A 57,024-nucleotide genomic window follows, 5' to 3' on the forward strand; every position below is an offset into this window, starting at 1 on the left:
TTTGGTTTGGAAAATGAATCAAAATTTGCCTTGATTTTTAGGTATTGGGCAAACTCGATTTTTTGCTTTGTGCCATATCTTTTGATGTATTCATCGAGGTAAGCGTTTGCCTCTATATATTTTTCATCATTTACATTTGCTTGAGCTAAAATAAGAAGCATTTGTTCTAGTAAAGGCGATGAAATATGCTCACTAGAAAACGATATATAGTGTTTATCTGCTGATTCTAAATCCGCATCTTTTATATCTTTTATGATTTGTGAATACCACTCATTTGGTGTTAGATTATAAAGTTCGTCTGTGTTTTTATTGCTACATCCAACAAAAAAAATCAAAGCGGCTAGAAATAGCGTTTTTTTGAAATTAACTCTCATGAATTCCCTTTATTTGTTTTTGTAAATTTTGTATTTTACATTAAATTTGATAACGACTTGATAAATGAAGAGAGTTTTTTTTAAATTTAATGCAAAAACATACAAATTTGAATTGGCTTATTTCCATAAAATAACTGTGTAATTCAATTTTTAGAAAATTTTGGCTAAAATATGCAAATTATTTTTAGGAGTTATTTATGACCCAAGAAGAACTAGATGCATTAATGGCTGAAGGGCTTGATGATGACAATAGTGAAGATACAAATGACCAAAAAGTTTTAGACGAATCTAGCCAGATTGATGAAATCAAAGATACACAAGATGAGCCTTTAGAAAAAATAGAAGAGATAAAACCACTTGATGAGATAAGCCCAACAAAAGAAGAAAACCAAAACTATAGAGTTTCTTCGACTTCAGCTTGGCCGCCACCGCCACCTACAGATGACCACAAAATGGTAAGGCAGCTTGATGATGTCACAAAAGACAGTGAAGAAAAAGCCACTGAGATGTTTGATAAGCTTGAAACGATCAATAATTTTTTTATGGACGCTGAAAATCTATGCAACGAAGCAAAAGATGTCGCAAGTAAAAATATAGAAGTATTTGAGAAACTTTGTGCTAAATTTCCAAATGTCGATACGTTTTCAAGTAGTTTAGAACAAAATCAAAATATGCTAAATAACATAGATGATGTGATATCAAATTTGCAAATGGGTCAAGATGAGGTCATGATGACTATGGATATGATGCAATATCAAGATATCCACCGCCAAAAAATCGAACGCGTAATCAATGTCATGAGAGCTCTTAGTAAATACATGAATAGCTTGTTTGAAGGCAAGGTAGAAGATGAGAAAAGAGTTAGCTCAGCAGTGCATATAGAAGGTGACACAACTACTGAAAATATCGTTAGCAATGAAGATATAGAAGCTCTAATCGAAAGCTTGGGTAAAAAGTGAAAAAACCAGAGTTATTAAGCCCTGCTGGAAATTTAACCAAACTTCAAATAGCTTTAAACTACGGTGCAGACGCTGTTTATGCTAGCGTGGGTAGCTTTTCACTTCGTCAAAGAAGCGCTAAGGAGTTTAACCTTGAAAGCTTTGAAGAAGGAGTAAGACTTGCTCACAAAAATGGAGCTAAATTTTACGCTACTATAAATGGATTTCCGTTTAATGGACAGATCGAGCCACTTAAAAAGCATATAAAAACAGTCGCGGATTTTGGCGTTGATGCCTTTATTGTCGCTACTCCTGGCGTGATGAGCTTAGCTAAGCAAATAGCTCCAAAAACAGAGATTCATCTCTCAACTCAAGCCAATGTGATGAACTATCTTGATGCTGAAATCTACCACGAAATGGGCGCTACTCGCATTGTCGCAGCTCGTGAAATGAGCCTAAAAGACGCAGTTTTAATCAAAGAAAAAATACCAAATTTAGAGATTGAGATATTCTGTCACGGCTCAATGTGTTTTGCGTATTCTGGTAGATGCCTTGTCTCAGCAGTGCAAAGCGGTCGTCTTAGCAACCGTGGGAGTTGCGCGAATGACTGCCGTTTCAAATACGAACTTTATGCAAAAAGCGAAGACGGAAACGCGCTATTTAGGCTAGAAGAAGATGAGAGCGGAACTCATATAATGAACTCAAAGGATCTAAATTTGAGTGCATATATAGAAAAAATAATCCAAACAAACGCAGTTGATAGCCTAAAAATAGAGGGTCGCACCAAAAGTGAGTATTACGTAGCTTGCACGACTAGGGCTTACCGCATGGCTATAGATGATGCTATGGCTGGTAAATTTAAAGCTAGCAAATACGAATATGAGCTAAATACGCTTAAAAACCGTGGATTTAGCGATGGATACATCGTTCATAAACCTTATGAGAGAGATGACACGCAAAACCACGTTACGAGCATAGAAGAGGGCACTCATCAAGTCCATGCTATAAGCGAAGACGGGATCGTGTTTAAGACTAAATTTAAAATCGTTCCAAATGAAGCTTATGAGATAGTTGCACCACTAAGCTCTCATATAAATTTAGGTCAAAATGAGCTTGGCATGGTGTATGAAAAAAATGGAAGATATTTTGTGGAATTTACTAAGCTTGTAAGTAAAAAAGGCAAAGAATTTGACGAGATTCATAGTGGAAACGAAAATGAGATAAATTTACCGTTTGAACTACCTAAATTTAGCTTTTTAAGGAAAGAAATTTAAATTTATAGCAAAATTTATTTGAGAATTTAAGATAAAGGGTCACCCTATATATAGGGACTTTAGCATTTTTGCTTCAGTCTGCGACTTCGCAACTGCAAGCAGAAACTAAGCGTTAAAAGTTCATAAAAATATAAAAAAAAGGAGAATTATGAAATTTGTTAGTATTATAATGGGAAGTAAGAGCGATTATGAGATAGTTAGCGAAGCAGCTAAGATTTTGGAGCTTTTTGATGTTAAATATGAGATGATTATCAGCTCAGCTCACAGAAGCCCAAAGCGTACTCATGATTATGTAGCTGATGCAGACAAAAGAGGAGCTCAAGCTTTCATCTGTGCAGCAGGTATGGCAGCACATTTGGCTGGTGCAGTAGCAGCAAACACTACAAAGCCAGTTATCGGCGTACCAATGGGCGGCTCAGCAGTCAATGGTATAGACGCACTTTACTCAACAGTGCAAATGCCAGCAGGTATGCCAGTAGCTACGCTTGCAATAGGTAAAGCTGGAGCAAAAAATGCAGCTTATTTAGCTATTCAAATTTTAGCTTTGAGCGATGATAGTTTAAGCACTAAGCTAGCTGAAGATAGAGCAAAACAAGAAAAAAGTTTAGAAGAGGACTCTAAGAAAATAGAAGTTTTACTAGGATAAGGAGCTAAGATGAAAACCTATCTTGAGATAGATGAATTTTGCAAACTAGTACATTTGGGTCGTGATGTCGTAGATGATATGATAGAGCGAAAAGCGCTAAATATAAAAACTGAAAATGATAAAATTTATATCGAAGCCAATGAAGGCACAATGAGCGTAGTTCCTAGTGATAAGCACGAAATCACCATAAGTAACGCTTCGCTTCCAGGAGAGAGTTTTGTAGAAAAGACTATTGGAACTATACTGAATTTACATGAAAAAGTTTTGGATGCAAAAGATGAAACCCTAGATGTGCTAAGAAATGAGAATAAATTTTTAAAAGAGGCACTTTATAGTATGCAAGATTTGTATGATGAAGATAGAAAGACAGTTGAAGCTCTTACAAATCAGCTTAAAATCGCACAAGATGAGGTTGAGTTTTTGAAAAGAAAATACAAGCTTATGTGGAATAAAGCTGTAGAAAATTTTAAATCATAATTAAAAATAAATCAGATAATCAAAGGAAATTTATGACTTTTAGTGAAATTATTTTGACGTTGCAAACTTATTGGCACGAACAAGGTTGCATAATAGTTCAGCCTTATGATATGCCAGCTGGTGCTGGTACTTATCATCAAGCAACATTTTTAAGAAGTCTTGGCGATAAGCCTTGGAATGTAGCTTACGTTGCACCAAGCCGTCGTCCGACCGATGGCAGATATGGCGAAAATCCGAACCGTCTTGGAAGCTACTATCAGTTTCAAGTCATTATGAAACCAAGCCCAAAAAACATTCAAGAGCTTTATCTAAAAAGCTTGGAGCGTTTGGGCTTAGACATTAGTAAACACGATATTCGCTTTGTCGAGGATAACTGGGAAAGCCCAACTCTTGGAGCTTGGGGACTTGGCTGGGAAGTTTGGCTTGATGGTATGGAGGTTACACAATTTACATATTTCCAACAAGTTGGCGGCATACCTTGTGAGCTTGTGAGTGCTGAGGTGACCTATGGAATCGAACGCCTTGCTATGTATTTGCAAGACAAAGACAATGTCTATGATATCGTTTGGGATGATCACGATGGACGCATTGTCACTTATGGCGACGTGCATAAACAAAGCGAGTATGAGTTTAGCAAATACAACTTTGAGATAGCTGATACTACGATGCTTTTCACTCAGTTTGAAAACGCAAGCAAAGAGTGCAAGGCTATTTTGGAGCATGGATTAGCGCTTCCTGCTTATGACTACTGCATGCTTGCAGCTCACACGTTTAACGTGCTTGATGCAAGGGGAGCTATAAGTGTAACTCAAAGACAAGATTATATCTTAAAAATCCGTGAGCTTGCAAAGGGCTGCGCTGTTGCTTTTAAAGAGAGTATTTCTAAGTGAAAATAGCTCAAATTTACGTTATTTTAGATGAGTTAGCACCATTTTGTGACCAAGAGAGCTGGGATAATTCTGGCTTGCTAATCGGCTCATTTGATGATGAATTTGATGATCTGATTTTAAGTCTTGATTTGGATTTTGATTTAATCAAAAATGCTAAACCAAATAGCTTGTTTATCACTCATCATCCACTTATTTTTAAAGGTCTAAAATCGCTTGATAGCTCAAAATTCCCTTCAAATTTGATAAAAGAGATGATTAAAAAAGATATCAAACTCATATCAATGCATACAAATTTTGATAAACATATTTTGAATAAATTTGTTTTAAGTCAAATTTTGGGATATAAAAATTTCACTCAAATAGGTGATTTCGTGCTTAAATTTGAAGTAAATAAAAGCTTTGAAGAGTTTGCTAAAGAGATAAAAAACAAGCTTAGCATATCAAATTTAAGAGTTGTAAAAGCTGGAGAGTTTGTAAAAACTGCTGCATTTTGCACTGGAAGTGGGGCTGATCTCATAGGCGAGTTTGAAGCTGATTGTTTTTTGAGTGGAGATTTTAAATACCATACAGCACTTGAATGCTACGAAAATGAGCTTAGTTTGATAGATATCGGACACTTTGAAAGTGAGCGATTTTTTGGGGACTGCTTAGCCTTAGCCTTGCAAAAAAGTGAAGTTTTTGCTACAATCACGAATTCAATCAATCCATTTGAGTATCGTTAATCAATAAAAAGGAAAAATATGAACAAATATTTAGAGCAATTAGTAAATCTATCTCAAATTGACAAAAAAATAGATAGTTACGCTCCAAGAATCGAAGGCATAAACGGGGAGCTTAATGAAAAAAAAGATGAGATAAGAAGCATCGATGAGCAAGTAGAAACTATAGAAAATGAAATAGAAGAGTTAAAAACTCAGATTTCAAACACAAACGCACACATAGTTGAGTTTAATAACAAAATCAAAGATGCATCTAAAAAAAGTGGTGCTGTAAAAACAGAAAAAGAGATAAAAGCTCTAAATTTAGAAGAAGATTTAGCAAAAGATCAGCTAGAAGCTGCGAATGAAGAGATCTCTAGGCTTGAGAGAATCATTGATGTAAAACATACCAGTGAAGCTGAGCTAAAAGAGAAAAAGCTAGAGATTGAAGCTTCTTTAAAAGAGCTAGAAAATAGAGTTTCTAGTGAGCTTGAAGAGATAGAAAAAGACAGAAGTAAAGTTTATGCTCAAAAAGATAGTTTGCTTGGCGAAATGAACCAAAAAGTTCTTACATTTTATGAAAAAATTCGCAAATGGGCGAAAAATACAGCCGTTGTGCCAGTAAGAAAACAAGCTTGTTATGGCTGCTTTATGAAGATCAATGACAAAACATACTCAAATGTTATAAAAAGTGAAGATATCGTGACTTGCCCGCACTGTGGCCGCATACTTTATAAAGAAACAAATGAAGAGTGATTTATACATTTCTTAGTTTATTGATTTGGGCTTTGGCGACGCCGTTTTTGGTGTTGCTGAGCTTAAAATCCAAATTCAAAGCTAGCATTCCAGCTAGATTTTTTTTGATAAATAATCCCAAATTTAAAGAAGCAGATTTTCATTTTCACGCTTGTAGTCTTGGTGAAGTTGTGAGTGTAGAAAGCTTGTTTAAAAGTGTGAAAAATGCTAGGATTTCAGTAGTCACTCAAACTGGCTTTAATAAGGCTAGAAGTATTACAAAAGAGGTGAGGTTTTTGCCATTTGAGTGCTTTTTGCCATTTTGGTGGAGCAGGGCAAAGGTGCTAGTCGTGTTTGAGGCTGAGCTTTGGTTAAACCTATTTAGAATCGCTAAAAAAAGTGGCGGAAAAACGGTTTTGATAAATGCTAGAATCAGCGATAAATCATATAAAAATTATCTGAAATTTAAGTTTTATTATAAGTGGATTTTTTCTTATGTGGATCTTGTTTTAGCCCAAAGCGACGTCGATAAAGAGCGCCTAAAAAGTCTCGGGGCAAAAAATGTAAAAGTCGTCGGCAACATAAAATCCACAAATTTAACCAAGCCAACTAAAATATATGAAAAACAAGCAAAGCGTGTTATAACCATAGCTAGTAGCCATGAAAATGAAGAAAAAAACATACTTAAAAATCTAAACTTAAAAGCTGGAGAGCAACTTTTTGTGGCTCCTCGTCATCCAGAAAGATTTGCGAATGTTGATAATTTGCTTAGAGATTTTGCTAAAAATCATGCTTTAAGCTATGAGAAATTTAGCGAAAATTTGGGTCTAAAAAGTGATATTGTGCTGATTGACACGCTTGGAGAGCTAGTAAATGTATATGCTATTAGCGATGTTGTAGTGCTTTGTGGGAGTTTTGAGCCTGGCATTGGCGGACACAATCCAATAGAAATAGCGCAGTTTGGCTGCTCTATAATAAGTGGCAAATTTATACACAATCAAAAATCGCTTTACGGTTGCGTTAGTGGGATCCAGATTTGTGATTATGATAAAATAAATGAGTTACTTAGCGAAAATTTACAAAAAACTAGCATAAAAAATCCGGCTGATTTTAGTCAAATTTTGACTGAAATAAAGAGTTTATTAAAATAAAAAGGCAAAAAATGAAAGAAGAAAAAGCTTATAAACTTCTTGCTTTGCAAGAGGGTATTTCAAACAACGAAGCAAAAGAGCTAATAGATGCTGGACTAGTGAGTGCTAGAGGTCAAAAGATAGTTGTAGCACGTGGAATGCTAAGCGATACTACCACTTTTAAAGTGATGAAAATCGCAAAACCAACTAAGATTTTTGAAGATGAGAACATTATCGCGGTCAATAAACCACCATTTGTGATTAGCGAAAAAGTTGCTGAAATGTTTAAATTTCCACTTCTAAACAGGCTAGATAAGGAGACAAGTGGCGTTGTTTTACTCTACAAAAATGAAGAGTTTCAGCAAAAGGCTATAAAAGAATTTGCAAATAATAAAGTAGATAAAACTTATCTTGCTATTGTTCGTGGTATCGTGGTGGAGGATTTCAGCGTTGAGCTGCCGATCACAACTGTAAAAATGCGCTCAGGTGCGTTTTCAAAGATTGATTTGAGTCGTGGCAAAACAGCTATAACTCACGTAAGTCCACTCATGGTAGAGGGCAAAAAATCTTTCATAAAAGTAGTCATAGAAACAGGCAGAACTCACCAGATCAGATGCCATCTCGCTCACGCTGGATTTGGCGTGATTGGCGATGAAAAATACGCTAAAAATAGCTCAAAAAGAATGTATTTGCATAGCTATGAAATTTCGCTTTTGGGTTATAAATTTAGAGCTCCGCTTGATAGAAGCTTTAGTGAGTTTGGGTTTGAAATCCCAAAAGAATACACAAAATAATCCAGCCAAAAGCTGGATTTTAAAGTATAATAATACAAATTTCTATTTTTTAAAACTATTATTTTTATAATAAAAATAAATCGATGATAAGATAATCATGGCTCCAATTATTTGATTAAAGATTATATTTTGATTAAGTATTATATAGCCTAAAAGTATGCTAACTATGGGTCTAGCTAGCGATGTAGTTGAGGCTAAAGTCGCATTAATATATTTTAAAGCGTATGTCATAAAGCCATGACCTAAAATTTGGGTAAAAATAGCTAGTGCGATTATGGCTAAGAAGCTATTTAAAGTATTTGGTAAAATATCCATATCGTATATAAAGGCAATTGGCAAAAGAATAATAGCTGTTATAATCGCATTGTAAAACACAATACTTCGACTACTCATATACTTTCTAAGCTCAAACATTGTCAATAAATATATAGAATAAAATATTGCAGAACATATCGCTAAAATTTCTCCGAGTAAATTGCTGCTTTTATAATCTGCTGAACCAAATAATAAAATAACGCCAATTATTGCTATAAAAATAAGCGATATTTTTTTGATAGTTATTTTTTTCTTTTAAAGACATAAATGATATAAGTAGAGTAAAAAATGGTGTTAAATTCATAAGCAGTGTAGCATTCGTAACAGATGTAAGCACAAAAGCCCAGTGGTTTGATAACAGATCCAAACAAAATATAATACTAGATAAAAATATTAAAAAGAAAAGTTTAAATTTGCTTACTGAATGTGTAATTTCAAATTTACCAAAAATAGGCAAAAAAAGTACGATTAAACTAGAAAGAAACATTCTTAACATCAATGTAACTGTTGGATTTACATCGCTTAATACGACAAAAATCGGCGCAGAAGCTATGCCAAATATGCTTATTATGAGTGCAAAATATGGTATAAATTTAGTCATTTATTTTTCTTACCTCTTTTTCAAATATTTATAAATTGCCAATTTATCTATTTAATTTTTTAATGTATTTTTAGATTTGAAAACAAAAAATTATACAATTTTACTTATGATTTCCTAAAAATATATTAAATAAGGCATTTTAATAGTTAGAATTCTTTTAAACTAAAGAAAATTTTGGTTTGCTACATTTAGCGATGGTGAAAGCTTTTTATTTCTATGTGTAAATTTTATAAATTTTTTGAAGTTCTTTTTTATTTTTTGTGCTTGCTTATGTCTTTGCTAATGAAAATATATGCGTAGCAGAGTGATGTTTAAAGAATTTCAAAGTAAACAAAAGCTATAATTAACACCTTTTAATAAAATTTGATAAAGGTAAAAAGTGTTTGAACTTATCGGCGAATCATTAAAATCAGCAGTAAATAAGCTTAAATTTGTAGATGATGAAAAAGCATTAAAAAATGCACTAGATACATTAAAAAAAGCACTTTTGAAAGCTGATGTACATCATAAAGTCACAAAAGAGCTAGTGGGCTTAGTCGAGACTGATATGAAAACAGGAGCCATAGGTCAAAAACAATTTTTAGATAGCATAAAAAACAACCTTACAAATATACTTCTTACACCAAATGACGGCGGAAAATCACAAGGATTTGTCTTTGCAAGTAATCCACCAACTGTCGTTTTGATGGCTGGACTTCAAGGTGGCGGTAAGACCACAACTACAGTAAAACTAGCAAATTATCTCAAAATCCGCAAGAAAAAAGTGCTTATAGCAGCTTGTGACTTGCAGCGTTTAGCAGCAGTTGAGCAATTACGCCAACTTTGCAGTGCAAATGAGATAGATCTGTTTTTTATAGATGGTGAAAACGATCCTATAAAAGTAGCAAAAGAGGCCCTAAAAAAGGCAAAAAGTGAGCTTTATGATGTTCTTTTAGTCGATACTGCTGGACGTCTTGCTATAGATGAAGCTTTGATGAGTCAAATTAAAGATATAAAATCAGCCTTAAACCCAGATGAAGTATTTTACGTAGCTGATGCAATGAGTGGTCAAGATGGAGTTAAAACAGCAGCTAGCTTCAACGAAGCTCTGAATATAACTGGCGTGATATTAAGTAAATTTGACGCAGACACTAAAGGTGGTGTAGCTCTTGGCATAGCAAAACAAGTCGGCGTTCCGCTTAGATTTATCGGTGTTGGTGAGAAGCCAGCGGATTTAGAGAGCTTTATCCCTGATAGGATTGTCGGACGTATTATGGGTGAGGGCGACCTTGCTACTTTAGCTGAAAAAACATCTACTATTATAGATGAAAAAGAGGCAAAAAGACTAAATAAAAAGATAAAAAAAGGCGAGTTTAATTTCAATGACTTTTTAGGGCAGCTTGAAAGTGTTAAAAAACTTGGTAGTATGAAAAGTCTTATTGGTATGATTCCTGGTCTTGGAAATATGGCAAATCAGATAAAAGATATCGATCTTGATAATAGCAAAGAGATAAAACACATAAAAGCTATGATTGATTCAATGACTTTAAAAGAGAGAGAAAATCCAGATCTACTAAATAACGCTAGAAAACGCAGAATCGCAGCTGGAGCAGGTCTTGGACAGATAGAAGTAAATAAATTTTTAAAGCAGTTTAGCAACGCTGCGAAACTAGCAAAGAAATTTTCAAATAAAGATAGCATGAAAGGCTTTGCATCAATGATGGCAAACGCTAATCGCCCTAGATAATTTAGGGCTTACTTATGGCTAAAATTTAGCTATAATTAAGCCTTAACAAAAAACTAATTAGGAGAAAATAATGGCAACAGTAGTTAGACTAACAAGAATGGGACGTAAAAAAAGTCCATTTTATCGTATAGTTGTTACAGATAGTAGAAAAAGACGTGACAGTGGCTGGATAGAAAGCATTGGTTATTATAACCCAATGGTAGAACCAGAAGTTGTAAAAGTAGATGCTGAGAAACTTGCATATTGGAAAAGCGTAGGCGCTAAACTTAGCGATAGAGTTGCTAGAATCACTAAATAATCAATATGGTAGAAAATTTTTTAAAAGAGTATGCAAAACTCATAGCAGATTGTCCAGATCTTATCCGTGTCGAAAGAGTAAATTTGGGCGAGAATTTTGACGAGATTATTGTATATGCTAGCAAATCAGATACCGGTAGGCTTATCGGAAAAGATGGCAAAATGATCAATGCTATAAAAACTGTAGTTATAGGCTATAAAGCAAAAGATCCAACATCTTATAGAATTACGGTAAAAGCTATTGAAGAGTGATTTAGTCGAGGTTTGTGTACTTGGAAAAACTGTTGGTCTAAAAGGAGCTTTGAGGCTCCACGACCGTAGCGATTTCCCAAATCAGTTTAAAAAAGATGCCAAATTTTATGATAAATTTGGCAATACCTTTACCATAAAAAGCTATGATAAAAATAGCAATTTAGTCATATTTGCTGGATTTGAAGATCTAAATTTAGCAAAACCACTTGTGAATTTAGTCCTTTATCGGACGCTTGAAGATACAAAGAAATTTTGCAAACTACAAAAAGATGAGTTCTTTTACTTTGATATCATTGGTTGTGCGGTCTATGAAGATGATCTAATGCTTGGTGTAGTAGATGATATTTTAGAGAGTGGGGCTGGATTTTTATTTTGCATAAATACATCCGATGAGCTTAAAAACAGTGGCTATAGCGATGTTTTTTATGTGCCATATCTTGATAATTTTACACTTAGCGTTGATGTTAAAACCAAGAAAATTCAGGTTAAAAATTCATTAGATATTCTAAAAAACTCTTAGATTTATGAAATTTAATTTTATAACACTATTTCCAAATTTAATCAAACCATATTTTAGTGATTCTATTTTGGGTAGGGCAGTAGATTCAAAGTTTATAGAGATCGATTTTATAAATCCAAGAGATTTCACAGCCGATAAACACTTAAAAGTCGATGAATATATGATAGGTGGTGGAGCAGGTTTGCTTATGCAAGCTCAGCCTATCATGGACGCCTTAAATTCGCTTGAAAAGACTCGCACAATCTACCTAACTCCAGTTGGTAAAAAATTTACGCAAAATGATGCCAAGAGACTATCTAAGATTGATAATATAACATTTATTTGTGGTAGATATGAGGGCATTGATGAGAGAGTTATCGAAAGTAGTGTAAATGAGGTTTTTTGCATAGGTGATTTTGTGCTGACTGGTGGAGAGCTTGGTGCGCTTTGTATGTGTGATGCGATTTCAAGGAATTTAAAAGGCGTTTTAGGGAACTCATCATCTTTGGATGTTGAGAGTTTTGAAGAAAATTTGCTTGAAGCCCCGAGCTTTACAAAGCCAAATGTTTATAACGGCATGAGTGTTGTTTCAGCTTTTTTAAAGGGTAATCATGCTAAAATCCACGTTTTGAAAAACAATATGGCGTTGTGTAAAACGAGGTTTTTTCGCCCTGATTTATATCAAAAACTAAAGTCGCCAAAAAACATAAGGAAAAAAGATGAGAAACAAATATATAGAGGCATTTGAAAATGCTCAAATTTCAAATAAGTCTGTGCCTGATTTTCGTGCTGGCGATACTTTAAGAATTGCTATCCGCATTAAAGAAGGTGATAAATCTAGAGTGCAAAACTTTGAGGGTGTTTGTATAGCTAGACGTGGAACTGGTGCTGGTGAAACATTTATCATCAGAAAAATCGGTGCAAATAGCGTTGGTGTTGAGAGAATATTCCCTATCTACAGCGAGAGCTTAGAGACTATCGAGGTTCTAAGAAGAGGACGCGTAAGAAGATCTAAACTATTCTATCTAAGAGATAGACGTGGTAAAGCTGCTAGAATTAAAGAGCTTAAAAAATAATTATACATTTTTGATACCGCTTTTGCGGTGTCAAATTCTCTCATTTTTAATCATTCAATAAATTTTTCAATACTTTTTCTTAATCAAAATCAATAAAATAAATTTATCCATCTGTTATAATAAACAAATTTTAAAAGGATAAATATGGAAAAAATAACATTTTCAAATACAACTTTTGATGGCGTAAAGCCAGCCAAGCTCTTAGAAACTAGCTTTAGTAAAGAAATCCGTATATCTATGCAAAAAGGTTCATTTATGGATAAACATAAAGCTCCTGGAGATATAATAGTTCATGTCTTATCTGGAGCCATTATTTTTGATGTAAGTGGTCATGAAACCCAGCTTAATGCGTTTGATATGATAAGCCTTGATGCAAATATAGAGCATTCTTTAAGAGCCTTAGAAGACTCTATTATAAGACTAAGTCTTTCAAAGATAGATAAAACAAGTAGGGTTTTTAGTGTAAATACAGGAGTAAAGGCTGATTAAAATATCAGCCCTTCGCTTTCTTGGGTTGTAACGCTATTTAACTTTTGGGTTGGAAGTGGTGAAATATCTGTATAAATGGCATCGCTTCCTTCGTATAGTTTATGATAAACGCCACTTGGTGCTTCAAATTTTCTTTTGGTATTTGGAAACTCTTTTACATAGCTTGTGATAAACTCTCTAAACACTGGAGCTGCGGTTCTTCCTCCGCCTTCAACCTTTCTCATTGGTAGGTTATTATCATTTCCGTACCAAATAATAGCTTGAACTTCTGGCGTGAAGCCACAAAACCATGCATCTACGTTATTATTTGTCGTTCCAGTCTTTCCTGCTATATCTATGCCGCTTATTTTTGCCCCGCGTCCAGTTCCAGCATCGACGACATTTTTAAGCATATCTATCATCAAATAAGCTTGCTCTGGTTTTAAAACTTCTATTTGCTCTGTTTGAAACTCGCTAACCATTCCAGTTTGGCTGGTTATGGTTTTGATTAGTTTAGATTTGCTTTGTTTGCCATTTCCTGCAAAGATAGAGTAATGCTCGCTGAAATCAAGCAGGCTTATACCAAAGCTACCAAGAGCTATTGAGAGATTTTGTGGGGCGTTTTTGAAGCCCAAATCAATTAGCTTTTGCCAAGCTACGTCTAGCCCTATTGAGTTTAGTAAATTTATGGTAGCAAGGTTTCTCGACTGTCTTAATGCCTCTTTTAAAGTTATGTATCCTTCAAAATTATCACCATAATTTTTTGGTTTCCAGTCTTTGTCTTCTTCGCTTTTATTTACACCCTCAAAAACTCTTGAGATGTCAGCGACCTTACTCATAGGAGAATATCCCATATCTAGGGCTATTTGGTAGATAAATGGCTTGAAACTTGATCCTGGTTGGCGTTCGCTTTGTGTGGCACGGTTGAAGTTGCTTTTTGCAAAATCCACACCTCCAACAAGAGCTAGTATCTCGCCATTTGTTGGATTTGTCACTATCATCGCACCATTTAGTTGAGTTTCATCTGCATTTTTATCTCTTTTTAGTATTTCTGAGTAGCCAAATTTAAGAGCGTTTCTAGCCATTTCTTGGACTTTTAAATCTGCATTTAATGTGATCTTGTATCCGCCAGTTTTGATATCTGGGAAGTATTTTATGGCTTCTTTGATTGTTTCATCTACAAGATATGGGGCTCTATTTTGGGTGAGCGTTTCATCGTAGACTATTGGAGTTTCTTTTATAGCCACGTCGTAGTAGTCTTGCGAGATCCAGCCAAGATTATAAAGCCTTGAAATGACGCTATTTGCTCTTGAGAGTGATAAGTCTATGTGTTTTGTTGGGTCATAGTTGCTAGGGGCTTTTGGAAGTCCTACGAGCATGGCTATCTCTTTTAGGCTTAGTTCGTTTAGTGGCTTTTTAAAGTATCCAAGAGAGGCAGTTTTGATACCATAATATCCATGTCCAAAATATACTTGATTTAAGTATCTTTCGATGATCTCTTCTTTGCTTAATTCTTCTTCTATTTTAAAGGCAAGTATGACCTCTTTTAGTTTTCTAGTAAATTTTTTATCTCTGCTTAGAACCATATTTTTGATAAGCTGTTGTGTTAGGGTGGACGCACCTTCTACCAAAGACATGGCTTTTATATCTTTGATTGCAGCTCTAAAAATAGCTTCTACATTTATGCCGCCATGCTCAAAAAAGCTCGTATCCTCTATGGCTACAAGAGCTTCTATTATCTGCGGTGGGATCTCTTCGTATTTGGCATATTGCCTGTTTTCTTCATCGAAAATATTGGCTACTAGTTCGCCATTTCTATCATAAATTTGGGTTGTGAGTTTTGGTTTGTAATCAACTATAGTCGATACATCTACTCTGATTTGTGAGTAAAAATATACAAGTCCAGCAAGTGCTCCTATGGCAATTATAGTAAAAAAACCAAAAATATGCTTCATAAAAATGCCTTTAAATTCTCAATGTCAAGTCCCATGGCTGTTGATGTGTTGCCATGGCTTTGCAAAATATATTGTTTGTTAAACCCCTCTATCATCATGGCTCCAGCCTTTCCTTGCCAAAGTCCGCTTTGCAAGTAATCCTCAAGCTCTTTTTCATCAAATTTAGCAAATCTATACGTAGCAACGCTAAGCATATCTATCTTAAATTTGGTCGAAATAAATTTCATCGCAGTGTATATGCTAGCCACAGAGCCACTTTGCAAATTTAAAATATTTCTAGCTTCATTTATATCTTTTGCTTTGCCAAGGATTTGACCCCCGGCTATAACGCTACTATCTGCGAATAAAACACGGTCAAATTCGCCTTTAAATTTGGCAAAAAACTGCTTTGATTTTTCATTTACGATATTCATAGCATACGATTTTGGTTCGCATTTTGGTAAATTTTCATCATATTGCATAGAAATTTGCCTGAATTCAACACCAAAATTTGATAAAATTTTGGCTCTTGTAGGAGAGCTAGAAGCTAAAATAATCATCAAAGCCCCCTAAAAGTAATACCAAGATATATGCTTAAAAATGATAACGCTATATTTAACGGAGTAAAATAATATATGATAAGAACTAAGTTTTCATGTGTTTCTAGTAGTTCATCGCTCAAAAATGCCTTTTTTGCAAGATCAAATTTATAAGTCATATAGCCTAAATTTAGGATTATAAATGCCATCAAAGCCCATTTTGTGGCTACTATGGCTTGAACCATTGGATCTGAAATCTTAAATTCATTTGTATTTATAAGGAAAATAGCACTCAAGCAAATCATAAACATGACGCAAATTTGTGCTATAAAAAACTTTTTACACTCTTTTAATATGAGTTCATATCTATGCGTGTTTTGGTCGATATCTTTAAAAAAATATCTAGCAAATATAACTATGCTAAGCTCTATTGCGATAAATAGTGCCGCACTGCTTATATGCACGAACGGCGCTATTTGATCTAGTCTTGCAAATGCTGTGTTTGAGTTCAAATTTTCTCGCTTATGAATTGTTTAGCAGCGTTTAGAGCAACTTCTAGCTTGCTAGCATCTTTGCCCCCAGCAGTAGCGAAGTCATCACGACCACCACCACCTCCGCCCACTATCGGTGCTATGGCTTTTACAAGCTCGCCTGCTTTTATATTTGTATTTTTGCTTCCAGCCCCAAGGCTTACTTTATCATCTTTTGTGCTAGCTAAAAATACAACCACTTTATCAAATTGGTTTTTCAAATCATCGATTTTGCTTTTTATATCACCATCAAATTTAGCCACAACCACCTTGATACCGTTTATCTCTTCTACTTCGACAGCTTTTGTGCTACTGGCATTTTTAAGCTCATTTTGTAAGCTTTTTATCTCATCTTTTAGCTTTTTGATAGCAGTTAGTGGCTCATTTGTTTTGAGATTTTCTTTGACTTCGTTTATCTCTTTTCTAAGCTCATTTGCAAATTTAACAGCGCTCGCTGAGCAAACTGCTTCAATGCGTCGCACTCCAGCACTTACGCCGCTTTCTTTTACGATAAAAAAGCTTCCGATTTCATTTAGGTTTTCTACGTGTGTGCCACCGCAAAGCTCTTTTGAGCAGCCAAGAGTAAGGACGCGAACTTTGTCGGCGTATTTTTCACCAAACAGTGCTATGGCGCCACTTTTTTTAGCTTCTTCGATGTCCATGATTTCAGTTTTTGCTACGGCTCCTTTTTGGATCGCTGCGTTGACAAACTCCTCTATTTTCTTAAGCTCATCAGAGGCTATAGGCTTTGGATGTGAGAAGTCAAATCTAAGTTTATCAGCCTCTACGCTACTTCCAGCTTGAGCTATATGAGTGCCTAGAATGCTTCTTAAAGCAGCGTGGAGCAAGTGAGTAGCTGAGTGGTGGCGACGTATTTCAAGCCTTTGTAAGCTTACTTTGCAGCTTACTTTCTCTCCTACTTTAATAGGATTTTTAGCTATGATTTGGCTTAAATTTAGCCCAAAATATTTTTTAGTGTCTACGACTTCATTACCATTTATTTCACCCATGTCGCCACATTGCCCGCCACTTTGTCCGTAAAATGGTGTGCTATCAAGCATTACAAAACCACTTTTGGCATCTTTTAGACTATCAACTCTTTTAAACTCTGAGTCAAGAAGCGCTAAAACGGTGCTAGTGCTTTCTAAATTATCATAGCCTATAAATTTATTTTCGCCAAATTCTTCAAGGAGTGATTTGAAATCTCCGCTCTCTTTTGCAGCGTCTCCGCTACCTTTCCAGCTGGCTTTTGCTCTTGCTCTTTGCTCGCTCATAAGCTCATCAAATTTAGCCTCATCTACGCTAAGATTTTTCTCTCTTAGCATATCAGCTGTTAGGTCTAGTGGGAAGCCGTAAGTGTCATAAAGCTTGAACGCAACCTCTCCGCTAAATATCTCTTTTGTCTTAGCTAGCTCTTCATTAAATAGCTCAAGTCCAGCAGCAATAGTGGCTAAAAATCTCTCTTCTTCTATTTTTATAAGCTCTTTGACATAATCTTTTTTGTCGTTTAGATATGAGTAGTGTCCGCCCATAAGCTCTACGACTTCATCCACTAATTTATACATAAATGGCTCTTTTATGCCAAGCAAATACCCGTGACGAACAGCACGCCTTAGTATGCGGCGAAGCACGTATCCGCGACCTTCTTTGTCGAAATTCACGCCTTGGGCAAGTAAAAATGTAACAGAACGAATATGATCGCTTATAACTCTATAGCTTGCTCCAGTTTCGTATTTGTAAGGTTTTTTGCATAGATTTGCTACTTCGTCGATGAGTGGCATAAAAATAGAGCTATCGTAGTTGCTAAATTTACCTTCTTTTATAGCTGTAACTCTCTCAAGCCCCATACCTGTGTCGATTGATGGCTTTGGCAAGCGTGTCATAGTGCCATCGCTAGCTCTTTCGTATTGCATAAATACAAGGTTCCAAATTTCCAAAAATCTATCGCCATCGCCACCCATATAATCCTCAGGACCATTGAAATGCTCGCTTCCTTGATCGTAAAAAATCTCACTGCAAGGTCCACAAGGTCCAGTATCGCCCATCGCCCAAAAGTTGTCATGATCTCCAAAACGGTAAATTCTATCTTTTGCGATGTGTTTTTGCCAAAGCTCATAAGCTTCATCGTCTTTTTCGTGGACTGTGACGTAGAGTTTTTCTACAGGTAGCTTCAAAACGCCAGTTACAAACTCCCAAGCGTAGCTTATGGCTTCTTTTTTGAAGTATTCGCCAAAGCTAAAGTTACCAAGCATCTCAAAAAATGTATGGTGACGAGCTGTGTAGCCGACATTATCAAGGTCGTTGTGTTTGCCTCCAGCCCTAATGCAAGTTTGACAACTAGTGCGAATAGGAGGAGTAGGGCGAGGAACATCGCCTGTAAATATACTTTTAAATGGAACCATTCCAGCATTTGTAAAAAGTAGTGATGCATCATCAGGAACAAGTGGCGAAGATGGCATAATCTCATGGCCTTTGCTCTTAAAAAAATCTAAATATTCTTTTCTAATATCCATATGAATTTCCTAAATTTATAAAATAAAGCCAATTTTAGCACAAATTAGTTAAAAAAATAGTGAATTTAAAGATATATCTAAATTTGTTCTGCAAAGAAATATTTTTGTGATTTAGTAATTTGTTTATTGTTAAAAAAATATATGTAAAATAAAAATAAAAAGGTTAAATTTAATGGATAAAAAAGTAGTATTGCTCCTAAATATGGGTGGGGCTGACAATCTAAGCCAAGTTGAAGTTTTCTTAAAAAATATGTTTAATGACCCATATATTTTAGGTATAAAAAACAAAACTTTGAGATCATTTGTAGCGTGGATGATAACCAAAATGAGAGTAAAAAGCGCTACTAAAAACTATGTAGCACTTGGTGGAAAATCACCAATTGGAGATCTTACTAGATCGCTTGTGGAAAAGCTAAACAAAACTTATGGCAACGAAAATTTGATATTTGATTATGTTATGAACTACACTCCGCCATTTGCAAATGAGGTATTTTCTAAGTATAGAGACGCTAAAGAAATAGTCTTATTCCCACTTTATCCACATCATTCTAGTACGACTATAGTATCAAGCCTAGATAGTGCAAATGCTGCTATAAAGAAGCTTGGACTAAAAGCTGCTATAAAAACTGTAGAGTATTTTTATGAAAATCAAAGCTACAATGATATAATCGTAGAAAATATTAAAAATAAAGTCAGTGGGCTTGATTCTAGCAAGATAGACCTTGTATTTTCATCTCATTCCTTGCCTAAAAAAATTATCGAAAAAGGTGATTTGTACGAGAAGCATACAAATGCTCACGTTGAAATTTTGGCAAATAGCCTAAAAAATGCTGGTGTTAAATTTAATTCAATCAGCTTGGCTTATCAATCACGTCTTGGGCCTGTGGAGTGGCTTGGACCAAATTTAAGCGAAGTTTTGCCAAAACTAGATAGCAAAAGGGCTTTAATCTATCCGATTAGCTTTTGCATTGATAATTCTGAGACTGATTTTGAGCTTGATATCGAGTATAGACACGTGGCAAATGAGAATAAATTTGAGTACTATGAAGTGGTAAAAGCACCAAACGATAGTGATAAATTTGCTAAATTTATAATTAGTTTAATCTAATATAACTCTTTCATCTTCTTGTTTATTTTGAACTGCTTTTGGTTTGGTTGGAGCTGGGATTAGATAGCCATTTTCTATGAGAAGCTCCACCGTGTTTTTAAAGACAGGCAAAGCACTCCAAGATGCGAAATAATATGGATAAGGCTTCATAGGCTCTCTAACCAAAACGCCTATTGTGTAGTTATTGCCTTTTGGGTCGCTAGCAAAACCAAAAAAGCTTGCGTTGTAAAGTTTGTCGCTATATCCGCCACTTGTTGCTATATGAGCTGTTCCTGTTTTGCCACCTATACTAAGACCATCGATTTTTGTTTTTCTAGCTGTTCCCTTGTCGCTTTCTACGACTTTTATAAGGATTCTTTTCATAGTTTTGGCTGTTTCTATAGGCAAAACTACTCTTTTTTCTTGCTCTTTTATACTGTAAGCTTTCCCGTATTTTTCCAAATGGCTTGCGATTTGTGGGGTTATCATGACTCCGTTATTGTTTATGGCGTTATACGCAGTTAGTAGCTGCATGAATGTGACTTGCAATCCGTATCCATAGCTCAAAGTTGCTTTATAAGTCTTGTTCCTAAGCTCGCTCATATAAGGTATAAGTCCAACTTGCTCATAGCTTAGATCAATGCCAGTTTTTTTAGAAAAACCAAAGTCCAAAAGTCCGTTGTAAAGGTCTGTTTCGTTTAGCCTATCAACGATTTGTATCATACCTATGTTTGATGATTCTACTATGACATCTTCTGCACTTAAAAAGTCGTTTTTATGGCTATCTGTGATGATTCTTTTGCCAAGTTTATACTTGCCGCCGTAAATATTTATGATTTCTAGTGGATTGACTTTATTTTCTTTTAGAAGTAGTGAAAATATAAATGGCTTCATAACAGAGCCTACCTCATAAGCATACTCGCTTGCGGTTGAATTTAGTGCTTGATAGTCTCTTCTTGTGATATTTGATGGATTATATCTTGAAGTAGAAACTAGCGATAAAATCTTGCCAGTTTTACTATCCATTATGCCTATGACAACCTCTTTTGCTATGAGATCTTGCATTCTTTCGTTTGCCATTTTTTCTAGGATTTTTTGTAGTTTTAGTGGAGTGTTTAAAACGACATTATATCCGTCTATCCTTTTAGAAAGGTCAGCGTCGCCTGAAAGAATAATAGTATTTGAAAGATCTCTTGGGCCTTTTATAATGGCATCTTGAGTAGAAGAGAGTAGATTATCATAGACTTGTTCTATACCTTTTACACCCTCGACTTTTGTGATGCCGTCTTTTTCTATCTTTTTGATGTATCCTATGGTAGGCGTGAGCGTATCTTCAGCCATATATATGCGTTTTTCGCCACTTTCTACTATACTCATACCTTGAGTTGTGACTATGCCAGTTTTTGGATCTTCATATGGGACAAAAACTTTTTTTCTATATAGTTTTCTAGCTAGCTCTTTAAGATACGCTGCACCTTTGGCATCGATTTCATAAGATAGCGTTACTATGCCTTTTTTATTTAGGATTTTTCTGATTTTTTTGGGATCGTCACCACTGTAAAGTGTGTATAATCTGATAAATAGCTCTTTTTTGTTTGGATCTATATTTCTAGTATCGACCATAGCTTTATAGAGTTTTTGGCTATTTGCTATGCTAAAACCATCTTTTGTGATGATAGATCCTCTTAAAGCACTGTCAAAATCGCTACTTTGGAGCTTTGGTAAGTGTCTGTCTAAAAACACTCTATAAAAAATTACAGACAAAAATAGAATAACTCCAAGGATTATAAAGCCATATATGACATAAACCTTGTCTTGGCTGTGGCGTTCATTCATTAGAGTTGAGTTCTTGAGATTTCTTTATATGCGCTTATGGCTTTATTTCTGATTTCTAGCATTAGTTTCATGCTTGTTTCTGCTTTGCCTATAGCGATGGCTGCTTGGTGCAAGTCTGTAACCTCGCCAGTGGCTAGGTCGGCTACTGCTTTATCGGCTTTTACTTGAGTGTCGTTTAAGTCGCTTAAGGCTTTATTCAACATATCAGAAAAACCACTTCCGCTTTGTTCTTGGCTTTTTTTAGTTTGTTCAGTTTGATTTAAATTTGATATTTCTGAGATATTCATAATTATCCTTTTAATAACTCTATTGCACTATTTGCTATATTTTTAGCACTTTGAAATGCTGAAACGTTTGCTTGATACGCTCTTGTAGCTTCTACTAAATCGGCCATTTCTATAACTGGATTAATGTTTGGCAGCATTACATAGCCCTTTGCGTTTGCATCTGGGTGGCTTGGGTCGTATTTGAGTCTAAAATCGCTATCATCCCTTACTACTTTATCGACTATAACGCTGCTTAGAGCTGGTTTTGGAAACTGTGGAGCATCTGGATCATCAAGTGGATTTTCGTTTTGCAAGAAATCAGTTTTTGAGTTTAGTGCGTTGTTTAGCTCACTTGTAAAATCAATAGCTTTGAAAACAACTTCACGTCTTCTATATGGTCCGCCTTCTGCTGTTCTTGTTGTGTTTGCGTTTGCGATATTTGAGCTAATTACGTTCATACGGAAGCGTTGAGCGCTCAAACCATAACCACTTATATCAAAATCACTTAAATATGCCACGTTTTATCCTTAAATTTTACCACTAGCGTCTATTACGCTTTTAAATATATCGCCTTGTTTTTTGCTCGCACCATCTAGAGCTTGCACCATTATAGAGTTTTTGCTAAGCTCGGTTGTTTCGACATCTAAATCAACTGTATTGCCATCGTTCCTTGCCATGTGGCCATCTCTTAAATACACTGTTGAGTTTTTAGCACTTGGAAAGTCTAGCGAGGCAAAATGCTTTTCGTTTGTAACTGCAAGCTCAAATTTAGGCTCAGTTTTTACACCATAAATTTCATTTTTTTTAGCAATCAAAGCAGATTCAAAATCTACATCTTTTGCCTTGTAAAATGGAGTATCGATATTTGCTATATTGCCAGCGATGATTTGTTGGCGAAGAACTCTGCCTTCAAGCGCTGCATTGACTAGTTGTTTTGATTTGCTTGTTTGGAAGCCTGCAAACATCTTTTCTCCTTTATTTAGCTCGTCTCTTCTGCTATTTTTAGGGAGTTTTGTCACTTGCTTCACTGCGACGGGGCACAAAGCCCGTCTCATTTGCTCGTGACTCACAACCCTAAAAATATCTAGAAGATACTTCTCTATATTTTTAGATACTTTTATTTAAGCAAATTTTATTCCAAAATCTGCCTAAATCAGCTCTTTAAATGAATTAAATCCTGAATTTTGATTAATTTTTTTGTTTAATTCATCTAAAAATCTATCTCGTTTTAAATTTATTGCACCCATAAATCTCAAATGCTCGTTCATCACTTGAGCATCTATCAAAAAATCAAATTTACTAAGCACTTCGCAAAGCGTGATAAGAGCGACTTTTGAAGCATTTGGTTTTGTGCTTATCATACTTTCGCCGCAAAATACCTTACCAAAAATCAGTCCATAAAGCCCGCCGATTAACTCATCATTTTCATAAACTTCCACGCTGTGAGCGTATCCTAGCTCATGGAGTTTTGTGTATGAGCTTACGATGTCATTGCTTATCCAAGTTGGCTCGTGATTTTGCCTGTGCTCTTTGCAAAGCTTTATCAAAGAGCCAAAATCGTGGTCGAATTTTACCACGTAACGCTTGAAAAATGGCTTTATACTTTTGTGTTTTTTGATATCTTTTGGGTAAAATACAGCTCTTGGATCTGGCGACCACCAAAGAATGCTCTCACCCTCCATAAACCAAGGAAATATGCCTTTTTTATATGCTGATATTAGGGCGTTTGGCTCTAAGCTTCCACCAAAGGCTAAAGGGGCATTTTTGGGTGCAAATTTAGGATTTGGGAACTTATAAATCACTGCTTTTTGTACCTGCTAAGCTCTGAAAAACTAAAAAACACGCTTATTCCGCCATTTATACAAGGCAGTATTTCGCAGCCTGGATAATAAAATGTGATGCCCTCGGCTTCAAATGCGAAGTTTTCTGTAAAACTGATTGTGTCAAAATCAAAAAACATAGATTTTGCCTCATCATCACCCGTTGCAGGGTTGTCTTGTTTGAAATTATTTAAGATTTTTGACTTTAAATTTGCTAATAACTCAGTGCTATTTAGATCATAAATTTGACTTAAATCGTGCGGAGTGCCGTCATGATTAACCACTTTATTTACAGTTGTAAAAATAGGGTGAACGCCATTATAATTTGATATTAAATTTTGATATGTGGTTAGATTTTCATCGATATATTTGATGTAGCTTAGCGATGAGTAGTTGGAGTTTGGCTGCAAGATTAGAGTATCATTTTGGCTGTCAAATTTGCTTTTGATGAAGCAAGTGTCGCTATCATAATGGCTAAGAACTGAAATATTCTCATCCCTTAAAATAGGCAAAACTACGCTTTTTACTAGCATTTTTAGGGTTATATTTTTGTCATTGTACGAGGCTATGGCAATAGGCGAAAATGTGATTTGGCTACCTTGCTTGCTTCCTATATATTTTTTATCTCCGACGTATAAAACAAAGCTATCAAGGTCTGTGATTTCATCAATATCCTCTCCGCCGCAGCTTTTTGTAAGGTTGTTTGCACCAAAGTCATGGATATAAACTTTATAGTTTTTATTCGCGCCGTATATGAATTTTCCAGTAAAGTTGTTTGCAAATATAGCCACAAAGCCAAATAATAAGATTAAAAATATTTTCATTTTTTACCTTCGAACTCAAATTTAAACTCTTCACAAAAGCTGATTTTGACATTACCCCCGTTTTTTAGTTTGCCAAATAAAATCTCTTTTGCAATTGGATTATTTAATTTATCTTTTATCACGCGTTTTAAATTTCTAGCACCAAATTCGGTATTGTAGCCCAAATTTATAAGCTCATTTATGGCATTTTTGTCTAAATTTATACTCAAATTTTTGCTTTGAACTTCTAAATTTTTAATCTCTTTTAGAACTATTTTTTCTAAAATTTCCTTGTTTAGATCATTAAATCTGATGATTTTGTCTATTCTATTTCTAAACTCCGAGCTAAAAAATCCCTTCACAGCGCGTTCGGTTTTGTCGCTGGCGTCTTTTTTAAACCCCATTGTGTTGGCTTCTTTTGTGCCTAAATTTGAGGTCATAACGATGATTGTGTTTTTAAAATCACTCTTATTTCCAGTCGCATCGCTCAGGCTTGCGTTGTCAAATATCTGCAAAAAGATGTTTATAAGCTCATCATTTGCCTTTTCTATCTCATCAAACAAAATCACGCTATATGGGTGGTTTTTGATGGTGTTTGTAAGAAGTCCGCCGTTTTCAAACCCCACATATCCTGGAGGCGAGCCAATGAGCTTGCTAACTGCGTGTTTTTCCATATATTCGCTCATATCGAAGCGTTCAAAATGCACGTTTAGTGTGTTTGCAAGTTCAAGGGCTAGCTCACTTTTACCCACGCCGCTACTTCCTGTAAAAAGAAAAACTCCAATAGGGCGGTTTGGCTCATTAAGCCCAGCGTAAGAGCTTATAAGTGTGTCATTTAGGGCGTTTATGGCTTCATCTTGACCATAAATTTTAGATTTTAAATTTGGAGCTAAATTTTTTAAAATATTTTTATTGTCTATATTTTGGTTTAAATTTGCCACATTTGCTATTTTTGAAACTATCTCATAAATCAGCTCTTTTTTTACCGCTTTTTTACCGCTTGCCTCTAAGCTAAGCTTAGCTCCAGCTTCGTCAATGATGTCTATAGCGCTATCTGGAAGGAATTTATCACTCAAATATCTTTTGGCAAGTTCTATACTAAGACGCAAAATCTCATCGCTATAAGTGACACTGTGGAAGTTTTCGTAAGTCTTTTTAAGCCCTTTTAAAATCAAAAAGCACTCATCGAAGTTCGGCTCGCCAACATCGATTTTATTAAATCTTCTAAGCAAGGCTTTATCTTTGTTGAAGTTTCTAAACTCGCTATATGTGGTCGCGCCAATCAGTCTGATTTGACCGTTTGTGAGATATGGTTTGATGATACTAGCGACGTCTAAGCCACTGTCGTTTGAGCTATTTGCGTTCATAATAGAGTGAATTTCATCGATAAATATTATATAATTTGGATTTTGTGTGAGCCTATCTATAATCTGCTTTAGCCTTTCTTCAAACTCCCCACGGTACTTTGCTCCAGCGATCAGTGAGCTTATATCAAGCGAATATATCACGCTGTCTTTTAGTCTATCTGGCACGTCTGCTTGAACTATCTTTTGGGCTAGAGCGTGGACTATGGCAGTTTTGCCAACTCCAGCTTCACCGACAAATATGGGATTATTTTTTTTATGGCGACTTAAAATCTCAAAAGCCTTTTGAATCTCATCAACTCTACCGATGACTGGGTCTAGTTTGCCATTTTTTGCTAGTTCGTTTAAATTTGATGCAAAATAGTCAAAATCATCGTTCTCATCATCTTTTAAACCATGAAATTTGAGTATTTCGTAAGATGTGGATTCTTTGTCATTTAGTATTTCGTCTAAAAAATCATCTTGGTCAAATGAGGCTTCGTTTGCGATATTGCTTAGGATTTCGCTGAGTTTATAAGTCAAAATCGGTGCTTTTTGAGTATCGGTTTTTGGAAACTGATCAAGCAAGGATAAAATATCGTTTTTTAGAGCTTCATGATCGCTTATTCCAAGCTCATCAAGCCTTTTTAAAAAATCCTTATCAGAGGTTAGGCAGTATAATATATGCTCCACGCCGATATATTCGTGGGATTTTGACATTGCGAGTTGTGAAGCATCTTTGAGTGCTTTTGTAAGACTTTGTTCTAGCATTATTCTTCTTTTAAAATACATTTTAGTGGGAAGCCAAATTTTTTAGCTAAATTTATGACTTCCATTTGCTTGGTTTGGGCTATATCTTTTGTATAAATTCCACAAACTGCGCTTCCTAGCTCGTGGATTTTAAGCATTAAATTTATAGCCTCATCTTGGTTTTTGTTAAATACATTTATGAGGATCATTACGACAAAATCCATCGTCGTAACATCATCGTTTAAAAGTAGGACTTTAAATAAATTTGGTTTAAAATCCTTGATTTTTATCTTCGTTTGGGAAGATTTTTTAGTTTGCACTTTTTATCCTAGAGATGTCCTTGCTTATGACGTTTGTTGTTATCTCTCCAAGGTAAAATTTGTTAGTTTGTGACATACCTAAAGTGTCAGTTAAGACTTGATAAACTCCATTTTTTAACACGACTTTAAATGGGAGTTGCAAGGCTCTTTTATAGTCGATATCGCTTAAAATTTGCTCTATCAAACGTGGATTTGAGTCTGAGTTGGTGATGAAATAATAAGCGTTATATTTTTTGGAGAAGTTTTCTATGATGTCTTTGTCGCTGACTTTTTCAAAGTGAATAAGACCGATAATCATAAAATCATCGCTATTTTTTAGCTGATAATCCATAAGGTGCGGGGCTTCTTTTTGGCAAGGAGGGCAATACGTGCCAAATATATCAAACATCACAATTTTGTCACTACCTTTGAGCTTGAAGCCGTTTTGTTCTCTAATCAAAGTCGCCTTTGTACCCACGATGCTAGTTAGCTCTATTTCATCGCCTGTATTATATGGCTTAAATGAAGTAGTTGCTTCTTCTTCGCTGCTTCCACAACCAACTAAAACTAACATACAAAAACTAAGTGCTAAGATGATTTTTTTCATATTTTTCCTTTAAATTTAGTTATTTTTTATGTGTATCTTTTCATCGCGGCTCTTGCTTCAAGATCTGCTTCACGTTTTTTGAGTGTCTCTCTCTTGTCGTGCAGATTTTTACCTTTTGCGAGTGCGACGCTAACTTTTACTATGTTTTTGTTGCTTAAATACATACTTAAAGCAACAAGAGTTAGCCCTTCGGTGCTGACTTGACCGAGTAGTTTGTCTATCTGGCGTCTGTGCATGAGAAGCTTTCTAGGGGCTCTTTCGTCTGGTTTGAAGTGTGAGTTTGTAGTCTCAAGGTAGCTTATGTGCGCATTTAGCAAAAACAGCTCACCTCTTGTGATACGAACAAAGCTATCTTTGAGATTTGCTCTGCCAGCTCTTAGAGCTTTTACTTCGCTACCTTTTAGGCAGATTCCTGCTTCAAACGTCTCTAAAATAGTGTAATCATGGAATGCTTTTTTATTTTTTGCTAGGTCTTTTGACATAAATTTACTCTTCTTACTAAATTGTGTGATTATATCTAAAAAGTGCAAAATAATTGATAAATTTGAGTTAAATTATTGTGCAAATTTAGGTTAAACAAGGCTAAATTTGGTGCTTCCGCTTCCACTTAAAAACTCGTTATCTTGGACTTCTAAATTTGGATATAACTCCAAGCAAGGCTTTAAAAGATCGTTTAGCTCATAGTTTTTAAAGCTAGTTAAAATCTCTTTTGAGCTTAGTTTTTCTAAGTTCCTGGCTAAGTCTAAGTCAAATCCGCAAAAGCTTGATCTAAATTTGGCAAAAACAGCTGGAGTAGAGCAAAAAATAGGGCTTGTAATGAGCTTAATATCTGGCAAATCATCATCAAATTCACTCACAATCTCGCCGATCCCTGATACATTTGCACTATCAAATTTGCTAACAAAAAAGCTAACATCAGCTCCTATATTTTTAGCTATTTGCATTAGTTTTTGGGGTTTTATGCCTAAATTTAACTCATCATTTACCATATTTAAAAACGCCGCAGCATTGCTACTTCCGCCACCAAGCCCACCGCCCATAGGGATATTTTTGATTAGATTTATTTGATTTAGTTTAAAAAACTCATCAATCTCGTTTTTAAAGCCTAAATTTTCAAGCTCAAATTTGGCTTTAAAAATAATATTATTTTCTATTTTATCACCCAAAATCAGCTCATCGCTTTGTCTTTTGATAAAATTAATCTCATCAAAAAGAGCTTTAAAAAGCACAAAACGTGAACTTATCTCGTGATAATTCCCCCTAAAACCAGTAATTTTTAAAAAAATATTTATCTTGGCGTAAGATTTCATTTTAGAAGCTTTTTGCTAAGTTCATCTATGGATTTGCTATCTATTTTACTAGCTTGGAGGTTTGTGTTTGCTATCTCATCAGCTAGTTCGCCACGTAAAATCATCACATTTTTGGGTGCTTCGATGCCGATTTTGACACCGTTTTTTGTCGTTTGTATGATTTTTATCTCTATATTATCTGCGATTTTTATACTTTCATTATCTTTTCTAGTTAATATTAACATAATTCTACCTTATTTAAACAATACGTTACTGCTTCGTCTTTTAGCTCAACGATGCTAAAAAACTCATCAAAAACAAGCAAATATTTGCCATCTTTTTGGATTTTAAAATCTGCTATGGCTAGTTTTTTGCCATCTTTTATATTTTCCTTGCTTCCAAAATACTCATTTTGCTCTAAATTTAGATATTCAAGCGGGTTTAAAGCCTTTTCATCTTCATAGACAAACTTGCCTTCTTTCATCCTGCAAAGTGCGCTTAGAGTGCCATTTACACCTAATTTTTTAGCAAATAAATTTGCCCAAGATCTGATATAACTTCCCTCGCTGACTGTTATTTCAAAGCTCAAAAATGGGTGCGAGTAGTTTAGGATTTTGGCATCATAAATTTGCATAGTGCTTTGCTTCATCTCAAACTCGCTTCCAGCCCTTGCAAGAGTGTAGGCCCTTACGCCGTCAATTTTTTTGGCACTAAATTTAGGTGGCGTGTATGAAATCTCTCCAAGAAGTGAGCTTCTTGCTATCTCAATGCTTTCATTGACAAATGGCTTTAAAATCTCAACTTGGCTTATATTTTCATTATCAAGGCTTGGTGAACTAGCTCCTAGCCAAAGCGTGGCTTGGTAGGTTTTTGGGGCTTTGCAAAGGTAGTTAAATAGCCTTGTGTAATTCCCAAAAGCAATAACCAAAACTCCACTAGCAAATGGATCAAGCGTGCCAGAAAATCCAGCTTTTTTGACATTATATTTGCGTTTTAATCTGCCTAAAAAGTGGTTGCTAGACATCATGGCTGGTTTTTTGGCGACAAATATGCGGTTTATTTCGTTTTTCATACTACTTTTTCTACGAAGCTTGACATTATCTCTTTTATATTGCCGCCGAAGTTGATTTTGAGCTTAAATTCAGCTTTTATTTTGGTGCTATCAAGCACTCTTCCAATGCCAAAAATTTTATGTTTTACCAAATCCCCTTTTTTAAATTCATTGCTTGATTCTATCCTAAGTGAGCCTTCGCAAAGTCCAGCCTCGCTTAAAAATCTTGATTTATTTAGTCTTGTTCTTTGACCTTTGTAAAATCTTGAGTTGGCAAATGACAAGCTTAAGCCAGTTTTTGCTCTCGTAATGGCGACGTAAGCGAGGCGTCTTTCTTCTTCGATGTCGCTACCATCGCCAATAAGAGGAAAAAATCCCTCCTCAAGCCCTATGACAAAAAGATGCTCAAACTCAAGTCCTTTGCTAGCATGAACGCTCATTATAGAAATCGCATCATCGCTTATCCTATCTTGCTCGCTTTGGAGGGCTAACTCGTTTAAAAACTCATCTATATCAAAATCAGGTGTGTTTAAAATCTGATCTTTTATAAGTCCATAAAACTCATCGATGTTTGCTACTCTTTCTACACCATCTGGCAAAGCTTCGTAATGCGCTCTTATACCAAAAGCCTTTTCTAGACTGCTTAATAAATCATATATTGGTTTGTCTTTTAAATCTTTTAAATCGTTGGCGAAATTTAGAAGCACGGCACGGGATTTTTTGCCTACAATGTCATCATCCATCATATAAATGGCGTTGTAGATTGATGTTTTGTTTTCGTAAGCAAATTTTTCAAGTTTTGCGATGCTGACTTTGCCAAGACCACGTTTTGGGCGGTTTATTATACGGTTTAGAGAAAAATCATCATTTGGATTTAAAACTAGCCTTAAATAGCTTATTAAATCTTTTATCTCCATTCTTTCGTAGAATTTAACGCCACCTACCATTTTATACGGGATTCTGGCTTTGTTTAAACCATCTTCAAGGCTTCTTGAAAGTGCATTTATCCTGTATAATATAGCTATTTCATCGGCTTTTACGCCGCTATTTAGTAGTTTTGAAATTTGATCTGCTATGACTCTGGCTTCTATGTTTTCATCGCCGTTTTCTATGATTTTTACTGGATTACTATCTTTTTTTGTGCTTTTTAGCTCTTTACCAAGCCTCGATCTGTTGTGATCTATCAGCTCATTTGCGGCTTTTAGTATGCTTGGAGTGGAGCGGTAGTTTTCTTCTAGTTTGATGACTTTGACATTGTCAAATTGATCTTTGAAATTTAGTATATTTTCTATTTTTGCACCACGCCAGCCATAAATACTTTGGTCGTCATCGCCCACGACTACTAAATTTTGGTGGCAAAAACAGAGCTTTCTTAAAAGCTTATATTGCAAATCATTTGTATCTTGATACTCATCTACCATTATATATTGGTAGCGGTTTGAGATTTCGCGAGCTAGAGTTTCGTTGTTTTCTAAAATTTTATAAGTAAGAGCCAAAAGATCGTCAAAATCTACTAGATTATTTGCTTCTAAATACTCTTCATAAAGCTTATAGGCTTTTGCTATTTTTTCGTAATTTACCTGCGCTGATTTGCTGGCGGTGTTTAGCTTGGAGCTGTTTATGACGTCATCTACGCTTAAAAGCATATTTTTGTATTTTGAGATTTCATTTGATATGATTGAGGTTTGGACGTCTATCTCAAAGTCTTTTATAATCTTTTTTTTATCATCTGTGTCGATGATGACGAAGTTATTTTTTCTACCAAGTTCGCTGATATAAAATTTCAAAAACAAAAGTCCAAATTTGTGAAAGGTGCAAAGCAGTGGAGCTGAGCTTATGTCTGCTTTTAGCATAGATAACGCCCTTGCTTTCATCGTGCTAGCGGCTTTATTAGTAAAGGTTAAAGTAAGTGTATTTAGAGGATCTATGCCGACTTCGCTTATGAGATATGCTAGGCGAGTGGTTATGGTTTTTGTCTTTCCACTTCCAGCTCCAGCTAAGATAAGCATAGGACCATCGATATGCGACGCGGCTGTTTTTTGGCTAGGATTTAAGGAGTCTAGTAAATTCATCAATATCGCTTTATTTAATTTATTATTGATTATAACATATTAAAACTTTTAAAGTTTTTAATGGAATTTTTGTTACAAATTTTGTATTGAAATGTTAGAAGCGAGTTAGATTGTGTTACTTAAATAAACACAAATTTACATATTGTTATGATAATTACAAAAAAAATTAAATTTAAAAATAAATTTAGATTATATTATTATAATTATTAGCGGACACATTACACAAAGGGAAATTTATGGTTAGCGATTTTAATAAAATTTATACTTTTATGGCTATTGTTAGAGAAAGAAGTTTTTCTAAGGCATCAAAAGTTTTAGGTGTATCTCAACCAGCTGTTACTTTACAAATCAAAAAGCTAGAAGAGACATTGCAAGCAACTCTTATAATGAGAAAGAAAAACGGAATTATCCTGACAAAAGAGGGCGAAAAATTTTATAAACTATGCCTTAAATTTGAGGGTTCGATGTTTAGATTTAAGGAGCAAGCAAGCCATATAAAAGACGAAAAAACGCCTATGGTGGTGGCGACAAACTCTTTGATAGGTGATACTATTTTGCCTATGATGCTTGATAAAATTTGCGACGCAGTTGATAGCAATCTTAATGTTAAAATTACAGATAATAATAATTTATTATCATATTTATTAGATAGAAGATGCGATTTTTGTTTGATGGGCGAGAGGATTTACAACGATCAGCTAGTCTTTAAAAAGCTTTTAGAATACGAGATAGTTCTTGTAGCAAATCATGAATTTACTGGCTCTTTAAATGCTAATGATTTAGAAAAACATAGATTTATAAAAGATAAAACAAAGAATTTTATAAACTCATATTTCGATCAGTTTGGCATAAACTATGACGATCTCAATACGGCGTATTCTCTTGATGGATCCGTGGCTGTAAAAGCTGCTATCTTAAACAACAAAACAAGAGAATATTTGGCATTTTTGCCTAAATTTATGATAGAAGAAGAGCTAAAAAATGGTCAAATATTTTTAATTGAGCTAGAAAATATAAAAATCATAAGAACTTTATATGTTGCTAGCTTGAATGAAAATGAAGAAATCGTCGATAGAATAGGCTCTATGAAACTCAATCTTTTTTCTTAAAAATAGTCTTATTGTTTGGGTTAGACATAAAAATATTTTTAGATTTTTCTGTTCTAACCTTGCTTGCATCTTCTTTGTACTCTGAAAAATTTATCAAAATCGGACTTTCACTAACTAAAATTTGAACTATCGCACCAAGTGGAACTTCAACTAAGCTAGCAAAATTTTCACTTCCAAAACCAGCTTCAAAGCTTAGCTCGTTTTGGCTTAAATTCGCACTTTGCAAAGTATATCCACCAAGTGTGAAAAGTATAACTGGAGACTTGAAACTATCTTTTATATGCGCTGGCAAATCTGGAGTAAATTTGGTATATTTTAAATTTACAAGCACAGAAAACTCAGCATTTTTTTGCAAAACATACTCCAAACACTCATAAACGTGCATCTTCATTAATGTACAAAAGCTATCGTCTTTCAAGATATTTTCAAGCATTTTCTCTCCTTAAATTTGTATAAATTCATCTACTAATTTTTTGACTTCGCCTATTCCTATTTGCCAAAATTCCTCTTGATTGATATCAAATCCAAACATTTCTACCATTTCTTTTGGACTTTTGCTTCCGCCAAGACTTAAAAATTTAGTGTAAATTTGGACGAAGTTTTCGCATTTGCCACTTTTGTATAGCCCAAAAAGAGCTAAAACGAGAAGCTGAGCGTAACTATAAGCGTAGCAGTAAAATGGCGAGTGGATAAAGTGCGGTATGTAGCTCCACCAAATTTTGTAATAATCATTTAAAATCAGGCTATCGCCAAACATTTTTTTGGACTCTTGCATCCAAATTTGGTTTAGTTCATCGCTTGAAATCTCTCCATCGTGAGCGTGAACTAGCCTTTCAAATGTGGTGAAATTTATCTGGCGATAAAGAGTAGCAAATATGTCTTCTAGCTTGCCAGCAAGAAGTCCAGCTAGCTCATTTTTTGGTGTTTTGTTTTTGATATATTCAAAAACTAGCATTTCGCAAAACACCGAAGCAGTCTCAGCGGTGGTGAGTGGTGTGTCTGAGTTTAGAGTGCCGACACTGTAGCTAAGATGCTGATGAATAGAGTGTCCAAGCTCGTGAGCCACTGTGAAAACATCTCGCCTTTTGTTGGTGAAATTTAGCAAAACAAATGGATGCACCTGGCTTACTGCTGAGTGAGAAAATGCTCCGCTTTGCTTGTTTGGGGCTGGAAAGACATCGCACCAGTTCTCATCAAATGCTCTTTTGGCTAGATTTGCAAACTCAGGGCTAAACTCGCCAAAAGCTTTTAGCACTATATCTTTCGCCTCGTCCCAGCTAAACTCACTATCCCCGTTTATCGGAGCGTATCTATCGTAATCATATAGCTTTTCAAGCCCTAAAATTTGGCGTTTTTTATCATAAAATTTACTCACTAAATCAAAGCTATTTTCGCTTGCTTTGATAAGTGCATCGACGCTGCTTTTTTCTATTTGATTGCTTTGGTGTCGGCTGCTTTCAGGAAGCTCATATCCACGAAGTTCGCAATCATTTTTGAGATCTGTTTTTATCATGTTGTAGATGTAAGTTAGCAAATGCTGGTTTTGCTCTAGCGTCACGCTTAGGCTAAGAGCTGCGTTTTTACGCACATTCCTATCGCTATCGCTAAGCTTTGAGAGAATCTCTTCTTCGCTAAGCTCTTTGCCATCAAGATGAAATTTAAGCCTTGCCATACTCTCATCAAATAGTCTTGAAAATGCGTTTGTTCCAGTGTTTGCAGTGCGTAGCAAGATTCTTTCTTCTTTGAAGCTTAGTTGATGAGCTTTTTGCTTTTTACTAAGGCTTAAAATATAGCTATAATCCTTGCAAAACTCTATAAACTCATCTTGCTTGGCGTCATCTATCTCATTAAATTCAAGCATAAAAAACAGAATTTCTTCTTCTAATTTCGTGCAAATTTCCTCATATTTGGCTAAAAATGAGCCTTTTGTAGTGTCTTTGGCAAAATTAAGATAAGCATAAGTCATAATTTTATTTAGGCTTGTTATTATGTCTTCATACTCTTTTATAGCGTCCAAAAACTCGGAGCTTTTTAGGCTTTGAAGCTTTGCATTATATGACGCATTAAATTTGCTAACTTGCTCTTTTAAATTTGATATAAAAAGATCTAAATCATCTGTGTTTTTAAAAAAAACTTCTAAATTCCATTGCATAATTATCCTTTGTTAAAGGTAAAATTATAGCAAAAAAAATATAAAAGTGAAATTGCACCCAAATTTATGGGTGCATTGAAAAAGAATGTTAAAAATTATTTTGAAGCAATCGCGGTAAAAAGCACGTCAGTTGAGCTATTTAATGCAGTCTCAACAGAGTCTTGTATAACTCCGATAATGAAGCCCACGGCGACAACTTGCATGGCTATATCATTGCTGATACCAAAAAGTGAGCAAGCAAGAGGGATAAGCATAAGTGATCCACCAGCTACACCACTTGCCCCGCACGCCCCAATAGCTGCGATTACGCTTAGTAAAAGTGCGTCAAAAAAGCCTATTTGAATTCCCAAAGTATTAACTGCGCTCAGAGCCAAAACAGCGATTGTCACAGCAGCTCCTGCCATGTTTATGGTGGCTCCTAGTGGGATTGAGATAGAGTAGAGTTTTTCATCTAAATTTAGCTTTTTACAAAGGTTCATATTTACAGGGATATTTGCAGCACTACTTCTTGTGAAAAACGCAGTAACAGCACTTTCTTTAACGCAAGTCATGATAAGCGGATATGGATTTTTCTTTGTGACTAGATAAACTATGATCGCATTTACCACAAATCCCACAAAAAGCATAGTTCCAACCAAAACTACTATAAGCTTTAGATACCCGCCAAGTGCGCTAAATCCAGTTTGAGCCACACTTATGCAAACTAGTCCAAAAATACCAAATGGAGCTAGACGAATGACAAATTTAACTACTTTTGTTATGGCTGCACTTGCGTCTTTTATCATCTGTTTTGTCTGCTCTGAAGCGTGGCGAAGTGCTAAACCAATACCCACAGCCCATGTCAAAATCCCTATATAATTTCCACTTGCAATTGCATTTACTGGGTTATCAACCATTTTAAATACTAAAGTTTTTAGCACTTCTATGATACTACTTGGAGCTGAAGTGATCGCGTCACCTGTGTTTTGCAAGACCAAAGTCGTAGGGAAAATAAAGCTAGCTATGACAGCTGAAAGCGAAGCTAAAAATGTGCCAATGATGTATAAAATGATTATTTTTTTAAGCCCAGTTCCACTGCCAAATTCTTTTAAAGCTATAGAAGATGACACAAGTACGAAGACAAGCACTGGAGCTATAGCTTTTAATGCCCCAACAAATAAATTTCCAAGTACAGAAGCTGCGTTTGCTGCTGGAGTAGCGCCAGCGTAGTTGTGAGCTATAAATCCCAAAATAGCTCCAAGAATGATTCCAAATAGAATTTGAACTATTAAATTTCCATCAGTATATCGTTTGGTGAGTTTTTCAAGCATACTCATTTAAATCCTTTAAATTGAATTAGATTTCACTATTATAATTGTATTGTTGTTAAATTTCTATTAAATTTGGCTGTTTTGAAAGATTTAAGCCTTAACTTTTATTTTAAAATATTTATGATAAAATTAAAACTTTGAAAATTTGATAAAGGAAATCTAAATGTATCTATTTACAAGTGAAGTTGTAAGTCCAGGTCACCCTGATAAATGTGCAGATATTATAGCAGATAGTATAGTTGATGCGATACTTAAAAAAGATCCAAACGGCCGCGTTGCGAGTGAAGTTTTTGTCGCTGGAAAACATATAGTTATAGGTGGTGAGGTAAATGCTAAGGTAGATTTTACTCATCAAGATTACCGTGATATAGTAAAAACTACACTAAAAAATATAGGATATAACGGAAATCCATATTTCACAAGAGCTCAATGTCTTCACCCAGAAGATGTCGAAGTAGATGTATTTTTAAACCAACAAAGCCCAGATATCAATCAAGGCGTGGATCAAAGCAGTGGCGAGATCGGCGCTGGAGACCAAGGCATTATGTTTGGGTTTGCTTCAAGTGAGACTGAAAATCTAATGCCAGCAGCTATAACTTACGCAAGAATGCTTTGTGATAAAGTATATGATTACGCTCTTAAAAATCCAGACAAACTAGGCGTTGATATCAAAACTCAAGTTACAATCGACTATGATACAAAGGCAAATTTTGAAAGCTGCAAGCCAGTTGCTATACACACGATAGTAGTAAGTGCGCCAAGCGTTGAGAGCTTGAAAATAGAAGAGGTTAGGGCTTTAGTACAAGGCTTAATCGATGAAGCAGGACTTCCAAAAGAGCTATATAATAAAGAAAAAACTATCATTTACATCAATCCAACTGGACGCTATGTAAACCACAGCTCACTTCATGATAGTGGCCTAACAGGTAGAAAACTCATCGTTGATAGCTTTGGTGGATACTCTCCGATAGGCGGTGGGGCTCAAAGTAGTAAAGACTATACAAAAGTTGATAGAAGCGGGCTTTACGCAGCAAGATGGATAGCAAAAAATATAGTTGCAAGTGGGCTTGCTAAAAAGTGCATAGTTCAGCTAAGTTACGCAATAGGCGTGGCAAAGCCAGTGAGCGTGAGTGTGGATTGTATGGGAACAAATACTAGCATAAACGATGATGAGCTTTCAACCTTTGTACACGAAAACTTCGCTCTTACTCCAAGATGGATTACAAACAAATTTAATCTTGATAAACCAAGCAATGATACATTTTTGTATGCAGACGTGGCAGCTCGTGGACAAGTGGGCGTGTCAAGCTACCCATGGGAAAAGCTAGACGCAGTAGAGATATTTTCAAAACTAAAATAAATCATTTTTACCAAATTTGAGTTAAATCAAATTTGGTAATCTTTTATTAAATAATAAAATTTATTAATTACTTATCTAAATTTAAAGAAACTTATCGTATAATTTTCCACAATCGGAGGATTTATGAGATTAATACCCATTTTTTTATTAATACTTTGCGTAGCTTTAAGCCTAAATGCTAAAAAACTTGAAGTGCTAACGACATTTACTATCATAGATGATATGGCAAAAAACGTAGCTGGAGAGGCTGCAAATGTAAGATGTTTGGCGAAATTTGGAGCTGATATTCACTCTTATGAAGCTACGCCAAAAGACATTATCAAAGCTAAAAAATCAGATATAATTTTGTATAATGGCTTAAATTTAGAGCTTTGGATAGCAAAATATTTGCAAAATGTATCAAAGCCAAGCTTTAATCTAACAGATGACATTGAGCCTATTTTAATTGCAAATGGTACATATAAAGGCAAACCAAATCCACACGCTTGGATGAGTTTGAAAAACGCTCAAATTTATGTAAGAAATATACAAAATGCTCTTAGTCAGAGTGATCCGCAAAATGCATGGATTTATGCAAAAAATGCTGATGATTATATAGCTAAACTAGCCAAAATAGAAGCTAAATTTAGGTCTAAATTTGAAGCAATCCCAAAAGAAAAAAGATACCTTGTAAGTAGCGAAAGTGCGTTTAGTTATTTAGCTAGTGAATACGGCTTTAAAGAGCTTTATATCTGGAGTGTAAATAGCGATGAGCAAGGCACTACAAAACAGATAAAAAACTTGATTGATAGGGTTGTAAATAATAAAGCTAGCGTGATTTTTAGCGAAAGTACTATTAGTAAAAAGCCAGCCATGACTGTAGCAAACGAAACTGGCATTAGATATGGTGGAGTGCTTTACGTGGATAGTTTGGACGCAAAAGTTAAAACATATATTGATCTCATAGACACCACCTACACAAATATAATAAACGGATATAGCGATGAAAAAAATTAGCCTTGAAGTATCAAATTTAAGTGTCAAATACGCAAATGTAGTTGCACTTGAAGACGTAAATTTCAGCCTTGAGGGTGGAAATGTTTGTGCATTGATCGGCACAAATGGAAGTGGCAAAAGTACGCTTTTTAAATCCATAATGGGCGTGATTAAGCCAAAAGGTTGCGAGATAAAAATCTGTGGTTTTAGCTTAAAAGATGCAATAAAACAAAGCCTTATAGCATACGTTCCGCAAAACGAAGAGATAGATTTTGACTTTCCTATCAATGTCTGGGAGCTTGTGATGATGGGTAGGTTTGCTCACATGGGATTTTTCAAGCGTCCTAAATTTAACGACACGCAAGCAGTCGCTGAGGCCTTGAAAAAAGTCGATATGTATGAGCTAAGACATAGGCAAATCGGTGAGCTTAGTGGTGGACAAAAAAAGCGTATATTCATCGCTAGATCACTAGCGAGCGGGGCTAAAGTGATACTTCTTGATGAGCCATTTAATGGAGTTGATGCAAAGACTGAGAGCATGATACTTGATTTACTTATCAAGCTTAGAGCTGATGGGTATTTGATACTTGTTTCTACTCATAATCTTGGCATGGCAGCTCAGTATTGCAACAGAGCGATTTTACTCAAAAAGACAGTTTTAGCCTCTGGATTTACAAATGATGTTCTAACGCCTTCAAATTTAACCAAAGTTTTTGGCGGAAGTTTGAGATATTTTAAGGTTGAAGTAGATGATACGAGCTGCAATATAGCTCTTATAAGCGATGATGAAAAGCCACTTATCGTGGTAGATGAAAAGGTGCAAGATGGAATGGTTAATAGAGCCTTTTAGCTACTCATATATTCTCAAAGCTCATCTTGTGAGCCTATTTTTATGCTCATTTTGCGGGTTTTTGTCTTGTTTTTTGATACTTAAATCATACTCGCTTTTGGCTGACGCTCTTTCTCATAGCGTAACTCCTGGAGTTATAATTGCTTATATGACAAGCTTTTCATATACGATTTCAAGCTTTTTGTGTGGGATATTTGCGCTTTGTAGTATGGCTCTAGTCACTGGAAACTCGAAGCTTAAGACTGATACGATAATCGGGGTTGTATTTTCTAGCTTTTTTGCTTTGAGCCTATTTTTGGTTTCGATTTTTTCTATACCGATCAAGCTTGAAAGTGTGTTTTTGGGCGATATTTTAAGTCTTGATGATGGTGAGGTTTTTGAGCTTGGAGTGCTTATAACTATTTTATTTGGCTTTATGATTTTGAGCTTTTCAAAGATCAAATTTATATTTTTTGACGAGCTTGGGGCGAGTATTGCTGGGATAAATGTCAAGCTTTATAGGCTTTTATTTTTTATGTTGCTTTGTTTTTGCACTGTTGCTAGCCTAAAAACTGTTGGAGCTATACTCATTACTGCGATGCTTATAACTCCTGGAGCGAGTGCTTTTATGATTTGCAAAAGCTTTAACAAAATGGCTATTTTGGCGGCATTCTTTGGTGGTTTTAGTGGGTTTTTTGGAGTATATCTCAGCTATTTTTTAGACACTTATGCTTCAGCGATGATAGTTCTTACGCAGTGCGTGATATTTATTGTTTGTTTTTTATATAAAAGGCTAAAAATCGCAAATTTACATTTTTTAAAGGTGGCTAAAAATGTTTGAGTTTTTAATAGAGCCATTTACCTATGATTTTATGCAAATAGCCTTTTTTATGGCACTTGGTATAAGTGTGGTTTGTGCTGTTTTGTCTTGTTTTTTGGTGCTTAAATCATACTCTTTGCTTGGGGATGCCATGAGCCATTCGGTGATGCCTGGCATGATAGTGGCTTATGCTTTGGGGCTTCCGCTTGGCGTGGGGGCATTTTTTTCAAGCATTGGCTGCTTGTGGTTAATTGAGTTTTTAAAAGAGCGAAGTGGATTAAAAAGCGATGCGATAATAGGGATTTGCTTTACTAGTTTTTTTGCTTTGGGGCTGTTTTTGTACTCAAAAGTAGATAGCCCACTCCATATAAATGAAATTTTATTTGGAAATTTACTTGGCGTGACAAAAGAGAGTATGCAAATTTCACTCACCATTTTTGCATTTGTTTTAGGTGTGATTTTTTTGCTTTTTAGAAGATTTTACGCTGTGTTTTTTGATGAGATAAATGCGTATATAGTCGGATTAAACCCCAAAAAATACTATTATTTAATGCTTTTGATACTTAGTTTTGTCGTTGTTTTTGGATTTAGTTCTGTTGGAGTTATACTTGTGGTTGCGATGCTTATACTTCCTGGAGCGAGTGCATTTTTGCTTACTAGCAGATTTTGGCTTATGCAAATTTACGCAGTTTTGCTAAGTATTTTTAGCTCATTTGTAGGCATTTTAGCAAGCTTCCACAGTGATGCTAGCACTCAAGCAATCATAGTCATAACTCAAGCTTTTGTTTTTGTGCTTAGCTTGTTATACTCTAAATTCAAGGCGTTATAATCTCGCTTTTGCTACCATTTACACTGTGATAAATGGTAGTTTGATACTTAAAAGCGTAGTATTTTAAAAGCAATTTTTGCAAAACTGGCTCGGTTGAGGGCATAAACCACGCATTATTTGTGATAGCCACTACAAACTCAGGTTTGCTTGCATAAATCTCATCTCTTGAGGCTTCATAGCAGATTGCATTTGTTATTTTAATACCATCTATTTCGTACTGGCTCACGCTTTTTGCTGAGCTAAAATCAGAGCTTCCACCAAAAAATATTTTATTGATAAAATCAGCCATAAATTTAGGCAGCGGAACTTCTTCCCCAAATGGCACCAAAACTACTTTATCGAATCTTTTTACATTGCCATTTTGAAACAAAAACGCCGAATTATAGGTAGTTTTATTCTCATATCCTAAAGAGCCAGTAAGTATGGTTATATCTTTAGAAAGCTCTTTAAGGTAAGCAAAAAGCTCGCTTTGACGCTCCAAAAATAGCGGAAATGCAGTTTCTGGCAAGATGACAAATTTAGCTCCATTATTTATGGCATTGTGGATTAAGCCAATATTCATTTCTATTATGTCGCTTGTATATTTTTTATCCCATTTTTTGTTTTGGTCGATTTGCGTGTTTGTAAGTTCCACGCTAAAAGGGAGTAAATTTGGCTGGCTTGGCTTTAAATTTAGATTTAAAAGCATTAAAATAGCTAAAATGACAAAGCCAAATTTAAATTTCTTACTAAGTATAAGTCCAGCTAAAACTGCTCCAAGCGACCAAATGGAAGGCTTAAAAATAGTGCCGACAAAGATTAATTCTAGATTAAACCAGTTGAAATTAAACGGATAAAAATAGTCTAAAGCCACAAGCAAAATTGCTCTTAAAATTTGGCTTTTAAAATATCCAGCTATTAAAAACAAAAGCCCATAAACAAGCCCAATTGCGATGATTTCAAGAGGTATGAGATACCAAAAACCATAATAAACAAGGCTAAAACTAATCCAATAAAACCACAAAATCCCTACAAAAAATCCAGTCCAAAACCAAGTTTTTTTATCTAAATTTAGTAGTAAATACAAGCCAAAAATAGCCAAAAAACAGCCGATATAATTTAGAATTACAATCTCAAAAATTGATAAAAATATAAAAAAAGATAGTAAAGTTGCTATGGCAAAGCCATTTATTATAAAATTTAAGGTAGAATAACTACTTAAATTTTTTTTACTAAAGGACATCCATGCAAGAAGGAAATATTCTGACTTCATTACTACCTCTAATTGTGCTATTTGCAATTTTTTACTTTTTGGTTATCAGACCACAGCAAAAACAGCAAAAACAGCACAAAGCTATGCTCGAAGCACTCCAAAAAGGCGATAAAATCGTTACAAATGGAGGACTAGTTTGCGAAGTGGTAAAACCAGAGGATGATTTTATCAAAGTTAAGCTTAATGATGATGTAATTGTTAGGATTGACCGTGCTTTTGTTGCTAAAAAACTAGAGAAAATCGGCAGCGAAAATGCGTAGTGGTAAAATAACTTATAGACTAGTTATTTTTATTTTGGCTTTGATATTTGGGCTTGGCTTTTCTATGCCAAGCTTTTTACAAAGCCAAAGTGGTCACAAAATAAGCTTAGGTCTAGATTTGCAAGGTGGACTTCATATGTTGCTTGGCGTACAAACTGATGAGGCGCTCGCTTCAAAGGTTAAATCAGTCGCATCAAGTATTAGATATTTTACAAATAAAAATGATATTTTAGTAGATAGTTTAAAAATAGAACCAGACGCTGTAAAACTCACTATTTTAGACGGCGATGATGTAAAAAAAATAAATGAAATGCTAAAAAGCATAAAGGGTCTTGATGTAAAGCAAGATGCCCTAAGCTACACAATCACTCTAACAGAACAAGAAAAAATAGACACACAAAAATACGCAGTAGATCAAGCAGTAGAGACTATCAGAAACAGGCTTGACCAATTTGGCTTAGCTGAGCCAACAGTAGCAAAACAAGGCGAAAAAGACATTCTTGTCGAGCTTCCTGGTATAAAAACTGCAGCTGATGAGCAAAGAGCAAAAGATCTTATAGCAAAGGCAGCTCATCTTCAACTTATGGCTCTTGATGATAAACGCCAAGACCAAGCTCAGAGCATATCAGCAGCCGACGCAGCAGCTTATGGCGATGTGATCTATCCAGATGTGAAAAATCAAAATTTCAAATATCTTATCAAAGATATTCCAGTTTTAGATGGAAGTATGCTAGTTGATGCTAGAGTGGCTTTTGATAATCAAACAAACTCTCCTATTATAAATTTCACTCTCAATGCTGAGGGCGCTAGAATATTTGGTGATTTTACAGGCTCAAATGTAGGCAAACGCCTTGCTATCGTGCTTGATGGCAAAGTATATTCAGCTCCAGTGATAAATGAAAGAATAGGTGGCGGAAGTGGTCAGATAAGTGGCGGGTTTAGCGTAGAAGAGGCTCACGACGTGGCTATTGCTCTAAGAAGTGGCGCGCTTTTGGCTCCTGTTAAAATGCTAGAAAAAAGAAGCATCGGACCAAGCCTTGGTCAGCAAAGTATAGATCAAAGTATGGTTGCGCTTGCTGGTGGAGCGATTTTGGTCGTGCTATTTATGGTTATAGTTTATGGTTTGGCTGGAATTTTAGCAAACATTGCTCTTGTAGTAAATATCCTTATATTAGTTGCTATAATGGCGCTGTTTGGTGCGACTCTTACACTGCCTGGTATGGCTGGTATCTTGCTAACTATAGGTATGGCAGTCGATGCAAATGTCATCATAAATGAGCGTATAAGAGAGCTTCTAAAACAGGGTCAAAGTGTAAGCGTGAGTATCCAAAGAGGATATGAAAACGCTATGAGTGCGATCGTGGATTCAAATTTAACCACTCTTATAACTTCAGCAGCTCTTTATGCTTATGGAACTGGTCCTGTTAAAGGTTTTGCCGTTACTATGAGTATAGGAATTATTGCTTCAATGCTTACAGCGATTCTTGGAACGCATGGTATGTTTGAGTTTTTAACTAAAAAAATAGAAAATAGCAAAAATACAGTTTTATGGTTTGGCTATAAGATAAGAAAGGCGGCATAATGCAGATATTTGATAAAGGCACTATTTATGATTTTATGGGCAAAAGATGGATATTTTTTGCTATGTCTTTTGTGCTATTTTTTGGCTCTATAGTTTTGCTTGCTACAAAAGGTCTAAACTATGGTATAGACTTTTCTGGCGGTACTTTGATACAAGTCAAATACGAAGGCAATGCCCCACTTGAACTAATAAGATCGAAGCTTGCTACAAACGAAACTCTAAAAAATGCAAATGTAACAGAATTTGGTAGTGCTGAGGAGATTACTATAAGATATGCTGGAAGTAGTGATAGTCTTGGCTCAAATCCTGGTGAAGTAGTTTCAAATCTGCTAGCTGATACTGGTAAATTTGAGATAAGAAGAGTTGATGTCGTCGGACCAAAAGTCGGTAGCGAACTAAGAGAAAAAGGTATCATGGCTGTGGCTGTTTCGCTTGTGCTTATACTTTTATATATAGCTGTGAGGTTTGAGTGGAGATTTGCATTAGCAGCTATTTTTAGCGAAATCCATGACGTAGTCATTACTCTTGGAGCTATTAGTTTGCTTAGCATTGATGTAAATTTAGATACACTTGCAGCAGTTTTGACAGTGCTTGGATACTCACTAAATGATACTATTATCATATTTGATAGAATTAGAGAGAGTGTGACAGAGAGCAAAACAATTAAACTAACTCAGCTGATAAACGAGTCTGTTTCTATGACTTTGCCAAGGACGATTATGACATCTATCACGACTATGTTAGCGGTTTTGGTGTTATTTTTCTATGGTGGAGATATGATACATGGATTTTCTATTATTATGATAGTAGGTATCATCATAGGAACTATAAGTTCAGTATTTATCGCTGCTCCTATGCTTGTTTGGTTTAAATTTAACGTGACAAATTATAGAGCGCATTTAGCAGATAAAGAACGCAACAAAAAAGAGAAAGAAAAAATTCGTGCTATGTATGAAAAAGGCACTGTATAAGGAGTTTTTATGAACTGGGGAAAGGTTATTTACACTTTTTTTGCTCTGATGAGCCTTACTACGACAGCAGGGTTTTTGTATGATAAAAGTGAGATTACGCTATTTATCGCAGCGAGTATAAATTTGATTTCTACACTTTTAAAAGTAGGTGTGAGAAATATGCTATCAGCCGAGCTATTTGCTAGCTCGCTTGTGGCTGATTTGCATTTGATACCAGCTTTTGTGTTTTTAGTGACAGCTGGAAATATGACTGTAGTTTACGCTCTAGTGATTGGTGGAGCTATAGCAAATGTATTTTCAATGTTTTTACTTTTAACCGAAGCTAGTAAGACAAGAGATGAATTCTAAGGATAATTATGGAATATAAAGCTAAAAATATTGAATACAAATGGCAAGAAATTTGGAAAAAAGATGGCTATAGTGAGCCAAAAGATGATTATACTTTACCTAAAAAATACATTCTTTCTATGTTTCCATATCCAAGCGGTAGGCTTCACATGGGGCACGTTAGAAACTACAGCATAGGCGACGCTCTTAGTAGATATTATAGAAATAGGGGTTACAACGTTCTTCAGCCAATTGGTTTTGATAGTTTTGGTATGCCAGCAGAAAATGCGGCGATTAAGCACAAAATCCACCCAAAAATTTGGACTTATGAAAATATTGATTATATGATAAAAGAGCTTGATTCTTTGGGATTTAGCTTTTCTAAAAAAAGGCTTTTAGCTACTAGCGATCCACTTTATACAAGGTGGGAACAAGAGTTTTTCATCAAAATGTATGAAAAAGGTATGGTTTATAGAAAATCAGCTATAGTAAACTGGTGTGAAAGCGACCAAACTGTCCTAGCCAACGAGCAAGTAGAAGATGGCAAGTGTTGGAGGTGCGGTAATGAAGTAGTCCAAAAAGAGATGCCTGGATATTATCTTAAGATAACAGATTACGCTGATGAGCTTTTGGAGTGTTTAAAAGGGCTTGAGGGCAAGTGGCCAAACCAAGTTTTGACAATGCAAGAAAACTGGATAGGCAAGAGTTTTGGTCTTGAATTTGAGTTTAAATTTGACGAGCAAAGTAAGGCTAAGCTTGATGGAATAGATGGATTTAAGGTATTTACCACTAGACCTGATACAATATACGGCGTTAGCTACACAGCCTTAGCTCCGGAGCATGAAGTCATCAGAAAACTACTTGCTAAAGGGCTTTTAAGTGATGAAAAAGCTTCAAAACTAAAATCCATAATCAATCAAAGTCCAAGAGAGAGACAAACTAGTGGAAAAGATGGTGTGGCTTTGGATTTGCACGTAATTCATCCTTTGACAAAAGAGAAAATCCCAGTTTGGTGTGCGAATTTTGTCCTTAGCGGATATGGAAGTGGCGCTGTTATGGCAGTCCCAGCTCATGATGAGAGAGATTATGAGTTTGCTACTACTTTTGGTCTTGATATCAAAAAAGTCATAGATGCAAATGAGCTTCCATATTGTGAGAAAAATGGAGTTTACATAAACTCAGATATTATTAATGGCATGGATTACGAAAATGCAAGTGCAGCCATAATAGCTAAATTTGAAAATGATAATCTAGGTAAAAGGATTACAAACTACAAGCTTAGAGATTGGGGAATTTCTCGCCAAAGATACTGGGGAGCTCCTATTCCTATGATCCACTGCCCAAAATGTGGAGTAGTGGCTGAAAAGCTAGAAAATCTTCCGGTAGCACTACCTGAAGATGTGGTTATCACTGGAGAGGGAAATCCACTAGATAAACATCCAAGCTTCAAGCATTGCACCTGCCCAAAATGCGGCGCGGAGGCAAGAAGAGAAACCGATACAATGGATACGTTTTTTGAAAGCAGTTGGTATTTTGCAAGGTATGCAAGCGATGAAAGGACTTGGGAGCAAGTCGCGTTTGACAAAAAAAGCGTTGATTATTGGATGAATGTAGATCAATACATTGGCGGCATCGAACACGCTATTTTACACCTGCTTTATGCGAGATTTTTCCAAAAAGCTTTAAGAGATTTAGGATATTTGCGTGATAGCGAACCATTTGCTAGCTTGCTTACTCAAGGAATGGTTCTAAAAGATGGTGCTAAAATGAGTAAGAGCAAAGGCAATACGGTCGATCCTGATGATATCATTGCAAAATACGGTGCTGATACTGCAAGGCTATTCATACTTTTTGCAGCTCCACCACAAAAAGAGCTTGAATGGAATGATAGTGCAGTTGATGGTGCATTTAAGTTTATAAACAGGCTTTATGATAGAAGCGATAAGGCTTACAAGACAACTACTTTACCTGCCATAAACCACGCAAATTTAAGCAAAGAAGAGAAATACGCAAGGCTAAAAGTCTATGAAGCTCTTAAAAAATCAAAAGATGTTTTTGAAAATAGTTTTGCTTTTAACACATTAATCGCAGCTTGTATGGAAGCCTTAAATGCACTAAACGCTCAAGAAAACGCAGATATTTGGACTGAGGGTTATTTTGTGATTTTGAATCTGCTTGAGCCGATCATTCCACATGCTTGTTGGGAGCTTAGCAATGAGCTTTTTGAGCTGAAAAACTTCATAAAGATTGATTTGGTAGATGAAGTTTTTGTAAGCGATACAATAAGTCTAGCTATCACAGTAAATGGCAAAAGACGTGGTGAGATAGAAGCAAGTGCTAACGCTACTCAAAACGAAGTCTTGCAAATGGCTAAAGTTGCAGTAGCAAAATGGATAGAGGGCAAAGAGATTATCAAAGAAATTTATGTGCCAAACAAGCTTGTAAATTTAGTAATCAAGGGATAATATGAAAATACTATTAAATTTGATGATGATTGTGTTTTTGTTTGGTTGTGGCTACAAGCCAGTTTCTAAGGTATCTGATGATATTTTGGGTGATAATGTGTGGGTTGATGTCATTATGAGTAAAACAGATCCACAAAACACAGTTGCCATCAAAGATAGTATAAGAGAGGGTATCATAAAAAGACTCGGTAAAGATCTAGCTCAAAAAGACAGCTCAGAAACAGCCATAGTGGCAAGTATCGCCTCTTTGACATTTAACCCTATTATATATGACCAATTTGGCTACGCTACAGCTTATAAGGCAAATTTGGTTGTAAATTTCAGGGTTAAATTCCAAAATGGAGAGATAAGAAATCTATCCACTTCTGGAGAATACGACTTTCAAGTTACAAAAAGAGTTAAAAATACAAGATACACTGATAGTATTATAAGTGACAAAGATAGATATGAAGCCATCAAAAATGCATCTTCTGAAGCATTTGGTGAGTTTATATCTAAACTAGCTATTGAGGGTTTTAGAAATGGCAAGCATAATTAATGAAGTCATAAAAGATGCGATAAAAGAGGCAAATGCAAAACATTTAGTTTTAACTCCAGATAATTACTATTCTGTATTTTGCGAAGTGGCAAAAAAAAGAGGCATAGTCGTAGAAGACTGCCAAAAACTAGAAAAATATATGTCCAAGCTAGATAGCCCATATCAGCTTGAGCTAAAAAAGATGAACGTCAAAAATGTCGATGAGCTTTTTGCTTATATCAGCTCAAGACTTAACCGCTTAAATCCAGCAGACACAACAAAACTCTTACAATCTTTAGTCATTCTAAATAAAAGAATATTGCAAAGTATTAATGTTTTACACAACACTGAAGCTAAAAATTTATCAAATGTTAGTTTGCAGACTATAAATAGGCAAGTTAGCGTCGATAGCGTGGAGCTTATGAAAGATAAGTGGTTTAATTTTTTAAGTAACTACGATGATAGTTACTTAAAAAAGCTAGAACCTTATGGCATAAAGCAAAGCGATGATATCCAAAAAATCATAAATATCTTGCTAAAAGCCAAGCTAAATCCAAGTGAAAATTTAGACTTAAAAGATATTGCCGAGCTTGTAGTAGCAGCACTTGTGCCGTCAATCGCTTCAAGTATGAATGATGAGCTAGCTTCCATAAGCAGCGAGCTTTCTAAGCAGCCAGAGCTTTTACAAAGTACAGGCATGCAAGATGATATCAAAAGATTTATATTAAAAAGAGTTGATCTTGATAAAAATGAGTTCAAAAATAAAATAGGCACACTAGATGAAATTTTAAATGATATTGATAGCAAAATAAGCCATTTTATTAGCATATCAAGCACAAGCCAAACTGGCGTAAAAACCATCAAGCAAGATTTACACGGCGTAAACATAGCTGGAGATTACACTTTAGTCAAAGAAAAGCTTATAAATATAGCAAATTCACTTGACATCGAGATTTCTGATTTTTTATCAAAAATGAATGAAAGCGATAAAACCATAAAAGCTTTGCAAAGCAAAGTAAGTGAGCTAGAAGCCAAGCTTGATGAGGCTAGAGAAGAGATACAAAACGACTTTTTGACCGGAGTTGGAAGTAAAAAAGCCTTTAATATAGAGCTAAACCGCATAGAAAGTGTTTATCAAAGATATGGTGTGGAGTATTGTATATGCTTCTTTGATATCGATCATTTCAAAACTGTAAACGACACTTACGGGCATGACGCTGGAGATACTATACTCTCAACAGTTGGAAAAATACTCAAAAAATACTCAAGAGATGTTGATTTTGTCGGTAGATATGGTGGCGAAGAGTTTGTAGTCATACTTCCAAGGACAAGCAAGCAAGACGCCATTTTGTTTGCACAAAAAATATTAAAAAGCATATCTGGATTTAAGTTTATATATAAAGACGAAGAGATACGCATAACCATAAGTTGTGGCGTGGCTTCAAGGATAAAACACGCAACTAGCAAAGAAACATTACAAAAAGCAGATGAACACCTTTATGAGGCTAAAAACTCAGGCAGAAACTGCATTAAATATGGACAATGATGAGCTATAAAGATTTTTTAAACTCAAAGCCAATGTATTATGACAAGATCGATTATACAAGGTTTCCAAGGGCTTATGAGCTTATAAAATCAAAGCTAAACTTGCCCCAAATTATCCACGTAGTAGGCACAAACGGCAAGGGAAGCACTGGAAGATTTTTAGCTCAAATTTTAAAAGATAGTGGCAAAAAAGTAGCTCACTATACAAGTCCGCATATTTTTGATTTTAATGAGAGATTTTGGATTGATGGTGAGATTTTGAAAGACGAAATCCTCCAAAACGCTCACGAGAAACTACTTGAATATTTTTCAAATTTAGATAAAAATGAAGAAAATTTTATAGATACTTTAAGCTATTTTGAGTGGGCTACACTAATGGCTGGCGTGGCTTTTGAGACTTGTGATGAAGTGATAATGGAAGCTGGCATGGGTGGCGAATATGACGCTACAAATGTCTTTGCTAAAAAGCTTAGCATTTTTACCCCTATTGGGCTAGATCACACTGCCATGCTTGGAGATAGTTTGGAGCAAATCGCCACCACGAAGCTAAACTCAATGCAAAATCAAGCTATTATTTCAAGCGAGTTTGCCTTGCCAGACTTAGCTAAAAGTATTGCTTTAAAAAGGCAAACCAAACTAATAAAAGCCCCAAAAACTCTTTTCGAATCAGTCCAAAAATACGCATATAAATTTGCTTTGCCAGAGTTTTTAGCCTCAAATTTAAACCTAGCATATTTTTGTGCCAAGCAGCTTGGAGTGAAAAATCTGGATGAAATAATGTCAAATTTAAACGCCCTTAGCTTGCAAGCAAGATGTCAAAAAATCTCTTCAAATTTGACTATTGATGTCGGTCACAACGCACACGGAGCAAAAGCTTTAGCCAAGCATTTTATGGATCAAAGGGTAAATTTAATATACAATTCATTTGATGATAAAGATATAATGGCAGTTTTAAAAGAGCTTAAACCTATCATTTCAAATTTACTCATCTATGAATATGAAAGCTTTGAGAGGAAACTAGCTGGAGATAAAATCCAAAAAATAGCAGCCCAGCTCGGGATAAAATGCGCTAAATTTACCAGCTTAAAAGATGATGAGAATTACCTTGTTTTTGGCTCTTTTGTGCTGGTTTCTCACTTTATAAAGGAAACGCTTGAAAAATAAATTTGTAATCACCATAACAGATGTAAATGGCTCAAAACAATATATGCTTCATCAATTGATAAAAAGAGTTGTTTTGTATGTGGCTTTGTTTTTGGTGGTTATATTTGTTTTTGGTCTCTTTTATATCGATTATTTGGAGACAAAGACAAATGATTTGAATACCAAAAAAGAGGAGCTTTTAAGCATTAATTCAAAGCTAACTAGCCAAAATGAAGATATGCAAAGCAAGATAAAAGCCAGCAATGAGGAGTTTGCGGCTATAGAAGATAAGATAGCAGATCTTGAAGATCAGCTTGGACTAAATCCTGATAATAATGTCAGCATAGATGAAAGAATTGATAATGCCATGCTAACAGGACTTGAGCAGCAGCTTATGTTTTCACAAATCCCAAATGGCAAGGTCATAGATGATAATGGCGTGAGTGCTTCATTTGGTTGGAGAACTCATCCGATATTAAATCGAAAGGAGTTTCATCCAGGCATTGATCTTAGAGCTGATATAGGCACTCCTATTTATGCTCCAGCCGATGGCGTTATAGAGTACGCTGGATATAATGCGACAAGCGGATTTGGCTATCTTGTGATTATTGAGCATAATTTTGGATTTAAGACTAGATTTGCTCATATGAGTAGAAAAGATGTAGTAAAAGAGGGGCAGTTTATCAAAAAAGGCGATCTAATAGGCTACAGTGGAAATACTGGCATGAGCACAGGTCCGCATCTTCACTATGAAGTACGTTTCGTGCAACGCGCATTAGACCCAACAAATTTTATGAACTGGAATAACAAAAATTACGAAGAAATATTTAAAAAGGAGCAAAGAGTATCATGGCAGTCTTTAATAAAAACATTAGGAGCACTAACTCTCAAGCAACAATAATCTCATCAGGAGTGAGTATAAAAGGTGAGCTGAGCCTCAACTCTATGCTTTATGTAGAAGGAAGCGTGGAGGGAGTTATAGTCTCAGATAACACAGTTGTCATCGGCAAAAATGGCAGCGTAAAAGGTATAATCAAAGCAAATAAGGTAGTCATAAATGGCAATTTTGAGGGTAATATCGACTCTGAGTTTGTAGAGATGTTAAATGGTTCATTGTTGATAGGCGACATTTCTACAAATAATCTAAGCGTAGAAAATGGTGCTAAATTTAATGGTAAAAGCATTATCAAAGACCAAAACAGTATAAAAAGCTTAGAAAATTTAGAGATTATAGAGACAGAGGAAAGTAGTGCAAGCAAAGATTTATGAGTATTTTAAGCAAAACAAAAACAAATACGAAATACTAGTAACAAACGATGAAAAAGAAGCCCTTAGTGCTTATGACGCGGCGAGTTTCGCTGGAGTAGAGTGCTTTGTCTTGCCTGATTTTAGGGCGGTTAAGGGCGATGATTTACGCGCGTTTAATGCTGAGCTTTTAGAAATAAGCAAAGCTCTAAACAGCTTTTATAAAAGCCAAAACAAAAACAAACTTTTAATCGCTCCGGTTAGAACTCTTCTAAACAAACTCCCAGCCAAATCAAATTTAAAAACAAAAACCTTAAATTTCGGTGATACTCTAAATTTAAATGAGTTAAAAGATGAGTTTTTGGGGCTTGGATATAATTTTGTTGATATAGTTTGTGAGCGTGGCGAAGTAAGAGTAAGTGGCGATATAATTGATATTTTTGATATTTCTAGCGATAGTCCTGTTAGGATTTTGCTAGATATCGACACGGTTGAGAGCATAAGATATTTTGATCCAGTCAGCCAAAAATCAAGCAAAGATGAACTTGAAAGCATAGAAATCTCTCCATTTTTAGCCACTTTAGACAAGGACGAGCTGCAAAGCGTAAACGAAAAACTAGAGCATATCCAGTCTAATTCGCTGATAAATGATCTAAACTCATTTGGATTTTGGCTGATTGATGGATTTATTGATTATTTTGAGAGTTTCAAATGTGTTTTGGCTAGTGAGATTGAGGCTGAAGAGATAGAAACTGATAGGAATTTGGATTTTTTAAAGAGTGTGGATACTTTGCCAGAGGCAAAAGAATTTAGAGATTTGGAAGCCACTTTAAACGCTGATTTTGCACTTTTTCATAAAAACAAAAAAATCACAGTTTTAAGCAAAAACGAAAGCAGTTTTAACGCCTTAAATTTGAGTGAGTTTAAAAACATAACTCTAAAAATCAGCCCACTTATCTTAAACATCATAAGCCCTGATGAAGTCATCATCTCTCTAAACTCACGCATCAAAAAGCAAAGGCTCAAAAAAGCAAGTCTAGTCATAGATGAGCTAAAGGCTGGGGATTTTGTCGTGCATAGCGAGTATGGTATAGGCAAATTTATGGGGTTAGATCTCATCACAGTGCTTGGAAGCAAGAAAGAGTTTGTCACCATAGCCTACCAAAACGACGACAAGCTCCTCTTGCCAGTCGAACACCTAAATATGATAGATCGCTACATCGCAGGAAGTGGTTCAGTGGTGAGTCTTGATAGACTTGGCAAGGCGAGTTTTGCTAAAATCAAAGAAAAAGTCAGAGAAAAATTATTTATAATCGCTAGCAAAATCATTGCAATGGCGGCAAAAAGAGAGCTAGTAGAAGGCGTCAAATTTAGCAAAGATAGTGATTTTGCTAAATTTAAGCTCCAAGCTGGTTTTGCCTACACAGATGATCAAGAAACTGCCACAAGTGACATAGCTAACGACTTAAAAAGTGGTAGAGTCATGGATAGACTTCTTAGTGGGGACGTTGGATTTGGCAAGACTGAAGTGGCTATGAATGCGATTTATCTATGTGTCAAAAGTGGCTATCAAGCTTTGTTTTTTGTCCCGACAACCTTACTTTCAAGCCAACACTACAAAAGCTTAATAGAAAGACTCACGCCATTTGGTATAAAAGTAAGAAGGCTTGATAGATTTACAAGCACCAAAGAAAAGGCGATCATCAAGCAAGAGCTGATGAATAGTGAGCCACTAGTAGTCATCGGCACACACGCACTTCTTAGCCTTGAAGCACCAAATTTGGGGCTAATAGTCATCGATGAAGAGCATAAATTTGGCGTCAAACAAAAAGAAAAACTCAAAGAAATTAGCCAAAACTCACACATCTTATCGATGTCAGCCACACCGATCCCAAGAAGCCTAAATATGGCTCTAAGTCAGGTCAAAAGCTACAGCACGCTCACCACGCCACCGCTTGATCGCCAAGACGTGAGGACATTTGTCAAAGAGTGGGATGAAAAGCTGGTAAAAGAAGTCGTATTGCGTGAGATTCGCAGAAACGGTCAGGTATTTTATGTCCATAATCTTATAGCTGATATGCCAAGCATTGAGCGTGAGCTAAAGGCTTTAATGCCAAATTTAAAGATTCTAACACTTCATAGCAAAATAGATCCAAAAACCACCGAAGATGAGATGATTAAATTTGCAAATGGCGGATATGATTTATTGCTTTGCACCAGCATTGTCGAGAGTGGAATCCACTTACCAAACGCAAATACAATCATCATCGATGAAGCAAATAAATTTGGTATGGCAGACTTACACCAGCTAAGAGGCAGGGTCGGAAGAAGCTCCAAGCAAGGATATTGCTACTTTCTAGTCAAGGACAAAGACACGCTTGGAAGTGACGCTATAAAACGCCTTGTAGCGCTTGAGAGCAACTCATTTTTGGGTTCTGGCTCAGTGCTAGCTTATCATGATTTAGAAATCAGAGGTGGTGGAAATTTGATAGGCGAAGCACAAAGCGGTCACATCGAAGCCATAGGCTACTCACTGTATCTAAAAATGCTTGAAGATGAGATAAACTCACTACTAAATAAACGCACCAACGAACACAAAGAAATAGATTTGAAGCTTAGTGTAAATGCCTTTTTAAACAGTGATTTGATCGCAGAAGATAGGCTAAGGCTTGAGATATATAGACGTCTTAGCAAGTGTGAAGATGTCGCAAATGTCTATGAAATAGGCGCTGAAATAGAAGATAGATTTGGTAAGCTAGATATTTATACAAAGCAATTTTTAGATATAATTATCATAAAGATTTTGGCTAGCAAGCAAGGATTTAAAGCAGTTAGCAACTACGAGCAAAACATATCTCTAACAAAAATGGACGACACAAAAGTCATCTTAAAATCAAGAAGCAAAGACGATGATGACGTGCTAGCTGAGATTTTGGTATATCTAAGGAAAAATGAAAAATGACGATAAGTGGCTCATATAACACTAGTCAAATTTACATAAGAAAAGATACAGAGTCAAATGAGCCATCTAATGCCCAAAATCCACAAAATTTAGATCAAAAAGAGCAACTCCAAGTAGCCAAACTCCAGCAACGTGACGCCGAAGTAAGAACCCACGAAGCCTCTCACATGGCAGCTGGAGCAGGGCTTACTAAGGGTGTGAATTACACATACCAAAAGGGTCCTGATTCTAAAATGTATGCAGTGGGTGGGGAAGTAGGCATCGATACAAGTCCAGGCAACACACCAGAAGAGACTATCAAAAAAGCCTCACAAATCAAAAGAGCAGCCCTAGCTCCATCAAACCCAAGCCCAGCAGACTTGCAAGTAGCAGCGAGCGCGGCAAATATGGAAGTATCTGCAAAAGCAGAGCAAATGAGCGAACAAAAATCAGCTCAAACAAGCGACCAAAACTCAAAAGACGGCGAAACAAACAACCAAAGCCAAGCAAAAAAATCAAAAAATCCATACGAAAAAAATAGCCCTGCCATAGAGCAAAACACAATCGGATATTTTTAAGGAAAATCATGAGTATAAACTGGAAAGAAACAAAAGCCGCAATAGTAAGGCATGGCGAGCTAAAAGGCGTCAAAGATCTGCTAATAAGCGATTTGGACGCTTTAGTCAGCATAGATAGACAAAAAGAAGAATTGCTAAAAAATACACTAAATTTTTTAAATGACAAAGGGGCGAACCACGCGCTTTTGTGGGGTGAAATGGGATGTGGAAAATCGAGCTTAGTCAGAGCTGTTTTTTGTAAATTTATGGATAAAAACTTACGCCTTATTGAGATAAGCAAATTTGAGCTTGTGAGTTTGTATGAGATTTTAGAAGAGATTAGGACGAATTTGGAGTTTAAATTTATCATATTTTGTGATGATTTTAGCTTTGAGGCTAGCGATAGTGCTATTAGTGAGCTTAAAAACTTGCTTGAAGGAAGTATCCAAGCTCCACCTAAAAACGCACTATTTTATGCCACAAGCAACAGAAAACACCTTGTAAAAAGCCAAAAAAACCACGAAAATTATATAATAGAAAAAGAAAGCAACAGGGAAAATTTAAGCCTTGCAGATAGATTTGGCTTGCAAATCAGCTTTTATGAAATGGACGTGAGCGAGTATATGGCAGTGGTAAAAAGCTATTTTGACGGTGTGAGCGTAGATGAGGCGACTCTAAAAAGAGAAGCACTAGCCTATGCAAGCTCTAAGGGCGTCAGAAGTGCAAGATCTGCAAGACAGTTTTGGTTGAGTTTTAGGAGTGAGTTTGAGAAGTGAAGATCTGTTTTTAACCCTGAGTGATGAGGTTAAATTTGACTTTAGTCAAAATCCGTTTTGGTGGCCTGAATTTGGTACGTTTTGGGTGGTAATTGGAGCCATTTTGACACAAAATACAAAGTGGCAAAAT

General features: G+C 35.6%; 62 protein-coding genes (2 of these 62 running past the window's edge). 37 read left to right on the forward strand and 25 right to left on the reverse strand.

Features of this window, described 5'->3' with window-relative positions:
- A protein-coding gene (locus CIG1485E_RS03670) for an outer membrane protein assembly factor BamD (protein WP_038453799.1) crosses the window boundary here: on the reverse strand, positions 1-374 show its 5' portion. The gene continues 274 nt to the left of window position 1, outside the view; only the first 374 of its 648 coding nucleotides appear in the window; it begins with the start codon at positions 372-374; its stop codon lies off the left edge, out of view.
- A 197-nt stretch (positions 375-571) separates the two neighbouring features.
- Between CIG1485E_RS03670 and CIG1485E_RS03675 the strand changes: the two genes are divergently transcribed.
- The 9 genes from CIG1485E_RS03675 to CIG1485E_RS03715 all read left to right on the forward strand — a co-directional run bounded on the left by CIG1485E_RS03675 (position 572) and on the right by CIG1485E_RS03715 (position 7,956).
- Positions 572-1,333 carry a hypothetical protein gene (locus CIG1485E_RS03675; protein ID WP_038453801.1) on the forward strand — a complete coding sequence of 254 codons (762 nt, stop codon included), beginning with the start codon at positions 572-574 and terminating at the stop codon, positions 1,331-1,333.
- Positions 1,330-2,586, forward strand: a complete 1,257-nt coding sequence (locus CIG1485E_RS03680; protein WP_038453804.1) for a peptidase U32 family protein — start codon at positions 1,330-1,332, stop codon at positions 2,584-2,586. The genes CIG1485E_RS03675 and CIG1485E_RS03680 overlap by 4 nt, the downstream gene beginning before the upstream one ends.
- Positions 2,587-2,734: 148 nt before the next feature.
- On the forward strand, positions 2,735-3,232 hold the full coding sequence (gene purE, locus CIG1485E_RS03685; RefSeq protein ID WP_038453806.1) for a 5-(carboxyamino)imidazole ribonucleotide mutase: 498 nt from the start codon (positions 2,735-2,737) through the stop codon (positions 3,230-3,232).
- A gap of 9 nt (positions 3,233-3,241) precedes the next feature.
- Entirely contained in the window at positions 3,242-3,709 is a 468-nt protein-coding gene (locus CIG1485E_RS03690; protein ID WP_038453808.1) for a DUF3972 domain-containing protein, read from the forward strand.
- A gap of 32 nt (positions 3,710-3,741) precedes the next feature.
- Entirely contained in the window at positions 3,742-4,599 is an 858-nt protein-coding gene (gene glyQ / locus CIG1485E_RS03695) for a glycine--tRNA ligase subunit alpha (protein ID WP_038453810.1), read from the forward strand.
- Complete coding sequence (locus CIG1485E_RS03700) at positions 4,596-5,321, forward strand: Nif3-like dinuclear metal center hexameric protein (protein ID WP_038453811.1); 726 nt, start codon at positions 4,596-4,598, stop codon at positions 5,319-5,321. Before glyQ ends, CIG1485E_RS03700 begins: the two co-directional genes overlap by 4 nt.
- An 18-nt stretch (positions 5,322-5,339) precedes the next feature.
- Entirely contained in the window at positions 5,340-6,053 is a 714-nt protein-coding gene (locus CIG1485E_RS03705) for a zinc ribbon domain-containing protein (RefSeq protein ID WP_038453813.1), read from the forward strand.
- Positions 6,050-7,183 carry a lipid IV(A) 3-deoxy-D-manno-octulosonic acid transferase gene (gene waaA, locus CIG1485E_RS03710; RefSeq protein ID WP_038453815.1) on the forward strand — a complete coding sequence of 378 codons (1,134 nt, stop codon included), beginning with the start codon at positions 6,050-6,052 and terminating at the stop codon, positions 7,181-7,183. Before CIG1485E_RS03705 ends, waaA begins: the two co-directional genes overlap by 4 nt.
- Before the next feature lie 11 nt (positions 7,184-7,194).
- Entirely contained in the window at positions 7,195-7,956 is a 762-nt protein-coding gene (locus CIG1485E_RS03715) for a pseudouridine synthase family protein (RefSeq protein WP_038453818.1), read from the forward strand.
- Positions 7,957-7,998: 42 nt separating this feature from the next.
- Here CIG1485E_RS03715 and CIG1485E_RS09330 read toward each other — a convergent pair whose 3' ends face one another.
- Entirely contained in the window at positions 7,999-8,517 is a 519-nt protein-coding gene (locus CIG1485E_RS09330; RefSeq protein WP_081867132.1) for a DMT family transporter, read from the reverse strand.
- Positions 8,441-8,872 (reverse strand): EamA family transporter, encoded by a 432-nt coding sequence (locus CIG1485E_RS09335; RefSeq protein WP_051870912.1) that lies wholly within the window; start codon positions 8,870-8,872, stop codon positions 8,441-8,443. Before CIG1485E_RS09335 ends, CIG1485E_RS09330 begins: the two co-directional genes overlap by 77 nt.
- 379 nt (positions 8,873-9,251) lie before the next feature.
- Here CIG1485E_RS09335 and ffh point away from each other — a divergent pair, with 379 nt between their 5' ends.
- The 7 genes from ffh (at position 9,252) to CIG1485E_RS03755 (ending at position 13,211) form a co-directional block, all read left to right on the forward strand.
- Positions 9,252-10,598: a signal recognition particle protein gene (gene ffh, locus CIG1485E_RS03725; protein WP_038453820.1), complete on the forward strand. Its 1,347-nt coding sequence runs from the start codon at positions 9,252-9,254 to the stop codon at positions 10,596-10,598.
- A 70-nt stretch (positions 10,599-10,668) separates the two neighbouring features.
- The gene (gene rpsP, locus CIG1485E_RS03730; RefSeq protein ID WP_038453822.1) at positions 10,669-10,896 is read left to right on the forward strand and encodes a 30S ribosomal protein S16; all 228 of its coding nucleotides are present in this window, start codon (positions 10,669-10,671) and stop codon (positions 10,894-10,896) included.
- A 5-nt stretch (positions 10,897-10,901) separates the two neighbouring features.
- Positions 10,902-11,147 carry a KH domain-containing protein gene (locus CIG1485E_RS03735; RefSeq protein ID WP_038453824.1) on the forward strand — a complete coding sequence of 82 codons (246 nt, stop codon included), beginning with the start codon at positions 10,902-10,904 and terminating at the stop codon, positions 11,145-11,147.
- Entirely contained in the window at positions 11,137-11,667 is a 531-nt protein-coding gene (gene rimM / locus CIG1485E_RS03740) for a ribosome maturation factor RimM (RefSeq protein ID WP_038453826.1), read from the forward strand. Before CIG1485E_RS03735 ends, rimM begins: the two co-directional genes overlap by 11 nt.
- Positions 11,668-11,671: 4 nt before the next feature.
- A complete protein-coding gene (gene trmD, locus CIG1485E_RS03745; RefSeq protein WP_038453829.1) occupies positions 11,672-12,394 on the forward strand; it encodes a tRNA (guanosine(37)-N1)-methyltransferase TrmD in 723 nt (240 codons plus the stop codon).
- Entirely contained in the window at positions 12,366-12,722 is a 357-nt protein-coding gene (rplS, locus tag CIG1485E_RS03750) for a 50S ribosomal protein L19 (protein WP_038453831.1), read from the forward strand. Before trmD ends, rplS begins: the two co-directional genes overlap by 29 nt.
- A 144-nt stretch (positions 12,723-12,866) precedes the next feature.
- On the forward strand, positions 12,867-13,211 hold the full coding sequence (locus CIG1485E_RS03755) for a cupin domain-containing protein (protein ID WP_038453833.1): 345 nt from the start codon (positions 12,867-12,869) through the stop codon (positions 13,209-13,211).
- Here CIG1485E_RS03755 and CIG1485E_RS03760 read toward each other — a convergent pair.
- The 4 genes from CIG1485E_RS03760 to alaS are packed head-to-tail and all read right to left on the reverse strand — an operon-like array spanning position 13,208 to position 18,706.
- Positions 13,208-15,145 carry a transglycosylase domain-containing protein gene (locus CIG1485E_RS03760; RefSeq protein ID WP_038453835.1) on the reverse strand — a complete coding sequence of 646 codons (1,938 nt, stop codon included), beginning with the start codon at positions 15,143-15,145 and terminating at the stop codon, positions 13,208-13,210. The two genes, CIG1485E_RS03755 and CIG1485E_RS03760, sit on opposite strands and share 4 nt — an antisense overlap.
- A complete protein-coding gene (maf, locus tag CIG1485E_RS03765) occupies positions 15,142-15,684 on the reverse strand; it encodes a septum formation inhibitor Maf (RefSeq protein WP_038453837.1) in 543 nt (180 codons plus the stop codon). The genes CIG1485E_RS03760 and maf overlap by 4 nt, the downstream gene beginning before the upstream one ends.
- Positions 15,684-16,175 carry a hypothetical protein gene (locus CIG1485E_RS03770; RefSeq protein WP_038453839.1) on the reverse strand — a complete coding sequence of 164 codons (492 nt, stop codon included), beginning with the start codon at positions 16,173-16,175 and terminating at the stop codon, positions 15,684-15,686. Before CIG1485E_RS03770 ends, maf begins: the two co-directional genes overlap by 1 nt.
- Positions 16,172-18,706: an alanine--tRNA ligase gene (gene alaS / locus CIG1485E_RS03775; protein WP_038453841.1), complete on the reverse strand. Its 2,535-nt coding sequence runs from the start codon at positions 18,704-18,706 to the stop codon at positions 16,172-16,174. Before alaS ends, CIG1485E_RS03770 begins: the two co-directional genes overlap by 4 nt.
- Before the next feature lie 172 nt (positions 18,707-18,878).
- Here alaS and hemH point away from each other — a divergent pair, with 172 nt between their 5' ends.
- Positions 18,879-19,814, forward strand: a complete 936-nt coding sequence (gene hemH, locus CIG1485E_RS03780) for a ferrochelatase (RefSeq protein ID WP_038453844.1) — start codon at positions 18,879-18,881, stop codon at positions 19,812-19,814.
- Here the strand turns inward: hemH and CIG1485E_RS03785 are convergent.
- The 14 genes from CIG1485E_RS03785 to CIG1485E_RS03850 form a co-directional block, all read right to left on the reverse strand.
- Positions 19,806-21,629 carry a peptidoglycan D,D-transpeptidase FtsI family protein gene (locus tag CIG1485E_RS03785; RefSeq protein WP_038453847.1) on the reverse strand — a complete coding sequence of 608 codons (1,824 nt, stop codon included), beginning with the start codon at positions 21,627-21,629 and terminating at the stop codon, positions 19,806-19,808. The genes hemH and CIG1485E_RS03785 overlap by 9 nt on opposite strands.
- Positions 21,629-21,916, reverse strand: a complete 288-nt coding sequence (gene fliE, locus CIG1485E_RS03790; RefSeq protein ID WP_038453850.1) for a flagellar hook-basal body complex protein FliE — start codon at positions 21,914-21,916, stop codon at positions 21,629-21,631. Before fliE ends, CIG1485E_RS03785 begins: the two co-directional genes overlap by 1 nt.
- Positions 21,917-21,918: 2 nt before the next feature.
- Positions 21,919-22,413 carry a flagellar basal body rod protein FlgC gene (gene flgC / locus CIG1485E_RS03795; protein ID WP_038453853.1) on the reverse strand — a complete coding sequence of 165 codons (495 nt, stop codon included), beginning with the start codon at positions 22,411-22,413 and terminating at the stop codon, positions 21,919-21,921.
- A gap of 9 nt (positions 22,414-22,422) precedes the next feature.
- The gene (gene flgB / locus CIG1485E_RS03800; RefSeq protein ID WP_038453856.1) at positions 22,423-22,860 is read right to left on the reverse strand and encodes a flagellar basal body rod protein FlgB; all 438 of its coding nucleotides are present in this window, start codon (positions 22,858-22,860) and stop codon (positions 22,423-22,425) included.
- A 183-nt stretch (positions 22,861-23,043) separates the two neighbouring features.
- A complete protein-coding gene (gene aat / locus CIG1485E_RS03805; protein WP_038453861.1) occupies positions 23,044-23,697 on the reverse strand; it encodes a leucyl/phenylalanyl-tRNA--protein transferase in 654 nt (217 codons plus the stop codon).
- Positions 23,694-24,539, reverse strand: coding sequence for an RsiV family protein (locus CIG1485E_RS03810; RefSeq protein ID WP_038453866.1), 846 nt, complete (start codon positions 24,537-24,539; stop codon positions 23,694-23,696). Before CIG1485E_RS03810 ends, aat begins: the two co-directional genes overlap by 4 nt.
- Entirely contained in the window at positions 24,536-26,632 is a 2,097-nt protein-coding gene (locus tag CIG1485E_RS03815; RefSeq protein ID WP_038453869.1) for an AAA family ATPase, read from the reverse strand. Before CIG1485E_RS03815 ends, CIG1485E_RS03810 begins: the two co-directional genes overlap by 4 nt.
- The gene (locus tag CIG1485E_RS03820; protein WP_038453872.1) at positions 26,632-26,931 is read right to left on the reverse strand and encodes an ATP-dependent Clp protease adaptor ClpS; all 300 of its coding nucleotides are present in this window, start codon (positions 26,929-26,931) and stop codon (positions 26,632-26,634) included. The genes CIG1485E_RS03815 and CIG1485E_RS03820 overlap by 1 nt, the downstream gene beginning before the upstream one ends.
- Complete coding sequence (locus CIG1485E_RS03825; protein ID WP_038453875.1) at positions 26,921-27,517, reverse strand: thioredoxin domain-containing protein; 597 nt, start codon at positions 27,515-27,517, stop codon at positions 26,921-26,923. The genes CIG1485E_RS03820 and CIG1485E_RS03825 overlap by 11 nt, the downstream gene beginning before the upstream one ends.
- 26 nt (positions 27,518-27,543) lie before the next feature.
- The gene (smpB, locus tag CIG1485E_RS03830; protein WP_257721061.1) at positions 27,544-28,029 is read right to left on the reverse strand and encodes an SsrA-binding protein SmpB; all 486 of its coding nucleotides are present in this window, start codon (positions 28,027-28,029) and stop codon (positions 27,544-27,546) included.
- 60 nt (positions 28,030-28,089) lie between these two features.
- Positions 28,090-28,827 carry a 4-(cytidine 5'-diphospho)-2-C-methyl-D-erythritol kinase gene (locus tag CIG1485E_RS03835; RefSeq protein WP_038453881.1) on the reverse strand — a complete coding sequence of 246 codons (738 nt, stop codon included), beginning with the start codon at positions 28,825-28,827 and terminating at the stop codon, positions 28,090-28,092.
- Positions 28,824-29,051: a carbon storage regulator CsrA gene (gene csrA, locus CIG1485E_RS03840; RefSeq protein WP_038453885.1), complete on the reverse strand. Its 228-nt coding sequence runs from the start codon at positions 29,049-29,051 to the stop codon at positions 28,824-28,826. The genes CIG1485E_RS03835 and csrA overlap by 4 nt, the downstream gene beginning before the upstream one ends.
- Complete coding sequence (truB, locus tag CIG1485E_RS03845) at positions 29,045-29,866, reverse strand: tRNA pseudouridine(55) synthase TruB (RefSeq protein ID WP_038455559.1); 822 nt, start codon at positions 29,864-29,866, stop codon at positions 29,045-29,047. The genes csrA and truB overlap by 7 nt, the downstream gene beginning before the upstream one ends.
- A gap of 8 nt (positions 29,867-29,874) precedes the next feature.
- On the reverse strand, positions 29,875-31,932 hold the full coding sequence (locus CIG1485E_RS03850; protein WP_081867133.1) for an ATP-dependent helicase: 2,058 nt from the start codon (positions 31,930-31,932) through the stop codon (positions 29,875-29,877).
- 233 nt (positions 31,933-32,165) lie between these two features.
- On the opposite strand from CIG1485E_RS03850, the gene CIG1485E_RS03855 reads away from it, so the two are divergent.
- The gene (locus tag CIG1485E_RS03855; RefSeq protein WP_038453893.1) at positions 32,166-33,038 is read left to right on the forward strand and encodes a LysR family transcriptional regulator; all 873 of its coding nucleotides are present in this window, start codon (positions 32,166-32,168) and stop codon (positions 33,036-33,038) included.
- Here the strand turns inward: CIG1485E_RS03855 and CIG1485E_RS03860 are convergent.
- The 3 genes from CIG1485E_RS03860 to sstT form a co-directional block, all read right to left on the reverse strand.
- Positions 33,022-33,471 (reverse strand): hypothetical protein, encoded by a 450-nt coding sequence (locus tag CIG1485E_RS03860; protein WP_038453897.1) that lies wholly within the window; start codon positions 33,469-33,471, stop codon positions 33,022-33,024. The genes CIG1485E_RS03855 and CIG1485E_RS03860 overlap by 17 nt on opposite strands.
- A 9-nt stretch (positions 33,472-33,480) precedes the next feature.
- Entirely contained in the window at positions 33,481-35,193 is a 1,713-nt protein-coding gene (locus CIG1485E_RS03865) for a M3 family oligoendopeptidase (RefSeq protein ID WP_144242169.1), read from the reverse strand.
- Between the two features lie 92 nt (positions 35,194-35,285).
- Positions 35,286-36,506 carry a serine/threonine transporter SstT gene (gene sstT / locus CIG1485E_RS03870; protein ID WP_038453907.1) on the reverse strand — a complete coding sequence of 407 codons (1,221 nt, stop codon included), beginning with the start codon at positions 36,504-36,506 and terminating at the stop codon, positions 35,286-35,288.
- A 157-nt stretch (positions 36,507-36,663) separates the two neighbouring features.
- Here sstT and metK point away from each other — a divergent pair, with 157 nt between their 5' ends.
- From metK to CIG1485E_RS03895, 5 genes are all read left to right on the forward strand, one after another.
- The gene (metK, locus tag CIG1485E_RS03875; RefSeq protein ID WP_038453912.1) at positions 36,664-37,860 is read left to right on the forward strand and encodes a methionine adenosyltransferase; all 1,197 of its coding nucleotides are present in this window, start codon (positions 36,664-36,666) and stop codon (positions 37,858-37,860) included.
- 123 nt (positions 37,861-37,983) lie between these two features.
- The gene (locus CIG1485E_RS03880) at positions 37,984-38,856 is read left to right on the forward strand and encodes a metal ABC transporter solute-binding protein, Zn/Mn family (protein WP_038453916.1); all 873 of its coding nucleotides are present in this window, start codon (positions 37,984-37,986) and stop codon (positions 38,854-38,856) included.
- Positions 38,843-39,685, forward strand: a complete 843-nt coding sequence (locus CIG1485E_RS03885) for a metal ABC transporter ATP-binding protein (protein WP_038453919.1) — start codon at positions 38,843-38,845, stop codon at positions 39,683-39,685. The genes CIG1485E_RS03880 and CIG1485E_RS03885 overlap by 14 nt, the downstream gene beginning before the upstream one ends.
- On the forward strand, positions 39,660-40,505 hold the full coding sequence (locus CIG1485E_RS03890) for a metal ABC transporter permease (RefSeq protein WP_051870913.1): 846 nt from the start codon (positions 39,660-39,662) through the stop codon (positions 40,503-40,505). Before CIG1485E_RS03885 ends, CIG1485E_RS03890 begins: the two co-directional genes overlap by 26 nt.
- Positions 40,498-41,313 (forward strand): metal ABC transporter permease, encoded by an 816-nt coding sequence (locus tag CIG1485E_RS03895; protein WP_038453922.1) that lies wholly within the window; start codon positions 40,498-40,500, stop codon positions 41,311-41,313. The genes CIG1485E_RS03890 and CIG1485E_RS03895 overlap by 8 nt, the downstream gene beginning before the upstream one ends.
- On the opposite strand, the gene CIG1485E_RS03900 is transcribed toward CIG1485E_RS03895, so the two are convergent.
- Complete coding sequence (locus tag CIG1485E_RS03900; RefSeq protein WP_051870914.1) at positions 41,300-42,565, reverse strand: apolipoprotein N-acyltransferase; 1,266 nt, start codon at positions 42,563-42,565, stop codon at positions 41,300-41,302. The genes CIG1485E_RS03895 and CIG1485E_RS03900 overlap by 14 nt on opposite strands.
- On the opposite strand from CIG1485E_RS03900, the gene yajC reads away from it, so the two are divergent.
- The 14 genes in view from yajC to CIG1485E_RS03970 are tightly spaced (at most 43 nt apart) and all read left to right on the forward strand, a layout consistent with a single transcriptional unit that may run on beyond the window.
- Positions 42,538-42,825, forward strand: a complete 288-nt coding sequence (gene yajC, locus CIG1485E_RS03905) for a preprotein translocase subunit YajC (RefSeq protein ID WP_038453927.1) — start codon at positions 42,538-42,540, stop codon at positions 42,823-42,825. The two genes, CIG1485E_RS03900 and yajC, sit on opposite strands and share 28 nt — an antisense overlap.
- Positions 42,818-44,407, forward strand: a complete 1,590-nt coding sequence (secD, locus tag CIG1485E_RS03910) for a protein translocase subunit SecD (protein WP_038453929.1) — start codon at positions 42,818-42,820, stop codon at positions 44,405-44,407. Before yajC ends, secD begins: the two co-directional genes overlap by 8 nt.
- Complete coding sequence (secF, locus tag CIG1485E_RS03915) at positions 44,407-45,378, forward strand: protein translocase subunit SecF (protein ID WP_038453934.1); 972 nt, start codon at positions 44,407-44,409, stop codon at positions 45,376-45,378. The genes secD and secF overlap by 1 nt, the downstream gene beginning before the upstream one ends.
- Before the next feature lie 9 nt (positions 45,379-45,387).
- The gene (locus CIG1485E_RS03920) at positions 45,388-45,726 is read left to right on the forward strand and encodes a DUF6394 family protein (protein ID WP_038453937.1); all 339 of its coding nucleotides are present in this window, start codon (positions 45,388-45,390) and stop codon (positions 45,724-45,726) included.
- 8 nt (positions 45,727-45,734) lie between these two features.
- The gene (gene leuS / locus CIG1485E_RS03925; protein ID WP_038453940.1) at positions 45,735-48,170 is read left to right on the forward strand and encodes a leucine--tRNA ligase; all 2,436 of its coding nucleotides are present in this window, start codon (positions 45,735-45,737) and stop codon (positions 48,168-48,170) included.
- Position 48,171: 1 nt separating this feature from the next.
- On the forward strand, positions 48,172-48,708 hold the full coding sequence (gene lptE, locus CIG1485E_RS03930; protein ID WP_038453943.1) for an LPS assembly lipoprotein LptE: 537 nt from the start codon (positions 48,172-48,174) through the stop codon (positions 48,706-48,708).
- Positions 48,692-50,233, forward strand: coding sequence for a GGDEF domain-containing protein (locus CIG1485E_RS03935; protein WP_038453946.1), 1,542 nt, complete (start codon positions 48,692-48,694; stop codon positions 50,231-50,233). Before lptE ends, CIG1485E_RS03935 begins: the two co-directional genes overlap by 17 nt.
- Positions 50,233-51,396, forward strand: coding sequence for a folylpolyglutamate synthase/dihydrofolate synthase family protein (locus CIG1485E_RS03940; RefSeq protein WP_038453949.1), 1,164 nt, complete (start codon positions 50,233-50,235; stop codon positions 51,394-51,396). The genes CIG1485E_RS03935 and CIG1485E_RS03940 overlap by 1 nt, the downstream gene beginning before the upstream one ends.
- 43 nt (positions 51,397-51,439) lie before the next feature.
- On the forward strand, positions 51,440-52,276 hold the full coding sequence (locus CIG1485E_RS03945; RefSeq protein WP_051870987.1) for a M23 family metallopeptidase: 837 nt from the start codon (positions 51,440-51,442) through the stop codon (positions 52,274-52,276).
- Positions 52,225-52,644 (forward strand): bactofilin family protein, encoded by a 420-nt coding sequence (locus tag CIG1485E_RS03950; RefSeq protein WP_038453955.1) that lies wholly within the window; start codon positions 52,225-52,227, stop codon positions 52,642-52,644. Before CIG1485E_RS03945 ends, CIG1485E_RS03950 begins: the two co-directional genes overlap by 52 nt.
- On the forward strand, positions 52,625-55,582 hold the full coding sequence (locus CIG1485E_RS03955) for a DEAD/DEAH box helicase (RefSeq protein ID WP_038453957.1): 2,958 nt from the start codon (positions 52,625-52,627) through the stop codon (positions 55,580-55,582). The genes CIG1485E_RS03950 and CIG1485E_RS03955 overlap by 20 nt, the downstream gene beginning before the upstream one ends.
- On the forward strand, positions 55,579-56,139 hold the full coding sequence (locus CIG1485E_RS03960) for a putative metalloprotease CJM1_0395 family protein (protein ID WP_051870915.1): 561 nt from the start codon (positions 55,579-55,581) through the stop codon (positions 56,137-56,139). Before CIG1485E_RS03955 ends, CIG1485E_RS03960 begins: the two co-directional genes overlap by 4 nt.
- Before the next feature lie 8 nt (positions 56,140-56,147).
- Complete coding sequence (locus tag CIG1485E_RS03965) at positions 56,148-56,894, forward strand: DUF815 domain-containing protein (RefSeq protein ID WP_038453959.1); 747 nt, start codon at positions 56,148-56,150, stop codon at positions 56,892-56,894.
- On the forward strand, positions 56,878-57,024 hold the beginning of the coding sequence (locus CIG1485E_RS03970; protein ID WP_407637577.1) for a 3-methyladenine DNA glycosylase. It continues 525 nt past the right edge of the window; only the first 147 of its 672 coding nucleotides appear in the window; it begins with the start codon at positions 56,878-56,880; the stop codon falls past the right edge of the window. Before CIG1485E_RS03965 ends, CIG1485E_RS03970 begins: the two co-directional genes overlap by 17 nt.

It is taken from the genome of Campylobacter iguaniorum (assembly GCF_000736415.1).
GTDB lineage: Bacteria > Campylobacterota > Campylobacteria > Campylobacterales > Campylobacteraceae > Campylobacter > Campylobacter iguaniorum.

Coding starts and splice junctions, on each gene's coding strand:
- CIG1485E_RS03945 (WP_051870987.1), top strand. CDS start 51,440: ATGCTTCATCAATTGATAAAAAGAGTTGTTTTGTATGTGGCTTTGTTT.
- secD (WP_038453929.1), top strand. CDS start 42,818: ATGCGTAGTGGTAAAATAACTTATAGACTAGTTATTTTTATTTTGGCT.
- glyQ (WP_038453810.1), top strand. CDS start 3,742: ATGACTTTTAGTGAAATTATTTTGACGTTGCAAACTTATTGGCACGAA.
- CIG1485E_RS03690 (WP_038453808.1), top strand. CDS start 3,242: ATGAAAACCTATCTTGAGATAGATGAATTTTGCAAACTAGTACATTTG.
- sstT (WP_038453907.1), bottom strand. CDS start 36,506: ATGAGTATGCTTGAAAAACTCACCAAACGATATACTGATGGAAATTTA.
- CIG1485E_RS03755 (WP_038453833.1), top strand. CDS start 12,867: ATGGAAAAAATAACATTTTCAAATACAACTTTTGATGGCGTAAAGCCA.
- CIG1485E_RS03760 (WP_038453835.1), bottom strand. CDS start 15,145: ATGAAGCATATTTTTGGTTTTTTTACTATAATTGCCATAGGAGCACTT.
- CIG1485E_RS03965 (WP_038453959.1), top strand. CDS start 56,148: ATGAGTATAAACTGGAAAGAAACAAAAGCCGCAATAGTAAGGCATGGC.
- CIG1485E_RS03785 (WP_038453847.1), bottom strand. CDS start 21,629: ATGAATGAACGCCACAGCCAAGACAAGGTTTATGTCATATATGGCTTT.
- yajC (WP_038453927.1), top strand. CDS start 42,538: ATGCAAGAAGGAAATATTCTGACTTCATTACTACCTCTAATTGTGCTA.
- metK (WP_038453912.1), top strand. CDS start 36,664: ATGTATCTATTTACAAGTGAAGTTGTAAGTCCAGGTCACCCTGATAAA.
- rplS (WP_038453831.1), top strand. CDS start 12,366: ATGAGAAACAAATATATAGAGGCATTTGAAAATGCTCAAATTTCAAAT.
- rpsP (WP_038453822.1), top strand. CDS start 10,669: ATGGCAACAGTAGTTAGACTAACAAGAATGGGACGTAAAAAAAGTCCA.
- CIG1485E_RS03880 (WP_038453916.1), top strand. CDS start 37,984: ATGAGATTAATACCCATTTTTTTATTAATACTTTGCGTAGCTTTAAGC.
- CIG1485E_RS03735 (WP_038453824.1), top strand. CDS start 10,902: ATGGTAGAAAATTTTTTAAAAGAGTATGCAAAACTCATAGCAGATTGT.
- purE (WP_038453806.1), top strand. CDS start 2,735: ATGAAATTTGTTAGTATTATAATGGGAAGTAAGAGCGATTATGAGATA.
- CIG1485E_RS03900 (WP_051870914.1), bottom strand. CDS start 42,565: ATGAAGTCAGAATATTTCCTTCTTGCATGGATGTCCTTTAGTAAAAAA.
- alaS (WP_038453841.1), bottom strand. CDS start 18,706: ATGGATATTAGAAAAGAATATTTAGATTTTTTTAAGAGCAAAGGCCAT.
- CIG1485E_RS03825 (WP_038453875.1), bottom strand. CDS start 27,517: ATGAAAAAAATCATCTTAGCACTTAGTTTTTGTATGTTAGTTTTAGTT.
- CIG1485E_RS03675 (WP_038453801.1), top strand. CDS start 572: ATGACCCAAGAAGAACTAGATGCATTAATGGCTGAAGGGCTTGATGAT.
- CIG1485E_RS03855 (WP_038453893.1), top strand. CDS start 32,166: ATGGTTAGCGATTTTAATAAAATTTATACTTTTATGGCTATTGTTAGA.
- flgB (WP_038453856.1), bottom strand. CDS start 22,860: ATGTTTGCAGGCTTCCAAACAAGCAAATCAAAACAACTAGTCAATGCA.
- leuS (WP_038453940.1), top strand. CDS start 45,735: ATGGAATATAAAGCTAAAAATATTGAATACAAATGGCAAGAAATTTGG.
- CIG1485E_RS03895 (WP_038453922.1), top strand. CDS start 40,498: ATGTTTGAGTTTTTAATAGAGCCATTTACCTATGATTTTATGCAAATA.
- fliE (WP_038453850.1), bottom strand. CDS start 21,916: ATGAATATCTCAGAAATATCAAATTTAAATCAAACTGAACAAACTAAA.
- CIG1485E_RS03815 (WP_038453869.1), bottom strand. CDS start 26,632: ATGCTAGAACAAAGTCTTACAAAAGCACTCAAAGATGCTTCACAACTC.
- CIG1485E_RS03835 (WP_038453881.1), bottom strand. CDS start 28,827: ATGAAATCTTACGCCAAGATAAATATTTTTTTAAAAATTACTGGTTTT.
- hemH (WP_038453844.1), top strand. CDS start 18,879: ATGGATAAAAAAGTAGTATTGCTCCTAAATATGGGTGGGGCTGACAAT.
- CIG1485E_RS03960 (WP_051870915.1), top strand. CDS start 55,579: ATGACGATAAGTGGCTCATATAACACTAGTCAAATTTACATAAGAAAA.
- CIG1485E_RS03715 (WP_038453818.1), top strand. CDS start 7,195: ATGAAAGAAGAAAAAGCTTATAAACTTCTTGCTTTGCAAGAGGGTATT.
- csrA (WP_038453885.1), bottom strand. CDS start 29,051: ATGTTAATATTAACTAGAAAAGATAATGAAAGTATAAAAATCGCAGAT.
- CIG1485E_RS03705 (WP_038453813.1), top strand. CDS start 5,340: ATGAACAAATATTTAGAGCAATTAGTAAATCTATCTCAAATTGACAAA.
- CIG1485E_RS03860 (WP_038453897.1), bottom strand. CDS start 33,471: ATGCTTGAAAATATCTTGAAAGACGATAGCTTTTGTACATTAATGAAG.
- CIG1485E_RS03885 (WP_038453919.1), top strand. CDS start 38,843: ATGAAAAAAATTAGCCTTGAAGTATCAAATTTAAGTGTCAAATACGCA.
- CIG1485E_RS03890 (WP_051870913.1), top strand. CDS start 39,660: ATGGAATGGTTAATAGAGCCTTTTAGCTACTCATATATTCTCAAAGCT.
- secF (WP_038453934.1), top strand. CDS start 44,407: ATGCAGATATTTGATAAAGGCACTATTTATGATTTTATGGGCAAAAGA.
- CIG1485E_RS03920 (WP_038453937.1), top strand. CDS start 45,388: ATGAACTGGGGAAAGGTTATTTACACTTTTTTTGCTCTGATGAGCCTT.
- CIG1485E_RS03950 (WP_038453955.1), top strand. CDS start 52,225: ATGGCAGTCTTTAATAAAAACATTAGGAGCACTAACTCTCAAGCAACA.
- CIG1485E_RS03810 (WP_038453866.1), bottom strand. CDS start 24,539: ATGAAAATATTTTTAATCTTATTATTTGGCTTTGTGGCTATATTTGCA.
- CIG1485E_RS09335 (WP_051870912.1), bottom strand. CDS start 8,872: ATGACTAAATTTATACCATATTTTGCACTCATAATAAGCATATTTGGC.
- maf (WP_038453837.1), bottom strand. CDS start 15,684: ATGATTATTTTAGCTTCTAGCTCTCCTACAAGAGCCAAAATTTTATCA.
- CIG1485E_RS03940 (WP_038453949.1), top strand. CDS start 50,233: ATGAGCTATAAAGATTTTTTAAACTCAAAGCCAATGTATTATGACAAG.
- CIG1485E_RS03935 (WP_038453946.1), top strand. CDS start 48,692: ATGGCAAGCATAATTAATGAAGTCATAAAAGATGCGATAAAAGAGGCA.
- lptE (WP_038453943.1), top strand. CDS start 48,172: ATGAAAATACTATTAAATTTGATGATGATTGTGTTTTTGTTTGGTTGT.
- trmD (WP_038453829.1), top strand. CDS start 11,672: ATGAAATTTAATTTTATAACACTATTTCCAAATTTAATCAAACCATAT.